The following is a 54,367-nucleotide window of genomic DNA, read 5'->3' as shown; positions in this document are numbered from 1 at the left end:
GGGCAGTTCCTCGCAGACAACCTGGATCCGCAGTGGCTCGACTGGGGCTGGGACTGGTACGGCGCCGTGACCTGGCCGGCAGCGGAGGCGCCCGACACGCGGCGGTACGCGATCGGCTGGATGAACAACTGGAAGTACGCCGCCCGTGACGTTCCCACGGACGCCAGCGACGGGTACAACGGCCAGAACTCGGTTGTGCGGGAGTTGCGCCTCGCCCGCCAGATCGGGGGCTGGTACAGCCTGCTCAGCAGTCCCGTCCCGGTGCTCGCCAGCCATGCCAGCTCCACTACCGTGCTTCCGGACCGCACTGTCAACGGCAGCGCCGTCCTGCCGTGGAGCGGCCAGGCGTACGAACTGGAACTCGATATCTCCTGGGCCGCCGCCGCCAACGTGGGCGTCTCGGTGGGCCGGTCCGCGGACGGCAGACGCCACACCAACATTGGCAAGTACGGGGCGGAGCTCTATGTCGACCGTGGGCCGTCGGACCTGGCGGGCTTTTCACTCGTGCCGTTCACACGTGCAGCGGCACAGATCGATGCGGCCGCCCGCTCGGTCCACCTGCGCATCTTCGTGGACAAACAGAGCGTGGAGGTGTTCGTGAACGCCGGGCACACGGTGCTGTCCCAGCAGGTGCACTTCGCGGCGGGTGACACCGGAATCTCGTTCTACACCGACGGCGGCCCGGCAACCTTCTCCGGCATCACCATCAGGAACTTCGGCTGAGCAGCCCCGGAAACACCGCCGGGCCCCGGTGCACCATGCGCCGGGGACCGGCGGATCCGCCTGGAGGAGCCACCTGAAGCGGCTAGTGCGTCAGGTCCTTACCCTTCGTCTCCGGGATGGTGAAGACGAACGCCGCGCTGATGACCAGGAGCAGCACCGCGTAGATGTTGAACACCTGCGGTGCGCCCAGCGACGAGCCCAGCCACTGCTGCAGGTATGGTGCGGTCCCGCCGAACGCGGCCACGCAGATGGAGTACGGAACTCCGACGCCTACGGTGCGGATGGACGTCGGAAACAGCTCGGCGTAGACGGCCGGCACAATGGCGGCGCTCGCGGCGATGAAGACCAGCATCACGGACATGCCCACGGCCAGCTGCCAGGCGGAATCCTTCAGCAGCCAGGTCATGGGGAAGTGCATCACGGCGGAACCGATGGCCCCGGACCACAGCACTTTCTTGCGCCCGATCCGGTCGGACAGCTTGCCCCACACCGGCAGCGCGGCAATGAACACGATGTTCGCAACAACACCGGCCCAGAGCGCCTCGCCGCGGTCGATCTTGAGTGCGGTGGTGGCGTAGCTCGGTGCCACCACGCCCCAGATGTAGTAGATCACCGTCAGGCCGACCGTCAGCCCGATCACCTGCAGGGCCTGCTTCCGGTGCCGGACGATCTGCGGCCAGATTGGCGCCCGCTTCAAAGTCGTGGATTCACCCTCGAAGGCCTCGGTCTCGTGCAGCCGGGCCCGCATGACCAGGGCGTAGAGGCCCATCGCGGCACCCAGCAGGAACGGGATCCGCCAGCCCCAGGCGTTCATCGCATCGGTGGTCAACGTCATGTTCAGCACCGCGCCCAGCAGGGTGCCGAAAAGGATGCCAACCGTTCCGGAGGTGTAGATCAGGGTGGCCCAGAATCCGCGGTGCTCCTTGGGTGCCATTTCCGAAAGATAGGTTTGCGACGACGGCAGTTCGCCGCCGTGCGCGAGTCCCTGTATGAGCCGGGCCACCAGCAGCATCAGCGATGCCCAGGCGCCCACGGCCGCGAACGTGGGCGCGATGCCGATCATCAGGCTGCCCAGGGACGCCAGTCCGACGGCGAGCGTCATGGATGCCTTGCGGCCCACCCTGTCTCCGATCCAGCCGAAAACGAAGCCGCCGAAGGGCCGGGCCACGAAGCCGACGGCGAAGATCGCCAGCGTGGACAGTACCGCGGAGGCGGGGTCCGCCTTGCTGAAGAGCTGGCTGGCGATGAAGGGCGTGAACGTGGCGTAGATGGCCCAGTCGTACCACTCGACAGCGTTGCCGATGCCGGTTCCGACGATGGTCTTCGCGGTGGACACGCGTCCAGTCTGCTGCCTTGTTACTGCAATGGACATGATGACTTCCTGGTGGTCGGTGCGAATGGGGTTACCGGCGCAGCGCTGCTGCCGGCGTTGCGGGGTGGCTGCCGGTGTTATGGCGCTGCTGAAAGTGCGGCGAGCCGCGAGACGGCCAGTTCTGCGTAGAGCGCTGCCCCGTCAGCCAGCACGCCGTCGTCGAACGTGGCATACGGCGAGTGGTTGAAGGGGGAGGCTGCGGGATCAGCGCCGGGCGCGACGGCGCTGAGCCCCACGAAGGTGCCGGGCACTTCTGCCAGCACCCGGGAAAAATCCTCGGAACCGCTAAGCGGGGTGGCCCAGCGCGAGAGCCGGCGCTCGCCGAACAGGCCGGCGATGACGTTTTCGGCGGTGCGCGTTTCGTCCTCGTCCGTGATGGTGAGGGGGTATTCCTCCTGGTAATCAACGTGCACGTCGAGGCCATGGGCTGCGGCGATGCCCTTGAGCAGCCGGGGTACGGCCTCCATCATCTTGAGGCGGGAGCCTTCGGAGAAGGTCCGGATGGTGGCTTCGATGCGGGCCGTCTCCGGGATGACGTTCCGCTTGGTGCCGGCCTGCAGGACGCCCACAGACAGGACCACGGGATCGAACATGTTGAACTGCCGCGTCACCATCACCTGCAGCGCGGTGACCATCTCCGCCGCCGCGGTCACCGGATCTTTGGCGGCGTGTGGGGCGGACCCGTGGCCGCCGGCGCCGAGGACCGTGACCTCCAGGCCGTCGGAGGCGCTGAGCATGACGCCCGGCTTCGTGCAGAACTGGCCGTGTTCCTCCAGGGAGGAAAAGACATGCATGCCGTAGGCCGCCTGGACGCGGGGACCGGCGGCGTCCAGGACGCCTTCCCGGATCATGTAGCTGGCGCCGTCGCAGCCTTCCTCGCCGGGCTGGAACATCAGGACGACGTCGCCCTGGAGCAGGTGCCGCCTCTCGGCCAGGAGCGTGGCCGCTCCGGCGAGCATGGACGTGTGCAGGTCGTGGCCGCAGGCGTGCATGGCGCCGTCGGTCCTGGACGTGTAGTCCACCCCGGTCTTCTCCTGCACCGGCAGGCCGTCCATGTCCGCGCGGAGGAGGACGGCGGGCCGTTCGGTGGCCTTGCCGCCCGCCGGGGACCCGCCGCCCGCCGGGGACCCGTCGCCCGCCGGGGACCCGCCGTCCACGGGTGAACCGGCGGCGCCGCGCAGGACGGCAGTGACCGACGTCGTCTCCTTGCCCAGCGTGATCTCGAACGGCAGGCCGTCCAGCGCCTGGAGGACGCGCTCCTGGGTGCGGGGGAGGTGCAGGCCGATCTCCGGCTGCCGGTGCAGGTCGTGGCGGAGGCGGAACAGGTCTTCCTGCAGGTCGCGGGCGTCTTCGGTAATGGGCACTTGTACTCCTTGGCGTGGGCTTCCGGCTTGTGGACTATTCTGGAGTGGCGCGCTTCACATTCACCGAAAGCGCAATAATTATGCTGCTGGTTCTGGGTAGCCGCAGTATTCATGCACGGAGGGGCGGGTCCATGGAGCTCAGCGAGGACGATCTTGCCCTGATTCAGGTGCTGCAGGTCCACCCCCGCCTTGGCTGGGCCGATGCCGCCAAAGTGCTGGGCGTCCACGCAACCACGCTGGCCGCGCGCTGGGAACGGCTGAGGTCCAGCGGTGCGGCATGGGTCACTGCGCACCTGGCCGGAAACCCCCAGCAGATGCTCCTCGCCTTTGTGGCCGTTGACTGCGAGATGAACCAACGGGACGCCGTCACCGCCCAGCTGGCGGCCATGCCCGAGATCGTCACAGTGGAGGAAGCGGCCAGCAACCGCGACCTGATGCTGACCGTCATCACCAGCTCGCTTGAGGAGTTCAGCACCAACGTCGCCGCCAGGCTGAAGACCATCGAAGGGCTCACCAAGTACCAGACGGCGCTCTGCACCCGGCTGCACACCAGCGCGGACGAATGGCGGCTGAACATCCTGGACAAGGCCCAGCTGGCCACCCTTCGGACGCTGGGGCAAGGCGCCGAGGGCCCGGGCCGGCAAGCTGCGGCAGCGGGGGACCTCCCAGCCAGCCACCTGGCCCTGCTCCCGTACCTGGCGCGGGACGGAAGGGCGACGGCGGCGGACATTGCCCGGGAGCTGGGCCGCCATCCAGCCACGGTGCAGCGTCAGCTGAACCGGGTGCTCGCCAGCGGGATCCTGCTGTTCCGCTGCGAGGTGGCGCAGCGCTACTCGTCGTTCCCGGTGACGTGCCAGTGGTTCGCCAACGTCCCGGCCGGCAGGCATGAGGAGGCAGCCGCCGCCTTCCGCACCATCAGCAAAGTCCGGCTCAGCGCGTCCACCACCGGGCCCACCAACTTCGTGATCATCATGTGGCTCCAGTCGCTGGCCGACGTCATGACCGCCGAACTGGCGCTGCAGCAGAAAGTACCGGGCATCGAACTGGTTGAGAGCGTGGTGATGCTGCGGACGGTCAAGCGCGTGGGCTGGATGCTGAACGACGACACCACGGCCAGCGGCGCAGTGGTGCATGCCGGAACCTTGGGCGTCGCGGACTGAGGTCAGGCCTGGGAAGCCAGCCGGGGAGAAGGGAAACGGACGACGGCGGCCGCGCGCCGCCGTCGTCCTCCTAGCCCCTGGTGATGGGTATCTTCCGGCGGGCGGAAGCATCCTGGAGTTCCGGCAGGGGAACCCGTACCTCCAGGATGCCGTCTGTGTAGGTGGCTTTGACGTCACCTTGGTTAACGGCGGCGGGGAGCGTAACTGCCCGCGAGAACGTGCCGTAGCGGAATTCCGAACGGTAGCCTTCCTTGCCCGTGTGCTCCGACTTTTCCTCGTGCCGCACGGTGATGCGCAACTGGTCATCGGTCAGGGTGATGTCCACGTCTTTGTCGGGGTCGATGCCGGGGACTTCCGCCTTAATGACCAGGGTGCCGTTCTCCCTGTACTCCTCGGTCCGAAGCCATGGGTCCAGGTCGCCTTCGAAGAAGCGCCGAAGCGGCTCGGTGATGTCGGCTCCGGTGCGCCGGAGAATGCCATTGCTCATTTGCGAGTGCTCCTTTCAATGATGGTTAGGCCGCGGACCGGTGCCCGGGCATCAAAGGCGCCGGTCCGCGGCGGTGGCCCCTGTAGCACACAGGGACTGCCCTCACCCGTTTTCCGCGGCCCAACCCGCGGAGCGGATGGTCTTAGCCGGCCTGCGGGCTCTGCTCCCGACGGCGGGACAACTCCGCGTCGATGCACCGGAGAAGGTCACGGGCCGGACCGGGGTCTGATGCACTGGTGCCCGCCTCTCCGCTGTCCAGCTGGCTGCTGTCCGGTTCGGCGCTGTCGAATGCGGCGGTGTCCAGTTCCAGCGCACGTTTCAAACGGAGGAGGTCCGGTGTCGGCACCAACTGCAGATGGTGGAAGGCGTGGAAAATCCTGCCGGAAGGCGTGCTGCCCAGCTCGATGGCGGGCGGGAAGGTCCCGTTGGCTTTCATGGCGCGTGCTCCCAAGGGCTGCCGGTTGGCCCACTGCTTTAGCCATTATGTTCTATACCCAATCTGGCCAGCTGGATCACGCAAAGTAGGCAAAATTCTGTTTCGGGTTTAGCCCTGTCCGGTCATACCCATGCTGCAGACTGGGCACTATGACCTTTGCGAATGTGGGAAGCCTCGGAACCAAGCCCGGCCAACGGGACGCCGTTGTGTCCATCCTTCTCAGGCCCATGCCGGGACTCAAGGAAGCCGGATGCCTGCTGTACGAGGTGGGCGTGAACGACGACGCCCCTGACACGGTGTTTGTGAGCGAACTGTGGGAGTCGCCGGAGGCACACCGGGCCTCACTGCAGCTGGACAGCGTGCGGGCCGCGATCGCCGAAGCCATGCCCCTGCTGTCCGGCGAGATGGGCGGCAGCCAGTTCACGGTGCTGGGGTCGCCGCTGCGGTAACCGGGTACCGGCGCCGGATGCGGCTGCTTCCTGCCTTCCCTTTCGTCCCTGCCCTCTTGTCTTGGCCCTGTTACCCGGGGCGGCCAGCCGCTAGGCTCTGGGCACCGACTGGATTCCAGGAAACAGGGTAAGGGAGACCCATGAAGCCGCTGCCTGTACTTGAGCTTGTCACCCGCCTCGAGGACGCCGAATGGCTTGACCCCGCGGCCAAGAGCGTCCGGAAAGTCGTCAGGAAGGTCCTCCGTCCACGATGGGCGAGGGACGTCCTCCACGGTGTTCCCATCGGTCATCCGGTACACCCACTCGCTGTCCAGGTCCCGATCGGGGTGTGGGTTTCCGCCGGGGTCCTGGACGCAATCCCCGGTACCGGGAAGGCTGCCGGGATTCTGGTGGGGGTTGGCACTGCAAGTGTGCTTCCGTCCGCGCTGGCCGGTTTCAATGACTGGCTGCAACTCCATCCGCAGCAGCAAAGAGTGGGTCTGGTGCACGCCGCCGCAAACGTGACGGCAACGGGCTTTTACATTGCGTCGCTGGTCCAGCGGGCGAGGGGCAGCCAGAACAGCGGAAAGGTGCTCGCCTACTTCGGACTTGCGACAGTAAGTGCCGGCGGCTTCCTGGGCGGCCACCTCACTTACCGCCAGGCAGCCGGGGTGAACCACAGCGAGGAGATACCGCACCGCTTTCCGTCGGGATGGCATTCCCTGGCACAGCTCTCGGACCTGCCTGAAGGAAAGCTGCTCAAGCACGAGGTTGCCGGACTGCCGCTGCTCGTCCACCGGGAGGGCGACAGCGTCAACGTGCTGTCCGACGTCTGCAGCCACCTGTCCGGGCCGCTGCACGAAGGGAAACTTAAGGACGGGGCCGCCAAGGGCGGCAGCGAACCCTGCGTCGTGTGTCCCTGGCACCGGAGCACCTTCTCCCTGCGCACTGGCGAGGTGCAGGCCGGCCCTGCCACCTCCCGTCAGCCACGCTTCGATACCCGTATCACTGGCGGTCTCGTGGAGGTATGCCTGCCCGGAGCTGACGGCTGAGGATGTAAAAGCGCGGTGTCCTGGATCAAAATGGAAGGGCAATGAAGCGCATCAGCCAAATCCGGGAAATTGCTCCTGGGGTTGTCCTCATAACCTCGGGTACGGGAGCACTCGCGTCCAACCTCTACTTTGTCCGGTCCGGATCCGCCCGGGTGCTGGTCGATACGGGCTGGGCCGCCAGCGCGGAGCACGTACATAAGGCTGTCCAGCGAATGCTCGGGCCCGGGGAAAACCCCCGTGCAATCCTGCTGACGCACCTCCACCCCGACCACTCCGGTGCCGCCGGCACGTTGGCCCGGCTATGGCAAGTGCCCGTGTACGTCCATCCGGCCGAGCTGCCCATGGCCCAGGGAAAGTACCGGGCCGACTTTTCAATGCCGTTGGACCGGTGGGTGGTTATGCCCATCATGCGCTCGCTGCCTGCCCGGGTACGCCGGCGGATCGAGGCCAGCGGCGACATTTCCGACGTCGTCCAACCGCTGGCGCCCGGCAGGGAAGTGCCCGAGCTGCCGGGCTGGAACGCCGTGCCGACGCCGGGACATACGCCCGGGCACGTAGCGTTTTGGCGTCCCAGCGACAGGGTTCTGCTATCGGGTGATGCGGTGGTGACGGTAAACCTGAACTCGCTCCCGGGCATCCTCCTGGCCAGGCCTGACCTTGCAGGTCCGCCTTGGTACACCACCTGGGACTGGAAGGTGGCCATGGAATCGGTCGACCGGCTTGCCAACCTTGGCCCCCGGCTGCTGGCGCCTGGACATGGGCGTCCGCTGGCTCTGGACGTTGTGTCCCGGCTGCATGCATTGGCCGGGCAGGAGGCCAAACAGCGGACCAGGCCCAGCCAGGTCAGGGGAGGACTCAGGGCCACGTAGCGGACGTACCGGATTAGCACTGCGGTGGGAACACGCCGCAGGCACGCTATGTCCTGGTCTTGCGCAGGTACCCCAGGAGGCACTCTTCCGCCGGGGATAATGCCGGACGAAAGTCCACACTGATCACGCCGGCTGGAGACGCCAACGGAGTCCCGGACGGCAAAGGTCCGGGGCCGGCCACATCCGGGGAAGGCATACCCGAAGGCAGACGTGGTGGTTCCCAGTCGGGTTGTTCGCTGGGGTAGTGGCGGCCGGTGGGTGAGGTCCAGCCGGGCGGTTCGTTTTTGGTGGCTTCCGTGGGTGTCCAGCCGGTGTTGTGTTTTGAGGCGGTGGTGTTTTGGGCAGAGTTGTGCCAGGTTGCTGATGCCGGTTGTTCCGCCGTGTTGCCAGGCGGTGAGGTGGTCGGCTTCGTTGTCCAGGGAGTTGTTGTTGCAGCCGGGGAAGGTGCATTTGCCGTCCCGGAGGGTCAGGGCTTGTCGCATTGCTTTCGTGATCCGGTAGCTGGTGCGACCTATTTCGAGGGGTGCACCGTCGCGCGGGTCGACGAGGACGCGGGTGAAGGAGTCGGCGCCGTCGGCGAGGAGTTTGCGGGCCATCGACGCGGGGATAGGGCCGTACCCGTCCAGGATGGCCGGTTCGTCCGTTTGGCCGAACAGGGCGAACACGGGGACGGTAACCAGCACGTCGGCGCGGGGTGTGGGGACTTTCCCGGCTTCGGGGCTGGGTTTGTCAGGGAACCCTGCGATGTGCCCGTTGGTTCCGGAGTGAGTGCCGTCGGGGATGGGGAGGCCTGCCGCTGGCTCGTCGGAGCCTATGAGGGTGGCGAGCCCGATGAATTCATCCGGGATCTGTTCCCCGATGACAGCTGGTTGTTCGCCCTCGGTGCTAGGTTCGCAGCTGCTCGCGGGTCTTTCAGCGCCTGCCCTATCCCCGTTGCCTGCAAGGATTCTGCCTGCAAGGGTGCTGCCCGGGGAAGGGTATTCGGTGTGGGCGAGGAGGCGCCGGACAACCTCGTCGGCTGTGATCTGGGTGAGAGTCCGGGTTTCGTTGGGTCCTTGAAGGCCGCGGGCGATAGCTCTGGTCTTGTTCCAGGCCGCCATCGCCGAGTGGGCCGGGAGGTAGACCGAGAACCAGGCCATGCCATCCCGGTCACGGGTGAACTCGACCCGGCGGTCGGCGACGGACTTGGCGTGACGCTTCTCGATCGATTCGGGGTGGTGGCGTTCGCGCCAGGCGCGGACTTTGGCCCGGAACCGTGAGGGGACGAGGTTACCGGCGGGGCAGCCGCGGGCCGGGTTGGGCGCGTCCGGGCCCAGGAAATGATCCGCCAGCGCCGTGGCGGTGGCGTGGTCCAGGTTGTCCGTTTCGTCGGCGATGATCCGGGCGTACTGCCAGGACAAGGATCCGGTGGACAGCGCGTTGTAGGCGGCGGCCAGCGAGCACACCTGCCGGGACTGGGCCAGGAACGCGGCGGCCGCCCCGGAGCTGATGGTCAGGATCCCGGCAATCTCTTCCACAGCTGATATTTCCGCGTAGGTGCGCTCGTGGGCGGAGGCATCGGGCGGGGTCATGGCCAATTGCAGGTCGAGGGACTGGGCCGCGTCCCTAGCCTTGAGTGCGGCGACCTGAGCCTCAAGCCGCTTTTCCAGGCCCACCCGCTCCAACCGGAACCGGTAGAGCCGGTCCAAAAGATCAACACCATTGCCGCCGTCAGCCTCCAGCGAAGCAGCCGCAAGGGCTTCCTCCTCAAGGAACAGCGCGTTGATGGCGGCCGTGGTGGCAGTAACACCCTCCATCGGTGCTGCTATGACTGCGCCGTTTCCCATACCCACATCATCGTGGGAGGGTACGACATTCCTGCCCCAGCACCAGGCCCCCGTCAGGCTTCGGGACCGGGCGCGGGGCTGCCGTCGCCCCTACAGTGTGGGCGCGAGGGCAGCCACCCATTCGCCCCGGCGCAGGACTCCCGCCAGTTTGAGGTCCGGGTCGGTAACGACGACGTCGGCGGACAGGCCAGCACGGAGGTCGCCTGCCTGGGAGGACAGCCCGAGGACAGCGGCCGGAACGCCTGTTGCCGACAGTACGGCGTCCTGCAGGGGGACACCCGCGGCGACGGTGGTGCGCACAACGTCCAGCAAGGTGGCAGTTCCGCCGGCAATGGCCCCGGTACTGTCCACACGCGCGACGCCCTGGTCCACGGTGACGGCCAGCGAACCGAGCTGGTAGGCCCCGTCCTGCAGGCCCGTGGCCGCCATCGAGTCGGTAACCAAGGCGATGTTTTCCGCGCCCACCAGGTCGAACACGAGCTTGACCGTTTCCGGCGCCAGGTGCACGCCGTCTGCGATGAGTTCCACCACCGCATTGCCGGCACGGGCAGCACTGAGGCTGGCCGATACCGGGCCGGGGGAGCGGTGGTGCAGGCTTGGCATCGCATTGAACAGGTGCGTGACGGTAGGCCTGAACCGCCCGGTTGGATTTGACGGAGCAGATAACCCGGCAGCAGCGTGCTCCAGGAACCCTGCAGCGGCCGCCGGGTCCGCGGCGGTATGCCCCAGGGACGGGATGATGCCGCGTGATGCGAGCAGATCCACCAGGCCGGACGCCCCGGGAAGCTCGGCCGCCAGCGTGATGGACGCCAGGGATGGTCCGGCGGCTTCCAGCATCTCGGTCATCAGGGCCGAGTCCGGTTCGAGGAGCAGCGAGGGATCGTGGGCGCCGCACTGCCCTGCCGCCAGGAACGGGCCTTCGAGGTGGGATCCGGCAATCAGTCCTTCCCCCGCCAAAGTCCGCAGGACAGAGAGGTTGCGCACCAGGTTCCCCGGCGACCCCGTCACCAGGCTGGCCAGCAGCGTTGTGGTACCCCGGCTGTGCAGGTAGCGGGCCGCCGACCGGGCGGCGTCGAGGGAGCCCTCGGAGAAGTCGGAGCCGTTCGCGCCGTGGCAGTGCAGGTCCACCAGGCCTGGCAACAGGATGTTTTCGGTCGCAGGCCCAGCCTTCCCGCGGTATCCGGACGTCGGCCCTGCATAGGTGACGCGGCCGGCGTCAACCGCTATGACGCCGTCGGCGATGTCCATGCTTCCGGTGACCATCCGGCCTCGCAGGACCCGTTCGTTGCTCATGCTTCCGACCCTTCCCCAGCGGGTGTCCCTAGGGGTCCCCCTGCCACTGCCGCGGCCATCGCCGCAGCCAAAGCAGGGTCGGCGGCGGCCGCCCGGTCCCCGCCGGAGAGCCCGTGGCGTGCCCGGGCGGAAGTGTGGACTGCCTGGACGCCGCTTTCGAGCAGCCGCGGTACCAGTTCCAGCGTCACTCCGCCGCCGGCCATGACCTGGACCGACGGCGCGTGGGTCCGGCCCAGCTCCACCAGCCGGGCGAGCATGCCAAGGCCCAGGGCGCAGTCCGGGCTGCCGCCGCTGGTCAGGACACGGTCCACCCCTGCCTGCTCCAACCGGGCCAGGGCTTCCGCCGGATCGAAGCCGGCCGCCAAAGCGGCGTCGAAGGCCCTGTGGAACGTCACCTCGGCGGCCGGCGTGCAGCGCCGTGCCACCTCGGCAAAGCGCCCGACGGCGGAGGCGTCCGGTCCGCCGTCGGCCGCCAGGACCCCGACCACCACACCGGCGGCACCTGCATCCATTGCCGCCGCCACGTCACGCTCGATTACTGCAAGCTCTCCGGGAGAGTAGATGAAGTTGCCGGGCCGGGGCCGCACCAGGACGTGGACGGGCAGGCCCACGGTGCAGGCCTGCTCCACGGAGGCGATACTGGGCGTGATGCCGTCCGTCCCGGCCAGGGCGGCGCAGAGTTCCACCCGGGCGGCGCCCGCGGCGGCAGCCAGCCGGACGCCGTCGGCATCCTCCACGGCAAGCTCCAGGACGGGGCCGGCAGCAATCCCTGCAGCGGCCCGAGCTGCGCCGGCGGCCCCGGCGGTGGACCCCGTGCTTACAGCCCCTGCCATGCCGGCTTCCGACCGAAGGTGTCCGTGTAGTACTCGCGGTGCGCCAGCCGGGAGGCCGCAGCCTCATCCACCAGGACGGACACGTGCGGGTGCAGCTGCAGCGCCGACGCCGGGCAGACTGCCGCGACCGGACCTTCGACGGCGGCCGCGATGGCTTCCGCCTTCGCCTCGCCCATGGCGAGCAGCAGCAGGTGCCGGGCCTCGCGAATGGTGCCCAGGCCCTGGGTCAGGACGTGGTCCGGGACGTCGTCCGCCGAGTCGAAGAAGCGGGCGTTGTCCTGCCTGGTCTGCCGGGTGAGGGTCTTGATCCGGGTCCGGGAGCCCAGCGAGGACATGGGCTCGTTGAACCCCACATGCCCGTCAGTTCCGATGCCCAGGATCTGGATATCCACCCCGCCCGCTGCTGCGATCAGGCCCTCGTATCGGGAAGCCTCGGCCTCGGGATCCTCCGCCATCCCGTCCAGTCCGTACACCGCGTCCGGGGCGAAGTCCACACTGGCGGTGAACTCGTCCCGGATCACTGAGTGGTAGGACTGCGGGTGTGCGGCGGGCAGCCCCACGTACTCGTCGAGGAGGAACGCCTGCGCCTGGGCGAAGGTCAGGCCGCCCGTGCGGTGCCGGCGGATGAGCTCCTGGTAGGTGCCCAGCGGCGTGGAGCCGGTGGCCAGCCCCAGGACGCACGGTCCGCGGCGAACCTGTTCCTCGATGGCGTCGGCAGCCGTGCGGGCAACGTCGTCGGCGGTGGGAAGGATGATGATTTCCATGCGGGAGTGCTTTCGGGTTGGTGAACGGAGCGGGGGGACTTACTTGGCGGCGTCGGTGTCCACCGTGACTTCGTCGTCCTCACGGCCGGGGGTGCGCAGGTTCCAGCGCTTGATGACGAAGGAGAACAGGAAGTAGTAGATCACCGCGTAACCCAACCCGATGGGGATGAGCATCCAGCCGTTCTGCGATTTCCCGAAGTTGAGGACGAAGTCGATCAACCCCGCCGAGAAGGTGAAGCCGTGATGGATGTCCAGGGCGTTGACCAGGGCCATTGACGTGCCGGTCAGCACTGCGTGCACGATGTAGAGGGGGAAGGCGACGAACATGAACGCGTACTCGAGCGGTTCGGTGATGCCTGTGAAGAATGCGGTGAGCGCGGTGGAGAGCATGATGCCGCCCACGATCTTCTTCTGCGAGGGCTTGGCGTGTCGCCACATGGCAAGGGCAGCCGCGGGCAGGCCGAACATCATGATGGGGAAGAAACCGGTCATGAAGACGCCTGCCGCGGGGTCGCCGGCAAAGAAGCGGTTGAGGTCGCCGCGGACCAGCTGGCCGGAGGCGTCCGTGTAGTCACCGATCAGGAACCAGAGGCCGGAGTTGAGGATGTGGTGCAGTCCTGCCGGGAGGAGCATGCGGTTGGCGAAGCCGTAGATGCCGCCGCCGAGTTCCGGGTTTCCGGCCACGGCCTGGCCCGCTGCGGAGAGGCCGGCGTTGAAGAGCGGGTAGAAGAGGGCAAGCACGACGCCGACAACCAGGCTGGTGACGGACGTCAGGATGGGCACCAGGCGGCGGCCGCTGAAGAAGCCCAGGAAGTCGGGCAGCTTGGTGCGGTAGAACCGTTGCCATAGGCCGGCGGAGAGCAGGCCCACCACGATGCCGGCCAGTACGCCGTAGTTGATCAGGGCCTGCTTGCCGGCGGGATCCACCTGCCCTGCCAGGACCAGCGGTGACATGGCCTTGAAGACGCCGTCGATCACCATGTAACCCACCACGGCGGCCAGTGCGGTGGAGCCGTCGGACTTCTTTGCCCAGCCGATGGCGATGCCGACGGCGAAGATCAGCGGCAGCCAGGTGAACACCGCGTTGCCGGCGGCCGAGATGACGGCGGCGCCGCCTTCGAATCCGGGAATGGCGCCCAGCAGGTCCGGCTGCCCGATGCGCAGCAGCAGGCCCGCCGCGGGCAGGACGGCGATGGGAAGCATCAGGCAGCGGCCCAGCCGCTGGAGGGTGGCGAAGGCGCGGTTTGGCTTCTTCTCCGGCGCCAAGGCCGTGGTCTCGGATGTTGACATGGGTACACCTCTGCGGGTTGGGGATCGGGGCTTGTGAAGTGACGGTTACAGCCGGTACTGTCTGGTTATGACCAGTTTAGTGTGATTGATCCCACGACCGGCTGTCAAGATCGGCGGAGAACACCGCCAGGGCTGTTGGTTCGATGGGGAGGAAGCCAGAATAGGTCCCACCGGGCCGCCGGTCCGGTGCTGAAGAAGTGCTCCACGCGGGCACCGTCAGAAAGGGCAGCAATGTCCAAAGCAGAAAAGATCATTGAAGGCCTGGGCGGCGCCGCCAACATCCTTGAGGTGGAAGCCTGCATCACCCGCCTCCGGACCGAGGTAAAGGATGGATCACTGGTGAACGAAGCCTCCTTGAAAGCCGCTGGGGCCCACGGCGTGCTCACCGCCGGCACCGCAGTCCAGGTGATCGTTGGTCCTGAGGCCGACTCCCTGGCCGAAGACATCGAGGACCTCCTCTAGTGGCGGAGTCGATGCTGGTCCTTGCCCCCATCAGCGGGGCAGTGGTGCAGCTGCCAGACGTTCCCGATCCCGTGTTCGCGGGGCAGATGGTGGGTTCCGGCGCGGCCGTTGAACCGCCGGCCGGTGACGCGTTCGACGTCGTGTCCCCCCTGGCGGGAAAGGTGGTCAAGCTTCTGCCGCACGCCTTTGTTGTGGTGGGCGAGTCGGGCCGCGGCGTGCTGACGCACGTGGGCATCGACACCGTGAAGCTCAAGGGCGACGGCTTCAAGCTGCTGGTCGCCCAGGGCGACACCGTCGCGGCCGGCGAACCCGTCATGCATGTGGACCCGGCCCCCGCACTGGCGGCCGGTTATTCGATGGTGAGTCCCGTCGTCGTACTCGACACGAAGCCGGACACGGCAACGCTGCTGGCGGAAGGTGCCGTGGCGGCGGGCGCCAGCCTGTTTTCGCTGGACTGAAGGATGTACGGCCTAGAGCCGGACTTCCATGTTGAGCGAGTAGCGGTCGGAGCGGTACCAGGAGCGCGAATGCTCAATCGCCAGGGCGCCCGAATAGGAAATCCGGTCGAAGGCCAGGACCGGCGCACCCGTTCCGGTGCCGAGAAGCGCCCCCACATCCGCGGGGGCGCCCTCGGACCGGACGCTTTGGCGTGCCCGGTCGATCTGGTGGCCGAACTGGGCAGCCAGGGCCTTGTAGACCGAGCCGGTCAGGTCGATGTCCAGCAGTCCGGCGGCGTGCTCCGGATTGTACCACGCGTCGTCGACGCTTACCGGGCGGCCGTCGGCCAGGCGGAGCCGGCGCAGGTGGATGGCTTCGGACCCCCGCGGGAGGCTGAGCGCCTCCGCGGTGTGGTCGGGCGCGGCGGCTGACTCCGCCACCAGCACCACGGTGCTGGGGACGTGGCCCATGGCCTCCATTTCCTGCGTGAAGGACGCCAGGTGCAGCGTGGACTGGACGGGGGAGTCCGCCACGAACGTTCCCTTGGCCGGAACGCGGACCAGATGCCCTTCGTTCACCAGGCGGCCGATCGCCGCGCGGACGGTGATGCGGCTGACGCCGTAGGAGTCCATGAGGGTCCGCTCGCTGGGAAGCCGGGCGCCGGGCCCCAACTGCTCCTTGGCCAGCCGCAGGATGATCAGCCGGAGCTGCTCATGCTTGGGGACCTGGGAGTTGTTGATGGCCGCCCTCCCCGCCTCGGTGCCGGTAGTTATGGCGGACACTGTTGCCCCTCTGATCTGTGGAGCGGTCCGGTGCGGACCACTACCTCGGATTATTCCACACTGCCAAAGTTATCCGCCCGTTATTTCCCTCTGCACGCAGGACCGTCTATGGTGGAAAACACTAAGCATGCTTTCTATTTCGAAGGGGATGTACACATGCGTAAAGTTCCGGCTCTTGGATTGATGACTGCGGCAATGCTGGCCCTGGCCGGCTGCACGGGCGGAGGAGGCGGCGCGGCCAGCCCCACTGCGACCACGACGGCGTCACCCTCCCCTACCGAGGAAGAGAAGGTCTACACGGAAGATGAGCTGCGCGACCTCATCTCCGGCAAGACCGACGCCGACGGCAACGAGCTGAAGCTCTACTCGAAGGAGCAGGTGGACCAGGGCGGGAACATCGCCAACCTGCTGCTGAGCACCGCAACGGTGGACCCTGAAGACTGCAAGGACATTGCCACCGCCGGCCTGCTGGACACCGTGGAGAACGGCGAGGTGGCCGTCGCGATCTCCGAAGGCAACCAGCCCCGCACCCTGTCCGCACAGTCCAGCGGTGAAGGGGAGGACGCCGAGCAGGTCCTCACGGACATCAAGGGCAAGATGGACCAGTGCGCCACCTTCAAGGTTGAGGCCCTGGGCCAGAGCTACGAGGTCTCCAGTGAGGAGCTGCAGGCCGAGACGGATGCCCAGGAAACCTTCGCCACCCTCAGCAGCCGCAGCGGCGAGAACCAGCAGAAGCTGATGCAGGTCTCTGCTGCGGAGGGGCGGCTGCTGGTGGTCGCCACCAAGAGCGGCGCCGAGCTGGGCGACGCGGACCAGAAGGAGCTTGAGGACCTCATTAACGAAGTGCTTGAGCAGGCCGACGGCGGCGGCGCCACCTCCAGCCCGACGTCCACCTCCACCGCCACGTCCACTTCGACTGCTACGTCCACGGCCTCGCCGGAGGACACAGCCTCCCCGATGGCCACGGAGACCGAAGACAGCGAGTCCACGGCTTCGCCGACAGCGTCACGCTGATCCGGTAGTCGCCCATTCGACAGCAAGGGCGGGCAGGACCAGTTGGTCCTGCCCGCCCTTCGCTGTTCTTGCGGATCCAGGATCTAGGCGCCGACCGGCGGAGCGGGCAGATGCTGCCCTCTCATAATGAGCTGCTCCAGTTGCCGGGCCAGCTCCGCAGGCGGCACGGAAGCGTCAACCTTCACGAAGTCCTTGTATTCCGGCAGCGCAGCGTAGGCGTCCCGGAACGCGATGAGGTCCTCCAGCGTCTCGTCATCCGTCCCGCGGGCAACAATGCGCCGGTGCGCCTCGCCGGGGTCAATATCAAAATGGACGACGGCGTCAGGCGCCGGAAGTGCCTTCAGCAGCCAGGGCAGGAAGCGGCCGCGTGGCAGGGCCTTGGTGGTCCGAAGTGCCAGCTGGCAGTACAGGTGGCGGTCCATGACCACCAGTCCCTCAAAGCGGCTTGCCCTCAGATGGGAAACCAGCACGTTCCACACCCGGAAGGTGGTTTCCAGGGCCTCGGCCAGGCGCTTGGGAAGGCGGATCCCCGTCCTGGCGGACAGGACGGACATGGTTCGCCGTCCGGCATGGTTGTTCAGCAGCACGGCCTTGCCGCCGTGTGCTTCGACGTACGACACCAGGGCAGCGGCAGCCGTGGACTTGCCGGAACCGTCGATTCCGGTAAGAACAATGATCACGTGGCCTCCTTCTGCCATGGGTTAAACGCCCCCGGTTCCCGGGAAGTCCCGCTTGAAGTGAAATTCCCAGCTAACGGGCCCTTTTTCACAGGTTTGCCGACCAACCACAGGATCCACACTTCCATGCGATCACGCCCCTGAAAACGTAGGCTGGAAAGCGGCCGGGCCAGTACGGCCGGAAGCAGCGGCTTTCCCACGGTGAAAGGCAGGACCATGACCACATCCAATAACGAGCCCCTGAACGACGCAGACCTTCGCGGCCTCGGTGACCCTGACGAAGCCAAGACCGTCCCTGGACAGGGGAAGGAAGCTCCGCAAAGCGGCCTGCACCCCGAACTGCCCGGCGCATCCAACATCCGTGAAGAGCAGCAGGCCCATCCCGGCGGTACCGTCCCGGCGTCGTACGTCGGCAGCGGCGATCCCGGGCAGGAAAACAAGCCCGAGGAAGCCCTGGAGGAGTCCGGAACCTGGGACGACGAAGTCTGACGTGATCACCCGTGCCCACGTTGACCGGGCTGCGGACCGGACCGCCGGCCTCACCCGCCTGACGCCCGTTATGGCGGCCGACCGGGGCGCGTTTCCCGGACAGGCCTGGTTCAAATGCGAGTTCATGCAGCACACCGGGACCTTCAAGGCCCGGGGTGCGCTGAACCGGATCCTGGCCAGCAAGGAACGCGGTGAACTCCGGCCCGATGTGGGCGTGGTGGTGGCCTCCGGCGGGAACGCGGGCCTCGCCAACGCCTACGCGGCAGCCCAGCTCGGCGTCCCCGCCACGGTGTTCGTTCCCTCCGCAGCGCCGGAAGTCAAAGTCCAAAAGCTCAAGGCCATCGGCGCCACCGTGGTCCAGGGCGGTGCGGAATATGCCGAGGCCTACCAGGCGGCGGTGGCATACGCCCGGGACACCGGCGCCGTATACTGCCACGCCTACGACCAGCCCGAAATCGCAGCGGGCGCAGGAACCGTTGGCACGGAACTGCTGGAACAGGTGCCCGGCGTCGAAACCGTCCTGGTGGCTGTCGGCGGCGGCGGACTCATGGCAGGCGTTGCGGCCGCCGTGGAAGGCCACGCAAAAGTCGTGGCTGTGGAACCGCACGGCGCACCTACCCTGCATACCGCCCTTGCCGCGGGAGAGCCGGTGGACGTGGCGGTGTCCGGCGTCGCGGCGGACTCGCTGGGAGCCCGCCGCGTCGGTGACATCGGCTTCTCCGTGGCGGTCCGCACCGGCGTCGAAAGCGTCCTGGTGTCCGATCACCATATTGTTGCAGCCCGAACTCAGCTCTGGAACACCTACCGGATAGTGGTGGAGCAGGGTGCCGCGGCCGCCTACGCGGCCCTCACCAGTGGCGCCTACGTGCCCCACCGGGACGAGCGCGTGGCAGTGATCCTCTGCGGCGCCAATACGGACCCGGCCAGCCTGTAGCCGGGCGGCCGGGCCCGGTTCGCGGAGGGTATTTAGCTGCAGAACTGGCTGTAGGTGCTGCCGGCTTCCTCGTAATCGGCCTGGAGCTCGGCGAGCTTGGCCTCGTCCGGCGTTTCCTTCGCCTGCTCGTCCGTGTACTCGATGATCGAGGCGAGGGCCGGCTTCAGGTCGTCGGAAGCGACGGCGTGGATGGGGCGGATCTGGTTTGCCAGCCGGTTCATGCCCGTCTTGCCGGCGCTGTTGGCGGGGTTCGACACAACGGACTGGATCCGCTCGCAGGTTTCTGCGGTGGACAGTTGGTGGGAGGCGGAGCAGGCTGTAGCCGAAGCAACCAGGCCGGCGGCGAACAGGACTGTGGCGAATTTCTTCATGGATCCCTCAGTAGTCAATAGAGGTTTCGATTGTAAGCAGAATGGGGGCTCCGATGCCTTGGCGGGCCCAACTGCCGTACTTAAACTGGCTACACCATCGTGTGGAGCTGCCGCAGAGGGCCCCGCGCAAAAATCCAGATCAGGAATCATTATGCGCCGAACAGTACAACGCCGTGCAGTCATCGGGTTCATCGCTCTAATGGCCCTCGTCCTCCCCACCGCCGTTCCCGCCTCCGCCGGCGACTCCCCGGGAGACAATGTCATCGTGCTCGACGGCGCCACCTCCGCCGAGGGCATCGCAGCGGGACGGGGGACTACTTTCTATGCAGGGGAGCTGGAAACCGGGGACATCTTCAAGGAGGACATCCGGGAGCCTAAGGCCACACGATTCATCGATGCGCCAGCCGACCGGCAGGCGGTAGGCATGAAGTTCGATGTCCGCACCAACCTGCTCTTCGTGGCGGGCGGCAGCACCGGCAAGGCCTTCGTGTACAACACGAAGACAAAGGAGGCTGTAGGGGAATTCGCTTTGGCGCCGGGCTTCATCAATGACGTCACCCTCACCAGGGACGGGGCCTGGTTCACCAACTCCGCACGTGGGGAGCTTTACCAGTTGCAGGTAAGCCGGGACGGGAAGTCGGGAACTGTCACCGCGCTGCCGCTGCTGGGCCCGGCCGCCGAACTGCCGGGTGCGTTCAACCTGAACGGCATCACGTCCGTAAAGGGTGGCCGGGTGCTGATCGTGGCCCATTCCGCCAAGCAGGCCCTTTTCACAGTGGACCCCGACACCGGGCAGAGCGCGTTGATTGCCACCGAAAAGCTTCCTAATGCGGACGGCATCGTCGCCCGCGGCAAGACCGTGTGGGTGGTGCAGAATTTCCTCAACCAGGTCAGCCGGGTCAAGCTCAACCACGACCTGTCCTCGGGCGAGGTCAGGGACGTCATCACGAGCGACAGCTTCCAGATTCCCACAACGGCGGCACTGTTTGGGAACACGCTGGCGGCAGTCAACGCCAAGTTCGACGAGCCGGCAGCGGATCTACACGAAGTGGTCCTGGTCCCTGCACGGCAGCACGGCCAGGATGACCGGTACGAGTCAGGCCCCTAACCAGCAGCCCTCCCGGCGTCTACTTTCCGAGGTAGCGTCCGGGGCGGTGGTTCAGGGCGAGGATAAGGTTCAGCAGCGTGGCGCCGACGGCGGACAGCAGCACCATCAACGGTGGCACCAGTACCAGCGCCGCCAGCACGATGGCCACGTCCAGCACCATCTGCACATATCCGGCCCGCCACTTCAGCTTCTCCTGCAGCAGCAGCGCCAGGATGCTGAAGCCGCCCAGGCTGGACTTATGCCGGAACAGGATGAGCAGCCCGACGCCGGCCAGCAGGTTTCCGCCCAGCACCCCATAGACGGGGTCGATCACCAGCGGCCCCAGGGCCCAGGGGTGCAGGCTTGCCATGGCCGAGACCAGGGCGATTGCCGCGCCGGTGCGCAGCGCGAAGTTCCAGCCCTTCTTCCATACCGCCAGGCCAAAGAACGGCAGGTTCACCCCGAAGAAGATCACGCCGAACGGCAACGGCAGGGTGTAGCTCAGCAGCAGGGCCAGGCCGGCCGTGCCGCCGGTGACGGCCTCGCTGGACTTGAGCAGGTACAGGCCCAGTGAAGCGGCGAAGGTTCCAGTGAGGAAGCCCAGGACATCCTCGAGCAGGGAATGGCGGACGGCCGACGGCGGCGTGGCGGGCGCCGCCGTTGTGGTTCCTTCCGCAGTGGCCGGCTCGGCACCGCGAACGTCTGCGGGGGGCATGGTGGCGGTACTCACCGGACGGCAAACCGTTTGCGGTCTGCCAGGACAGCGAGGACGCGGCTGTTGGTTTCTTTGTCCGCCAGGGTGACGCGGACGCCGTCGCCCGCGTAACCGCGGGCGAGGATATCCGCGTCTGCCAGGGCTGCGAGCAGCTCTTCCCGCAGCTCGTCGGAGGCGCGGAGCCAGTAGAAGTTGGCCTGGCTGTCCGGGACGTCCCAGCCGAAGCTGCGAAGGGCGGCGATGACCCGGGTGCGTTCCTGTGCCACGGCGTCGGTTCGTGCACGAAGTTCATCGACTGCGGCCAGCGATGCGGCGGCCGCGGCCTGGGCCATCCGGTTGACGCCGAAGGGAATGGCGGTCCGGCGGAGTCCTTCAGCCACGGACGGGCGGGCGATGGCATAGCCGATCCGCAGTCCGGCGAGGCCGTAGGCCTTGGAAAAGGTGCGCAGGATGCACAGGTTGGGGTAGCGCCGGTAGAACTCCAGCGAGTCCAGGCCCGGCCCGCGCTGGTACTCGATGTAGGCCTCGTCCAGCACCACCAGGACCGTGGACGGCACGGACTTCAGGAAGTCCTGCAGTGCGCCGCCGTCAATGGAGACGCCCGTCGGGTTGTTGGGGGAGCAGAGGATCACCAGGCGGGTGCGGTCCGTGATGGCGGCGGCCATGGCCGCGAGATCGTGCTGTTCGTTGTCCAGCAGCGGGATTGGGACAGGTACGGCGCCGGCCACGGTGACAAGGATGGGGTACGCCTCGAAGGACCGCCACGCGAAGACTACTTCGTCCCCGGCATCGCAGACCGCGGTGATGATCTGCTGCAGGACGCCTGAGCTGCCGGGGCCGGCGGCGATTTCCTCCGGGGACACTCCGTGGTGCCGCGCAATGGCTTCCCGGGCGTCCACCGCGCCCATGTTGGGGTACCGGTTGATCCGGCCGGCTTCGGCAGTAACAACCTCGACGACGGACGGCAGCGGAGCAAAGTGGCTTTCGTTTGAAGCCAGGGCGGCAGTCAGTTCAGACTCTGCGCTTTTACCGGCAACGTACGCGGGGAGGTTTGCGACGGCGGCGCGCAGCCCGGGAGCGGCAGTGTCGGGAAGGGTGCTGGTCATGCAAAGCATCGTGGGGCAGCGGCGTGCGTATGCGCAACACAGCTGCTTGCTGCAGGACAGATCCAGCCTTGCCAGCAGGATGGAGTGGCAAAATGCTCAGTATGCACCTTCTTGATGCTCTTGACGCCGAGATCCTCCTCACACTCGACGACGACCCGCAGGCGACGGTCCTCTCGCTCTCCCGGACGCTGGGGGTTGCCCGGAACACGGTCCATGCCCGGCTGCGCCGCCTGGTTAATGACGGAAGTCTGGCGCCTTTCAGCCAGCGGGTCAGGACGGAGGCGCTGGGGTTGCCGCTGACCGCCTTCATCTCGATCTCCATCAGCCAATCCTCAAGCGATGAAGCAACTGCCGCACTGCGGACCATCCCGGAAATCATCGAGATGCACGCCACCACGGGCGATGCCGACCTGCTGGCCAAAGTGGCGGCGAAGGACCCGGCCGACCTCCACCGGGTGACCAATGCGATGCTGGCGATTGCCGGCGTCGTCCGCACCAGCACGGCCATGTCGCTGGTGGAGGTCATGCCGACGAGGACCGTGCCATTGCTGCAGTCGGTGGCGGGCTACAAGGTCGGCGAAGACTAGAACGAGGAGATAAAAGAACAATTTCTCCCACAAAGTATCGGAATAGCTCTTGACCGACCTGTGAAGCCACTGATAAACCTGAAGGGCAGAAAGCGTTTTCCCCGACCTCAAACCCCTTCCATTGAATTTGGTGAAGAGGTAATTTTCGGGGCACATGAAACGTTCCAAACTGTCGTGCGGCAGACTCAGCTGCCGCCGCATCAAAGGAGATGTTCTTTGGCTTTTCCCTCGAAGTGTTCCTATCCATCCCGCGCGGGCCGTGCCTGGAAGGCCGCCCCCGCAGCTGCACTGACAGCGGCGGCGCTGGCCTTTACCGGTGTACCGCTTGCCCAGGCGGAGCCCGGCCAGCCCACCCCCGGCCAGGCAAAGGCCGCATCAACGAAGCTCAAGCGCCAGGTGGAAAACCTGGACCGCGCACCCGTTGCGGTGTTGACGGGTCAGGGCGTCACGCTGGGCTGGCGCATGCTCGGCCTGGACAAAGACAGCATCGGGTTCCACGTGATCCGCGACGCCGTACAGATCACCCAAGAGCCCATCCGGGACACCACCACCTATGTCGACCCGGCCGGAACCGCAACCTCCAAGTACGTCATTAAGACCGTGGGTAACGGCAACGGCCAGGACAAGCTCAGTGCGGAATTCACCCCGCTCGAGCAGAACTACCTGTCCATCAAGCTGGACAAGCCGGCCGACAGCGTCAGCAAGGATGGAAAGCCCTACACCTACACCGCCAACGACGCCACCGTGGCGGACCTGGACGGCGACGGCAGCTACGAGATCATCCAGCTCTGGAACCCCTCCAATGCGCAGGACAACTCAAGATCCGGCTACACGGGCAATGTGTACGTGGATGCCTACAAGATGGACGGCACCAAGCTGTGGCGCATCGACCTCGGCCACAACATCCGCGCCGGCGCCCACTACACCCAACTGCTTGCATACGACTTTGACGGGGACGGCAAGGCCGAGGTTTCCTTCAAGACCGCTGACGGCACCAGGGACGCCGCAGGCACGGTCATCGGTGACCCTGCAGCCGACCACCGCAACAGCGGCGGTTACATCCTGTCCGGCCCGGAATTCCTCACTGTGTTCAACGGCGCCACCGGTACCATCATGGACACCGTCCCCTACGACCCGCCCCGCGGCAATGTCTCCGCGTGGGGCGACGGCTACGGCAACCGCGTGGACCGCTTCCTGGCCGGCGTAGCCTACCTTGACGGGGAGAAGCCGTCCCTGATGTTCAGCCGCGGTTACTACACCCGGACCGTCCTGGTCACCTATGACCTGGTGGACGGCAAGCTGGTGAAGCGATGGACATTTGATTCGGACACTGCGGGCGCGGAGTACAGGGGCCAGGGCAACCACAACCTCTCCGTTGCGGACGTGGACCAGGACGGCAAGGACGAGTTCGTCTTCGGCTCCATGACCATCGACGATGACGGCAAACCGCTGTACAACACCAAGCTGGGCCACGGCGACGCCATCCACACGGGCAACCTCGATCCGTCCCGTCCGGGCCTTGAGACCTTCGCCGTCCACGAGAGCATGAGCCAGAGCGGCAACCGCGGAGCCACTTTCCGTGACGCCGCCACCGGTGAAATCCTCTGGAGCATCCCCGCCACGCGGGATACCGGCCGCGGCGCGACCGGAGATATCGATCCCCGCTTCCCGGGCTCCGAGAGTTGGGCTGTAGGCGGCGACGGCGCCTGGAACTCGCCGGTTGGCCAGCTGCGCTCCGCCAAGGGCGAGCTGATCGCGAACAAGATCCCTGCCGCCAACTTTATGGCCTGGTGGGACGGCGACCTGCTTCGCGAGATCGTGGACCACGACTTCGACGCCGTTGCCGGCGTAGGCGTGCCCACCGTCTCCAAATGGAACTGGGAAACTGAGTCCAGCGACAGGCTGCTGACCGCCACCGGCGCCCGGACCAACAACCACACCAAGGGCAACCCGTCCCTCCAGGCGGATCTCCTGGGTGACTGGCGTGAGGAACTTGTGTTCCCGTCGTCGGACAGCACGGAACTGCGGATCTACACCAGCACCGCACCCACCGAGGTGCGGCTCCGCACCCTAATGCACGACCCCATGTACCGGACCGGCGTGGCTAACCAGAACGTGTCCTACAACCAGCCGCCGCACCCCAGCTTCTTCATCGGTGTAGGCATGGAGACCCCTGAATTGCCGTCCGTCACCTACGCAGGCACTCAGAAGTAGCCAGCGCAAGGCCGCACAAGAACGGCAAAGCGCCGCCCGCCTCGCGGAAGAGGCGGGCGGCGCTTGGTTAGGAGATGTGCGACGGCGTGCCGTCCTCGCGGTCAGTGCTGGCCGAGGTTGCCGCCAATAGGCGGCAGGCCGCCGTCGGGACGCCGGTCGTCATCGCGCCGCTCGCCCGCGCTTAGGTTTTCGCCCTCGATGGTCTCGTCGGACTCGCCGGTGGTGTCCACCAGGCCGTTCGTTTGGTCGAAGGGGTGACCGATCCGGTCATCACCACCAAGGTCGGCGACTGAACCGGTGGAGCCGGCGGCCGCCGTCGTACCCGTTGTTGCCGTATCCGTGCCCGTAGTGGTGGTATCCGTCGTCAGGGGCGTGACGGTGGCCGGCTCCCCGGTAGTGGCTGGAGTTACCGTTTCGTCCGCAGCTGCAGTCTCGCCCTTGTTGCCCCCGGCAGCCATGGCGGCAGCGGCACCGGCTGCTGCCGCAACGCCCAGTCCGGCGGCCACCTTGCCCGAAACACCGGCCTTGCCGGAATCGCCGCGGGATGCTGCCGCGTCTTCCACGCCGGGCGTTCCTACCGTGGCGCCGGGGTTGACCGTGCCGCGCCAGGCGCCGCTCGCGTAGCCTTCGTCCTCGATGAATTCCTTGAAACGCTGCAGGTCGGCCTCGGCCTGGCGGTCAACGACGTTGAGCTTGTCGCCCACCTTCTCGATCAGTCCCTCGGGCTCGTAATCAATCGTCAGCCGCACGGACGTCTGCCCGCCGCCTACGTCCTCGAACTCCACCACGCCTGCGTTCGTGGCACCTTCGGTGGCAGCCCAGGCCACCTTGCGGTCCGGGACCTGCTCCAGGATCTTCGCTTCCCACTGCCGGCGGACGCCACCGATTTCGGCCACCCATTCCAGCCGGTCATCGGCCAGCTGCGTGACGCTCTTGATGCCGCCCATGAAATGCGGGAACTCCTCGAACTGGGTCCACTGGTTGTAAGCCGTGCTCACCGGTACGTTCACCAGAATGCGTTTTTCCACCTTCGTGCTCATAACGTCTCCTTCGCTTTGTCACCGGAACTGATGACCCGGAAAAATCATCAGCATGCTTACCAACATACCTTTTGGGCTCGTCCATATCCAGAGCACGGAAATCGGAACGGACGACGGCGGCCCCTGGCCGGGTGCCGCCGTCGGGCATGCCAAAGCCCGGCCGCGGGGAGGCGGCCGGGATGGGCCGCCGCCTACTTGGACGCCGGCGGGGCGGGCTCGTCGGCCCCTTCTGCCGGATCCTGGGAATGTACGCGGATCTCCGTGACGTCCGCGTCCGGATCGCCCTCGGCGGGTGCTTCGGTGTGGACTCGCTCGTCCAGTGGATATTCCGTCATGGCTGGTGTGCTCCTTGGAAGGCGAACAGGGAAGGCGGCGGGACGCCACGAAAACCGGGGTTGCGCTACAGATCATTCAGCGCTCCCGGCCGCGGCCTGTCAAGGACATCACCGGGTAAGCCAGGGGCTCTGGCCGGCACGGTCCATCTGTGCTGGACTGTTGGGTGCAGTGGCACCAACCAGCGCCGCCAGTTTCGCAGGAAGACGGACGGCACCTTTTCGAAAGAACATGGAAGGCCGGCGCCGCCCGGCCCTCGGAAGGAACACTCATGGCACCGTTCAAGATCGGATATTTCGTGGGAAGCCTGGCAACAGGCTCGATCAACCGGACCCTTTCCAAGGCGCTGATCAAGCTCGCGCCGGAGGACCTGGAGTTCACGGAGATCCCCATCGGGGACCTCCCGCTCTACAGCTACGACTACGACGCCGACTTCCCGCCCGCAGCCCGTGCCCTCAAGGAGGCCATCGAGGCGTCGGACGGCATCTTGTTCGTATCCCCTGAGTACAACCGGTCCATCCCCGGTGCACTGAAGAACGCCATCGACTGGGGCTCCCGGCCCTGGGGCAGCAACTCGTTTGCCCGCAAGCCCACCGGCATCATCGGCGCCTCCGTGGGCAGCATCGGTACTGCCGTCATGCAGTCCTCCTTCCGCAGCGTCCTCAGCTTCCTGGATGCGCCGCAGCTGAACGCCCCCGAGGCCTACATCCATTACGACGCCGCTGTTTTCGGCGAGGACGGCGAGGTGAAGAAGGAGGATACTGCCAGGTTCCTGCGCCACTACATGGACGAGTACGCCGCGTTCGTTGCGCGCGTCCTGGCAGCCAACGCACCGGGCCACATCGGCGACCTGGAAACCGACGAGGCCAAGCTGACCCGCTAGAAGCAATATCGGAGCCGGGCATGCGGAGGCGCGCCGTCCCAGTATGGCGGCCTCCGAGTCCGTGTGCGCTGGGTGTCAGTCCAGCGGCAGGGTTACGGTCACTTTGGTGCCGTGCCCCGGGCTGGAACTGATGTCCACGCAGCCACCGGCTTCCCGGACGGCCACCGACATAAGGCGCAGCCCATAGCCGTGGTGCCGCCCGCGCGTGGCGCGGCGGCTGTCAAAGCCGGTGCCGTCGTCGGCCACTACCAGGCGGATGCCGTGGTCCACCGCGGCAAGCCGGACGGTGAGGTGGGACGCCCCGGAGTACTTATATGCATTGCTGAGCGCCTCGCGGGCCGACTGGTAGAGGAGGGCGGCGCAGTCCGACGGGATCTCGATGCCCCAGTGCGGAGTATCCCAGCAGACGGCGGTCCCCCTCCGGCGGAGGGGTCCGGTCAGCCGGTCAATGCAGCCGGCCAGTCCCAAAGCGTGGAAATCGAGCGGATGCTGGTCCGTCAGCACGCCTCCCTCGGTGGTGACGTCGCCCTCAAAAGCTGTCTTGTCTCCCATGACTTCCTGCTCCCCACAAGCTGGTTTGGTCCAATGCCTCCAGCGTGGACCCGCAACTTCAGGGGTCCGCAAGGATTGGGTCAAGATCCCATCAATTCTGGGCGCGGCGTGGCCTCGCTGGTGGGCTGCGCAGCTCTGGAGAAATGCGCCGGGCGGCGTGGTGGCCTTCATCACCGCCGTGGCTGCCGGGGGAATCCTGGCCATGCTGGCGGACACGATGATCCCGGAGGCGTTCGAGGAGCACCACAACCTGACCGGCCTGACGGCCTCCGTGGGCTTCCTGACCGCTTTCACGGTCCACCACATCGGCGGTTAGGCGGGGGGGGCGGGACCGGGGGACCCAAGGCCCTACCCTCCACTTGTGCCGGAGACCTAGAATCTCGCCCATGGGAACCCCTCAGCCGGAATCGGCAACCGAAGTCCTGACCGTCGAGGAATGCTGGAAGCTCCTGGGCTCCTCCTACATCGGGAGGCTGGCAGTCATCAACGGGAGCACGCCGGAGATCTTCCCGGTGAACTTCGTTCCCGCGGAAAGGGCGCTGTATCTGCGGACCGCCCCCGGAACGAAACTTCGGTCGATGCTTACGGGGAATCCGGTGGCGCTGGAAACGGATGCGCTCAACGTCTACGGGACGGAGGTGTGGAGCGTCGTCGTCAAAGGCGTTCCCTCGCCCGTGGAAAACGGCTCCCTGCCCCTGGAACTGGCCGATCCGGACCGCGAACCCTGGGAGCCGAGCCTCAAGGAGCATCTGATCCGCATCAATCCCACCGAGGTCACCGGGCGCCGGTTCGCCGTCCATTCGCGGACGCGCTGGTGGCCGCCCCTGGATTTCACTTCAGACTGGGAGTGACGGCGCCTGGGCCGGTACGACGGCGGGGCACGGGAATGTGCTGCTTCCCGCCGTCGCGATAGCTAGAGCAGGCCCTGCCGGGTGAGGTCCCCGGCGACCATGCGGGCGCTGGCCGTCATTGCGGAAGCCGCGGGCAGCCTGCCCGCCGCGCTGACTCCGGTGTAACCGCGCTCAACGGGACCGTTCCCGAAGTCGAAGCGGTAGCTGCTTGGTTCGGCGTTTGCTGTGGCCCCCGATTGGGCTAATTCTCCTACCTCAACGGCTCATTTTCCGCACCTCAAGATCGTGCGTTTTTCTTGACTGAAGCTTGCCCCTTAATTTCCGCTTTTATGCCGATCCTTTGCGGTCTCCTTGGAAGACTCGAGATCCATTGCAGAAGTGTCTCTTGGGGGGATTGTGAAGAAAGTGTGGCGTCCATCGCAAATGCCGCTGGCGCACCGCTTAAGGTCTCGTGCGGGCGGTCCGGAATTGTGATTACTGTCATAATTCCTGCACATAATGAAGCTGCTGGAATTGCAGATACCCTGGCCTCCTTGCGGGACCAGACGCGCAGTCCGGACCGGGTCATTGTGGTGGCGGACAACTGCACGGACGGCACTGTGGAAATCGCTGCGGCTTCCGGTGGGGAGGTAGTCCGGACCGTGGGGAACGCGGATAAAAAAGCGGGTGCCCTGAACTTCGTTCTCGCAGGACTTCTGCCCCATGCGGCTCCCGAGGACCTGATATTGATCCAGGACGCCGATTCCCAGTTGTCCCGGGACTTCATTGAGCGCTCTGTGGCCCACCTGCAGGCTGATTCACGGCTTGGTGCTGTGGGCGGTGTTTTCACCGGAGCGGGAGGCGGCGGGTTTGTGGGGCATCTCCAGCGGAATGAATATGCACGCTATGCCAGGGACGTGCGGCGCCTCCACGGCAGATGCCTGGTGGTAACGGGAACTGCTGCGCTGTTCCGGGCCCGCACTCTCCGGGATGTGGTGGCGGCAAGGCTCGATGGCACCCTTCCGCCAGGGAATGGCCGCGGAGGCGTTTACGATACCTCGGTCCTCACAGAGGACAACGAGTTGTCCTTTGCCCTGTTGACCCTCAAGTACCGCATACGTTCGCCCGCTGACTGCACCCTGGTGACGGAGGTGATGCCCACCTGGCGTGAACTGTGGGCGCAGCGACTGCGCTGGAAGCGTGGGGCGGTGGAGAACTGCGTCCAATACGGCTGGACCAGGGTGACCCGGCCCTACTGGGGCAGGCAGTTCCTGTCGTTAGTGGGCGTGGCCGTAACCATCGCCTACGTCAGCACGGTGGCATTGGCACTGGCCACGGGGGAGGGGCTGCACATCCAGCCGTTCTGGCTCGCCGTGACCGGTGTCTTCGTGATCGAGCGGGTGGTGACAGTGCGGCTGCGGGGATGGAGATACATGCTCGCAGCAGCCACCATGTACGAACTTGTGATTGACCTGTTCCTGCAGGCAGTCCACGCGAAGGCATATGCAGATGCAGCCTTTAACAAAAAGAAAGCCTGGTAACTCCATGTACAACAACCCAGCAGTACCTGCCGCCGCGGGGGCCGGTTCCGGAACCCTCGCCATGACCGGGGCGGGTGACCTCTTCTGGCTTGCGCTCGCCGCATTTGCCCTTCTGGCCCTGGGGCTTGCCGTCAGGCGGATCGTCCCCGTGCGCGGAACCAAGTCCTAACAGGCGGCCGGATGGCTCCACCTGCGGCCAACCACGTTCCAACGAAGAATGCAGCGGTCAACGTGCACGCTGCATTCTTCATGGCCGGGCTCCGCCCTGGCAAGTGTCAGGTCACCACGTTGACCACATTCGAGCACCCGGCAGTGTCGCAAACCTTATAGGCGATGGTGCTCCCGCCCTTGATGGTGTTGACGACGCTTCCGGTGTTCGGGATGGTTTTCCGGGTGCCGTTGATCCACAGCGTCACACTGCTCCCCGTTGCTCCCGTCCACTTCAAGGTGGTGGAGCTGACCGACTTGGTCTTGGTGGTGGAGGCGCTCAGCGTGATTGCGGAAACCGGCTGGGCCGGCGCGGCGGCTGCGGCAGGCACAAAGGAAAAGTCGCGAATTACCACGCTCTCCGGCTTGACGTGGGCGGGATCGCCTCCGCCCCCGCCGGTCACCCAGAGGTTGAAGTGGATCTGTTCCTTAGCCGGAATTGGTACCGTTGGCCCTTCCAGGACTGTCCTCTTCAGCAGGGTTCCAGCGAAGCCTTCCCCCTGGAAGGTGTCGAACGTAAGCCGGCCGGGCTCCCACACCATTCGGTGGGTGTTGACGGGGCTGGATGTTACGCCAAAGACCGTGGTGTTGTTTCCTTCCCCTGGGGGTTTGCTGGCATCAAACCAGTACCCGTGGCCCTGGGTCACAGGCCAGGACTCCCCATAGGCGGCCCCGCCGCCCCACGCGGAGGCCTCGCACAGGTCGATCTCGTTGTATCCAGGCTCGGCCAGGGGATCGTAAGTGAAGAGGCATCCCCACACCACTTCCTTCTGAAGGGTTGTGAGGTCCTTTTCCACCACGGTGCTGTAGGTGCCATAGCCAAATCCTTGCCTGGTGGACTGGAACTCCGCGCCAACGGGGGCATCACCGCTCGGATTTGTGAGGCTGAGGGTAACGTGTCCGTTCGCATCCGGGTTGCTGACATTGGCGGCCGCAAACAGTTTGTTGTATTGCGGCGCCCCGCCCCAGAAGCGTTTTTCCCAGTTGAAGCCCTTCCAGGAGAAGTTGCCGGCCGGCCCGGGATTGGGATCGAGAGGAGTGGTATCCGCGGCCTGGGCCGGCGTGAAGCTGGCCATCATGGCCAGGACTCCGGCCGCGAGCATGGCCAGGGATTTGCCCCGGCTCGAGGGATGGTGGAGAGAAAAGCGAAAACAAGCCATGCAAACGCCCCTTATCAGTTGCTCCCAGCGAGCAATTTGCGCCCCCATTGAGCACAGCTTGATCTTCTGTCTCCGCAACGTAAAAAGGCAATAGTTTTGCGACCCGAATTCTTGCGGAAAAGCAACCTCAAGCAAAACGCAATACTCAACCTAATCTCAAGAAATGCGCACTACCGGTTGGGGAATGGGTGTGTATCCAATTCTTTGGGTAATGTCATGAGGGCTTCCCGAGAATTAGGACCAGGGGCATCCTTTTTGCTTCCGTCTCCGAACACTTAGTGCATTGCGCCAGCAAGTTTGCAGCGCGATGGGCGGAAGCGGATAAGGCTTGAGGGGGCATGGATGGTGGAGCGCGGCGTCGCCGTAGTGGTTGAGGACGATGACGACGTCCGGGACATCCTGACCGAGGTGCTGCTGCAATCCGGTTTTGCCGTCCATTCGACATCGTCCGGCTCTGCGGGTGTCGAAGCCGTATGGGAACACAAGCCGGACATTGTCACTATGGATGTTGGCCTTCCTGATTTTGACGGGCTGGAGGCCTCCCGGCGGATCCGGACCTTTAGCGATGCCTACCTCATCATCGTCACCAGCCGTACCGACGAAGCGGATGCGCTGATGGGATTCGAGGCGGGGGCCGACGACTACCTCACCAAGCCCTTCCGGCCGCGGGAGCTTAGGGCGCGGATCGGTGCCATGCTCCGCCGCCCCCGGACATTGCCCACTGCTCCGGCTGACGGCTCACCGGGTCACGGGCAGTGGCACCGGCGGGATTCAACGGACGCCGGCGGCGGGGCAGCCCCGCATGATCGGCGGGTAGGGGGAGCGCCGCCGGAGCAACAGGAAGTACCGGGTTGCTGCGATTTCGCCCACCGCGGGCTCACTGTGCACGAGGATTCACGGCAGGCGGCCATTGAGGGGGTCCCCGTGGACCTGACGCGCACGCAGTTCGACATCCTGTTGGTCCTGATGGAGAACGGGCGGACAGTCCAGACCAAGGCCGACCTGGTCCGGAGGCTCCGGAACGAGCCCTACAGCACAAACTCCTTCGTCAGTGCGGGCGAGGAGCGTGCAGTGGAGGTGCATGTGGGCAACCTTAGGAAGCGGCTGGGGGACAGTTCACGGCATCCTCGCTGGGTGGAGACGGTCCGCGGTGTCGGCTACCGCATGACGCAGTAATTCCCCAAAGCGTTGCCGGTCCCCTGCCTTGGCGTAGTCTCGTTCCGGCGCCGGAGGTTATAGCCCCAAACGGGAGGAGACGAAAGTGCACTGGGAGACCATTGCCGGAATAGTGGCAGGCATCCTGCTGGCATACGCCGTTTTGTTGTTCCTCCTGTGGGTGTACGCCCGCCGCCATCCCGAAACGGTCTCCATGAAGGACGCCCTGCGGCTGCTGCCGGACCTGTTGCGGCTCATCCGCGGGCTCGCGGCGGACCGTACTGTCGCCGTCGGCGTCCGCGTCCGGCTGGTGCTGTTGCTGGCCTATCTCCTGTCGCCCATCGACCTGGTCCCGGACTTCATCCCCGTGATCGGATACGCGGACGACGCCGTGATCGTGGCCCTGGTCATGCGCTCGGTCATCAAGCGCGCCGGCGAAGCAGCGGTCCGGAGGCACGGGCCTGGCAGCCCCGCCGGGCTGGACGTCATCCTGCGGGCGGCGAGGCCCATCGGGCGGACGCAGTAAATTTTGTTGTCCCTACCGGCGCCTTTCCGGCCGCGGGCTGTTAGCGTGGAGGCCCGGCCAATGAAGGAGGAGCGATGACAATCAACTCACCCGATTCCCTGCCCGACGACGAAACGCAGGACGGCGTGGAAGGCGCCGCGGGCAATGCGGCACCTGACAAGAACGACGGCGGGATCCCACGGGGCGGCGACGGCATCGGCATCAGCGTGGACGCCGAACCCAACACCTTCGAGCCCGAGGAGGACCCGGACTCCACAGAGGAACCGGGCAGTTAACCGCCCGATTGGCGGCGCTGCTCAAGGTTTCCTCAAGATTCCCCAAACCGGCCTGTTTTGGAAATTTCAAGTTCCTGCCGGCCGGTAAATTCTTCTTGTTTCCACGTTATTTCCCCAACTAGGAAGCACAGGGAGCCCCCGCGCTGTAGCCTGACTCGCGCGGGGGCTTCACCCCAACCAGGCGATGCCGCTCTGGGCAAGGTAGGAGCGGTAGAGCGGCGGCGTGGACGGGGAAGTCCCCAGTTCGAACCTGGCGGGGAGAGTGGCCCGAGCCCCTGCCCCTGTATGCCCGGCGACGAAGTTCGCCGCCCTGGTTCTGATCTGCATGAATGCCGGCGGCCCGGATACCCGGCACCGCTCTGCTCCTGCATCGGTGGCAGGGATTTGCAACGCTTTCAAAAACGCGAAAAATCCTAGCGCGTAGATCTGTTGTAGATTGTTGACAATTGCTAAGCTTGGGAACGTTAGCAGCTCACCCCGTCCTTCCAACCGGACCCAGCCCCAAGGAAACACGATGAAGAAACGGCGCATCGACACTCCTGCTTTCGAGCTTGATGAAACGAGCCGGACTGGCCATCACTGCCCCAAAACCGGGTGGTGGTCAGCCGCCGGTGATCCGGCAGCGGCACGGTTCATCACGAAGGGGGAACTCATGCCCGCTTCATGCGGCGAGCCCGTGCTGTGGATGCTGGGGAAAGCTGCCGGGAGCCGGAGCCTTCGGCCCGCAGCTGTTTTCGCTTCCAGCCAGTAGGCGGAACTGAAGGCCCTTACTGCTCCTTGCGCAGCGCGGCCTCGGCCACGAGTTCGGTCAGCCACGGCCGGTGGCCCCGATGGAACACCATCCCCTTCGGAAGTCCCCGTACGGTGGGTACCGAGTTGGCGATATCGATGGTGACCCGCTCTCCGGCCATGGGTGCATTGCTGATATGCAAGTCACCGTAGGACGGCGGCAAGTGGGGATCCATCCAGAACCCCCCGCGGGCAACGTTGGCGTCGTATCTCATCAGGCTCGTCACCAGCTGAATAGGTGACGTCGCGGCCCAGGCCTGGGGCGAGCAGGCCGTCGGGTAGGGTACGGGCTCGCCGTACTGCTCCCTGCTGAATCCGCAGAACAACTCAGGCAGACGGCCCTCGGAGTATTCGGCGGCTTCGAACAGGGCGGTGGAAATGCGCTGCGCCTCTTCAACGAATCCATAGCGCATCAGGCCTGCCGCGATCACGGCGTTGTCGTGCGGCCACACCGAGCCATTGTGGTAGCTGGCCGGGTTGTAGGCGCCCATGTCCGTGGCCAGGGTGCGGACGCCCCAGCCGCTGAACATTTCAGGGGACATCAGCCGTTCCGCAACCAGCGGAGCCTTGTCCTCATCCACGAGACCCACCCACAGGCAATGTCCCATGTTGGATGCGCAGGCATCTACCTGCCGCTTCTTGCCGTCCAACGCGATGGCGTAGTATCCCCGGTCCGGCATCCAGAACTCTTCATTGAACCGCGCCTTCAGCTCCGCAGCGCGCTCCGCGAGCTCGGCCGCCAGGGCTGTCTCTCCGGTGTCATAGGCGATCCAGGAGCGGGCCATATAGGCGTCATAGACGTACGCCTGGACCTCGCAGAGAGCGATCGGTGGCTCTGCGAGTGTTCCATCAGCAAAGTTGATGCCGTCCCAGGAATCCTTCCAGCCCTGGTTGATAAGTCCCTGGTCATTGAGGCGCTGGTACTCCACAAAGCCGTCGCCGTCCCTGTCGCCGTAGTCCCGTATCCAGTCCAGGGCGCTGTCGGCGTGCGGAAGCAGCGCTGCGATGGTGTCCTTGGCGAAACCCCAGCGGCTTACCGACCCCAGGAGCACCACGAACAAGGGCGTTGCGTCGATGCTGCCGTAGTAGATGGATTTGCCTCCCAGTGCCAGGGAACTGGAGACGTCGAGCCGCACCTCGTGCAGGATCTTCCCGGGTTCCTCCTCGCTGATGGGGTCCACCACGGCACCTTGCCGGTCAGCAAGCGTCTGCAGGGTGCCCAGCGCCAGGGACGGGTCAACAGGCATGGCCATCTCCGAGGCCCACAGGGAATCCCGGCCAAACAGCGTCATGAACCAGGGCGCTCCGGCCGCCACCACAATGCGCTCCGGGTGGTTTGGATCTTCAATGCGGAGGGCGCCAAGATCGTCATAGCTGCGGCGGAGCGTCCTTTCGACGGACCGGTTACCCATATGCAGTTTGGGGATCTTGGCCACCCATTCCTGCCGGCGGCGGTCACTGCGCGACAGTTCGCCTTCGGCCGGGCGGACAATGGGGGCCGTGGCGGCCCCGGAGCCGGGCGCCACTGTCAGGACCGTGTTCCACTCGCCGCGCGGCGGGATGGTGGTGACACACTTCAGCTCCTCACCCTCCGCGTTCCAGGGGGTAGCCGAACTTACGACGACGGACTTCCGGACTTCGTGCCAGCGGCCGCTGATGCTCAGGGTCTTTCCGTCGAACTCACGGGTCTCTGCCCACTCCCGCGGGGTTCGGGCTTCCTTGACTTCAAAGACATCCGCGAAATCAGAGCTGACGGTGAGTGAGACCGCGCATTCCACGGTCGTTGTAGAGTGGTTATGGACGGTGATGTGTTCCACGATGCCGATCCCCAGTTCCCGCCTGCGTTCCACGATGAGCGGGCTGTCCGCGTAGCCGTCCGATCTGGCGACCCTGCAGGCGAAGATTCCCCTGTATGGTTCCTTCGTCTGGGCCGCCAGGGATTCGAGGGGCTGCCCGTTGACGGCCAGGTTCAACCTGGACAGGATGCGGGTGTCCTGGAAGAAGAGCCCGTGCGGATGTTCCGGGTAGATGTCTCCGTTCGGCAGGGAGATGCAGAAGGACGTGCCTTCCACCAGTGTGACCGTGCCGGCGCCAAGTGGTCCCGCCGCCGTGTCCGCGTTCCATCCAGCCATTGCCCGGCCTCCTCGGGGAACTGCCTGACGGGCAACCGCTCCGGGTTTGGGGGCTGGTTGGCCGTCCTCTACGTGGTATGCCTGAGGCTACTCTTGCCGCCCGTTGCAGGCCAGAGCCGCGCGCCGGCGTCGGACTTAATGCCCATGGAGAGGTCGTAGTCGTCGTCGATGTGGAAGAGCCGCCGGTCCCCGATGCGGTCCACCACCCAGATTGTCCGGCCGTCGGCGGTACGTTCGTCCACCCTCCCGCTGTAATGGTCAAAGCCCTGCCGGCCCAGTGTCACCAGGTCGCCCGGCTCCAAGGATGACCACATGGTTTCCCGGAGCCTGCGGGCAGCTCGGGTTTCGAAGGCGGGAATGGCCCGGTTGTCTTTCATGTGTGAGTGCTCCTTGCTGACCGGCAGCTGGCGCCAGTGGCAGCAGGCGGTCATGGAAATAAGTGTGGTTGAATAAGGGCCCAGTTCCGTTGGAACTGGGCCCTTATTTATGCAGTGGTTCAGCGGGTCCTTGCTTCTAGGCGCTGATCCCGGCTGCTTCAGGATCAGACGTAAGGTCCTCCACCGCCTTCTGCATGTGGCGTTCAATGGCATGCTGGAGTCCGTTGCGATCGCCTGTTTCCAGGTGGTCGAGGATCTTCTGGTGTTCCTGTACCAGGACGTCGATGCGCGGGTAAGCCACTTCCAGCCCGAGGATACACATGCGGGATTCGGCCGCGAGTGTCTCATAAATCCGGATCAGGCGGGTGTTGCCGGTGCCTGACACGAACGTGGTGTGGAACTGCATGTCCAGCCGTGCCAGCGACTGCCAGTCTGAGGCCTTCACCTGCTTGGCCATGTTTTTGATGATGCCCTTGAGTTCCCTGCAGGTGGCAGCAACCTGCTCGGGGTCCGAGTTGAGGAGGGTGTTGGCGGCAGCGAGCTCCACAGCCTCGCGGACGGCGTAGATTTCCTTCACGTCATCCGCCGTCAGCTCCAGTACGAAAACCCCGCGGTTGCGCTTGCTGACCAGGATGCCTTCCTGGCAGAGCCGCTGCAGAGCTTCCCGCAGCGGCCCGCGCGAGGTATTGAGCTGGCTGGCCAGCGCAGATTCGTTGACCTGCTGCCCGGGCCTGAAAGCCCCCTGGACGATCAGCTCCCGCAACTGGTCGGCGATCAGTTGCGCCGTGGGGCGACCTTCCAGTACGAATGTTGCCTCCGGTGCCGCCATTGACATCCCCTCATTTCATGCTTCGGCAGATTGCATTCTTGTTAGAACGCTATTGCTGTGTACTTGTACTCCAGGAATTCGTCGATTCCCACTTTTCCGCCCTCGCGTCCCAGGCCCGACTGCTTGACGCCCCCGAAGGGTGCGGCAGGGTTGGAGACGATGCCGGTATTGATCCCGACCATTCCAACCTCCAGTTCCGCCGAGAAGCGCATGGCTTTTTCCATGCTCTCGGTAAACACGTAGCCCACCAGTCCCCACTCCGTGTCGTTGGCCAGGCTGAGGACCTCGTCTTCGCTGTCAAAGGACGATATGGCTGCCACCGGCCCGAAAATCTCCGTGCTCATCAGTTCGGCATCCCTGGGAACATCCATCAGGACCGTGGGAGTGAAGAAGTACCCGGGGCCTTCCGGCCGAGTTCCTCCGGTCAGCACTCGCGCACCCCTGGCCGTCGCATCAGCGACGAGGCTTTCGACCTTGTCGAGCCCCTTCTGCTCGATCAGAGGCCCGACGTCGGTGCCCGCCACAGCGCCGTTGCCCACCTGCAATTCTGACATCTTCTTGGAGAACTTCTCGCCAAACTCCTCCACCACGGACTTGTGGACGAAGAAGCGGTTGGCTGCGGTGCACGCCTCGCCCATGTTGCGCATCTTGGCTTTCATGGCACCGTCAACGGCCTTTTCGATGTCAGCATCGGCCAGGACGATGAAAGGTGCGTTGCCGCCCAGTTCCATGGATGAGCGCATGACGTTGTCGGCCGCCTGCCGGAGGAGGACCTTGCCCACCTCGGTGGAACCGGTGAAGCTGATCTTGCGGGCGATGCCGCTGTCCGTCCACGTGCGTACCACGCTGGAAGCCGAAGCCGTGGTGACGACGTTGAGCACGCCGTCGGGAAGCCCTGCCTCTTTGAAGATGGCCACCAGTGCCAGCGACGTGAGCGGTGTGAGCTCTGCCGGCTTGAACACCATGGTGCAGCCGGCGGCGACGGCAGGGGCGATCTTGCGGGCACCCATGGCAAGGGGGAAGTTCCAGGGAGTAACCAGCACCGAGGGTCCCACAGGTTCCTTGGTGATCTGGATGCGCGTGGTTCCGTCCACGGATACCGTGCTGTCGCCGCCGATGCGGACGGCTTCTTCGGAGAACCAGCGGAGCATCTCAGCGCCATAGGCAACTTCACCCTTGGCTTCGGCCAGGGGCTTGCCCATCTCGGCAGTCATGATCGCCGCGAGATGGTCGGTATTGGCGGTGACCAGTTCATAGGCGCGGCGAAGGATGTCGGCCCGCTGGCGCGGGGTGGACTTGCCCCAGGCCGCCTGGGCCCGGCCGGCGGCTTCGATGGCCCGCACGGCGTCCTCGGGCCCGCCGTCGGCTACGTGGGCGATGACTTCGTTGGTTGCAGGGTTTTCCACGGCGAACGTGGCGCCGTCGGTGGCCTGCTGCCACGTTCCGTCAATAAAGAGCCCGGTGTGGAGGCTGTTGGGATCAAAGGAGGAGTTCATGGTGATCTTTCAGTGATCAAGGGCGATTAGGAGGTGGCAGTTTTGAGGGCCTGGGTGAACCTGGTCAGGCCGGCCTGGATTTCGTCGCTGGTGACGTTGAGCGCCGGGATGATGCGGACGACGTTGCCGTGCGGGCCGCAGGTGAGGAGGAGCAGTTCTTCCTTGATGGCGGCCTGTTGGACGGCCAGCGCCGTGGCGGCGTCCGGGGTGTTGTCCGCGGCGGTGAATTCGACGCCCTGCATCAGGCCCCGTCCGCGGACGTTGCCGATGCCGGCGAACTCGGTCTGCAGCTTGTCGAGTCCGGCGCGCAGTTCGTCGCCTCGCTGCAGGGCGTTTTCCACCAGGTTTTCCCGGCGGATGACCCCGAGGGTGGCGACGCCGGCTGCAGCGGCGACGGCGTTTCCGCCGTAGGTTCCGCCCTGGGAGCCGGGCCAGGCCTTGCCCATCAGTTCAGCTGAGGCGGCGATCGCTGAGATGGGGAAGCCACTGGCCAGGCCCTTGGCCGTGATGACGATGTCAGGGGTGATGCCTGCCCAGTCGTGTCCCCAGAATTTGCCGGTGCGTCCGACGCCGGCCTGGACCTCGTCGAGGATGAGCACGATGCCGTGGCGGTCGGCGCGTTCGCGCAGGCCCTGCAGGAAGGCAGGGGGAGTGGGAATGTAGCCGCCGTCACCCAGGACAGGTTCGATGATGAAGCCGGCCGTGTCCGCGGGCGTGCTGATGCTCAGGAGGATGTGGTCCAGTTCCTTGAGGGCGAAGCTGACCGCGGTTTCCTCGTCCCAGCCGTACCGGTACCAGTGCGGGAAGGGCGCGACGTGCACGCCGCTCATGAGGGGGGAGAATCCGGACCGGAACTTGGTTCCGGCGGTGGTCAGGGACGCTGCCGCGACCGTCCGTCCGTGGAATCCGCCCTGGAAGGAGATGATGTTCGGCCGGCCGGTGGCCATCCGGGCCAGCCTGACAGAGGCCTCCACGGCTTCTGATCCCGAAGTTGCGTAGAAGACGCTGTCCAGCCCCTGGGGCAGGACCTCCCCCAGCAGTTCCGTGAGTTGCAGCAGGGGCTGGTGCATCACGGTGGTGTACTGGGCGTGGACAATCTTGCCCACCTGCTCGCGTGCCGCGGCCACAACATCGGGGTGGCAGTGGCCGGTGCTGGTGACACCAATCCCGGTGGTGAAGTCAAGATACTTCTTGCCGTCGGTGGCGTGGATCCAGCTGCCGGAGGCATGGTCGACGACAACAGGAGTCGCCTGCTTCAGGATGGGGCTCAGGGTTGCCATGTCTTCTTACTTTCTTCTAATTGTAGATTGTCAACAATAGGCGACACCGGGTGGTATCGCAAGTTTTCCTGCGGCGGCTAGTTGGTACCGAACCGTTGGGGACGGACAAAATCGAGGCCGCCGTACGATGCCTTGCCGAGTGCCTCGCCAGCGGCGATTTCGCCGTAGCCTGTGGCATTTTTGAACCCGGCGCCGGAGAAGCCGGTGGCGGCGTAGATCCTGCTTGACTGGCCCAGGAAGCCCAGTAAGGGCTGGGAGTCGGTGGTGAAAAGGTCCGGGAAGGCGTCGGAGCGGACGATGTTGGGGTGGAGGCCGGGGAGGAATTCGGTGACGGTTTCGGTGGTTTCTTGGATTTCGGCCTGGGTGAGTTCCCTGGGGACTGCGTTGGGGTCTGGTGTTGGTTTGCCGCGGCCGTCCAGGGTTGCTTTGACGGTGGCTCCGTCCACGGCGGGCGCCCCGTACATGGAGCGGTCCGCGTGGATCCGGATGAAGATGGGGAACTTTTCCGGGGCGAATTGGGCAGCGTCCCGGGCCACGAACCAGGTCAGGAAGACGCGCTTGGTCTGGGTTGCTGCTGTGAGGTGGTCGGGCATGAGGCGTTGGGACCAGCCGCCGGAGGCGATGATGACGTTTTCGAAGGTCCAGGTCTTCGCGCCGGAGGTGATGGTGACGCCGTCGTTGGTTTCGGTGATGGTGTCGATGGGGGTGTTGGTGTGGATGGTTGCGCCGTTGGCCTGGGCGGCTTGGATGGCGGCGGTGACGGCGCGGTCGGTGCGCAGGGCGCCGGCGTGCGGGTCGTAGACGGCGATGTCGTCGGGGCGCAGGTTGTGCTGGGGGTAGCGGTCGGCCATGTCCTCGCGGGAGAGGATGACATGGTCGGCTTTGTTCGCCGCGGTGGTTTCGAGCAGGGCGGTGAGGTAGGGGCCGTTTTTGGTGCCGATGGACAGGCCGCCGCAGCGGGTGAGGATGTCCTGGCCGGTTTCTGCTTCCAGTTCCGCCCAGAGATCACGGGAGCGCTGCAGGATGGGGTAAAGGTCCGGGGTGCCGCGGTAGATCATGCGGAACAGGCGGGTGTCCCCGCCCACGGCGCTGCGGCCGTGGGCGGGAGTCTGTGCTTCGAAACCGGTCACGGAGTCGGTGAGGCGGGAGGCCTGCCAGAGGGCCATGGAGCCGATGCTGCCCAGGCCGATGACGGCGAGTTTTCCGTTCATGGTCTACAGCACCTGGTCCAGGAAGGCCTTGGTGCGGGCTTCTTGGGGGTTGGTGAGGACTTCCCGGGCGTCACCGCGTTCGATGACGTAGCCGTCGTCCATGAAGATCAGGGAATCGGCCACTTCGCGGGCGAAGCCCATTTCGTGGGTGACCACGACCATGGTCATGCCTTTCTTGGCGAGGTCTTTCATCACCGCGAGGACTTCACCGACTTTTTCGGGGTCCAGGGCCGAGGTGGGTTCGTCAAAGAGCATGATCTCGGGGTCCATGGCCAGGGACCGGGCGATCGCGACGCGCTGCTGCTGGCCGCCGGAGAGCTGGGCGGGGTAGTAGTCCCCGAACCCGGCCAGGCCGACGCTGGCGAGCAGTTCGTGGGCGCGTTTGGCGGATTCTTTTTTGTCCGCGCCCTTGACCAGGACCGGCCCGGACATGACGTTTTCCAGGGCGGTCATGTTCGGGAACAGGTTGAACTGCTGGAACACCATGCCCACCCTGGTGCGCTGCTCGGCGAGCTTCTTGGGCGGCAGGGCGTGGTAGGCGGTAGCCGTTTCGTAGTAGCCGAAGTCTTCGCCGTTGACTTTCAGGACTCCGGAGTCGACGGTTTCCAGGCCGTTGATGCAGCGCAGGATGGTGGACTTGCCGGAGCCGCTGGGCCCGATGATGCAGCAGATTTCACCGCTGGCGATCTCGAGGTTGATGTCTTTGAGGACGGTTTTGGGTCCGAAGGACTTTCGGATTTTCTGGGCAACGATCGTGCCGTCGTTACTCATCGGGCAGCACCTTCCGGATCAGTGAGCACGACCGGCTTGGCTTTGCGGGGAAGCCGGGAGGTCGCGCGGGAGTATTTCTGTTCGAGCTTGGATTGGGGGTAGCTCAGCAGCAGGGTCATCACCAGGTACCAGAGGCTGGCGACGATCAGCAGCGGGATGGTTTCGTAGGTGCGGGCGTAGATGAGCTGGGCGCTCTGGAGCAGTTCAGCGACGCCCAGGACGCTGACCAGGGAGGTTCCCTTGAACATACCGATGACCTGGTTGCCGGTGGCCGGGATGATCGATGGCATGGCCTGGGGGATGATGACCTTGCGCATCCTGGTGCCGGCGCTCATGCCCAGGGAGTCTGCGGCTTCGATCTGGCCTTTACCGACAGAGGAGAAACCGCCGCGGATGATTTCGGCCATGTAGGCGGCCTCGTTCAGGGTCAGGCCGACCAGGGCTGCGGTAATGGGGCCCATGATCGCGTTCGTGTCCACGGCGGTACCGATGTCGGTGAACGGGATACCGATTCTCAGGTCCGGGTACAGGGCGGAGATGTTGAACCAGAAGATCAGCTGCACCAGCACCGGGGTGCCGCGGAACAACGTGATGTAGAGCCCGGCGGCGATGGAAACCGGCTTTACGTGCGAGGAGCGCATGATCGCCAGGGCCAGCCCGAGCAGGGTGCCCAGGGCCATGGACGCGACCGTGAGGAAGATGGTGAGCATCAGCCCGCGCAGGATCGACTCGGCAAAGAAGTACTTCGCGACGACGTGCCACTTGAAGTTGGGGTTGGTCAGGACGGAGGAGAGGATCCCGATGCCCACGAGGATACTGAAGATCCACCCGGCATACTCGGCGCGGGTCCGAAGCCGAAGCCGTGGCTTCAGGGCCGGATCAATGCTGTCCATCGTTGCTTCACTTCCTTTTGTGATAGCTGTAGCCATTGGGGGGCGCCCCGCTAGTTCAGCTTGGCGTCGGTAATGGCGCCGGACTCCAGGCCCCAGGTCTCCAGGGACTCCTTGTACTCCGGGGTCTCGAGGACTGACTGGATTGCTGCCTGCATGGCCGGGGTCAGCTCCGAGCCCTTCTTCAGGCCGATGGCGGCCAAGTCGCTGGATCCGACGTTGACCCGCCCAAGGAGGGTGAAGGAGTCCGGCTGCTGCTTCTGTGCCCATCCCAGGGAGGTGGTGTCATACAGGACGCCGTCGATCCGCTTGGAGTGCAGCTGGGTCAGGGCCTCCTGGACGTTGGGCAGGGTCACGGCGTTGATCTCCGGCTGTCCCTTGGAGGTGCAGGTCTGCTCGCTCAGGGCCGGGAGGCGCTTGAGCTGGCCCGTGGAGCCCTGAGTCACGGCGATGTTCTTCCCGCACAGGGTCTCCATCGTGAGGTTCAACGGGTTCCCGGCTGCCACTGCCACCGAGTTGCCGGCCTTGAAGTAATCGATCATGTCCAGGACCTTGAGACGTTCCTCGGTCTTCGACATCGTGGTGGCGGTGAAGTCAAAGCGGCCGCCATCCAGGCCCGGGACGATCGTGTCGAACTTCGTGTCCACGAACTTCAGCTTCAGGTCAAGCTTCTTCGCAACGAGCCGGGCTACGTCCGGGTTCAGGCCGATCGGGGTCTGGTTGTCCTCGGCGAGGAAAGTGGTGGGCGGGTAATGCAGGTCCATCGCAACTGTAAGCTCACCCTTGTCCTTGTAGGACTGCGGCAGCAGTGCCACGGCGGCTGCATCAGGCTGAACGCCTTCTGAAATATCCCTGGTGTTGTTGGTCAGCGACTTCGTCTCTTCCGTTGTGGAACTGACTCCGGCTGCACCACCACAGGCGCTCAGGGCCAGTACAGCGGCGAGCCCTACGGCTGCGGTCTGCAGTTTGTTAATGGTCTTCATGGATGTCTTCCTTCTAGGATTTGAGCCGGGGGACTGCGGTGTCGCCACGGTGATTTGGAATTGAATTGGCGCCTTGTGCAAGGGAGCAAAGGGAATGCGGGGAGCGGCGTCTTCAGTATCGGTTCAGGCCGTGTTTGTGATCCGTGTCTCTTCGGCCTCTACTGCAATGCAACCCCCTCGCAAGTAGATTGTCAACAATTCACAGCAACAATTTTTCTCGCCGGGTGAGTATCGGCGGCGAGTCCGCGAGCGTGAAAAGTTGTTGACAATTTACAATTTGGCCGCCTACAGTCGACGTATCGGGCAGGAGATCTTCCGGCTTGCGCCAGTCCTTTCCCGGTCGCATGTCCGTCACAAAACTTCCCGCCTCAAGGGATGCCCGCTCCAACCTCCTGATCAAGAACGGAACAGAACATGGCAGAGACCAACTTCCGGCCGAAATACATCTCGTTTGATGTCTACGGCACACTCATCAACTTCGACATCGACCCCACCACCCGTCGCCTGCTCGATGGCCGCATCTCCGAAGAGCAGTGGCCCACCTTCAAGAAGCAGTTCCGCGGGTACCGGTTCGACGAAGTCCTCGGCGACTACAAGCCCTACGAAGCGATCCTCCAGGACTCCTTTGACCGGGTGTGCAAGCGGTGGGGCATTGGGCCGACTCCCGGTGCGGGCGCAGAGTTCGCTGAGGCAGTACGCGGCTGGGTTGCGCACGATGACGTGCCGGCTCCGCTGAAGCTGATGGGCGACAACTACAAGCTGGTGGCACTGTCCAACGCCGATGACAGCTTCCTGGACATCAGCATTCCCAGGCTCGGCGCTGATTTCCACGCCGTGTTGACAGCTGAGCAGGCGCAGGCATACAAGCCGCGCTACCAGGCCTTTGAATACATGCTGGACACCCTGAACGCCAGGCCGGAGGACTTCCTGCACGTCTCCTCGCACACCCGCTACGACATGCACCCGATGCACGACATGGGCTTCCGGAACCTCTGGATGCTAGACCGTGGCTATGACCCCATTGGCCCGGGCTACGACCTCAACACTGCCAAGTCCCTGGACGAGATCAACAAGCACCTCGGCCTCTAAGCCGACGACGCGACGAAAGGTCACCCCGTGAAACTCATTCCTTACTGGCTGGACACTGCCGAAGCATCCGGAGACTACCGGCGCACACCGGTACCGGAAAACGTTGATGTGGCCATCATTGGAGCCGGCTTCACCGGCCTCTCCGCGGCCCTGGAATTCGCCAAGCAGGGCGCGAGCGTTGCCGTCTTTGAACGCCACACCGTGGGGTGGGGCGCGTCCGGCCGTAATGGGGGAATGGCGACTACCGGGTTGGCCATCGGTTTCAGCACCGCGGTCAAGCGCTACGGGGGAGCCCGCGCCGTCGAGATGTTCAACGAGTACAACGACGCGATCGACAGCATCGAGAAGCTCGTGCAGGACAATGCGATCGACTGCGACTACAAGCGGTTCGGTAAGCTCTCGTTGGCGTTCCACAAGTCCCACTACGACGGGTTTCTGAAGTCCCAGGAGCTGCTGGCAAAGCTCGCCGACCACCATGTCACGGTCATCCCCAAGTCCGAGATCCACAGCGAAATCGGCACCGATTTTTACCAGGGTGCGATGCTGGATCCGATGGGCGCAGGCCTGCACGTGGGTAAGTTCGTCCACGGGCTGGCAGGGGTTGCCGTTGCAGCTGGCGCGGACATCTGCGAGAACGCAGCGGTCACCGAGCTGAAGAGGATCTCCGGGACCGTCCACGACGTGCACACCACCCGGGGGATCACCCGGGCCAAGCAGGTCCTGGTGGCCACCAGCGGATACACCGGCAACATCACCCCGTGGATGCAGCGCCGCGTAATCCCGGTGGGTAGTTTCATCATCTGCACCGAACCCCTCCCCGAAGACGTGATCAACCGGATTCTGCCGAACCGGCGCCAGGCCTCGGACAGCAAGATGCTCACGTACTACTTCCGGATCACCCCGGACAACAGGCTCCTCTTCGGCGGCCGCGCCCGCTTTGCCTTGTCCAGCCCCGACTCGGACGTCAAGAGCGCGGAGATCCTGCGCAAGGCAATGCTCGATCTGTTCCCCTACCTCTCCAACGCCAAGGTGGACTACATCTGGGGCGGCCTGGTGGACCTGTCCATGGACCAGATGGTCCACGCCGGCGTCCATGACGGGCTCTACTACTCGCTGTGCTACAGCGGCCACGGCGTCCAGATGGCGGCGCACATGGGCAAGCGGATGGCCCACTACATGGCCGGCGACAAGAGCGCCAACGTGTGGGAAGACCTGAAGAACCCGCCAGTGCCGGGCCACTTCGGCCCGCCGTGGTTCCTGCCCTTCATCGGCGCCGCCGCCAAGGTCATCGACCGGGTCAAATAGACCAAACTCACCAGCTCGCCAACCTAAAGGGTTCCCATGCCAACAACACCGGTCGCTGAAGCGCGCCCAAAAAACACCGAGGAAACTGCCTTCAAACGCACCCAGTTCGCCAACCTTCCGGGCGGCGCCTTCTTCGAGGGAAAGTGGCACACCGCCGACATGACCCTGGAGGTGCGGGATCCCGAGGACGGCGTCCTGCTGGGGCGGGTGTGCAGTTCCACGCCGCAGGACGTGGAGCGCGCGATCGCCCATATCCAGCGTCAGCTCCAGGCGGAGGAGTGGCCGTTGCGGGCCCGGCGGGAGGCTCTGGAAAAGGCGGTGCTGCTCCTTGGGGAGCAGGCGGAGCGGTTCGCAAACATCATCGCGGCGGAGAGCAGCAAGACCATCACCGAGGCCGAGCGCGAGGTGCGCCGCGCCGCCGAAACCTTGCGGCTTTCCGCCGCCGCCTCCGTGGAACTGGCAGGGGAGACCCTGGGCTTTGAGGACAGCATGGCCGGTGCGGGCAAGATCGGCTGGTACAGCCGGAAGCCGGTGGGCATCGTTGCGGCAATCACGCCCTTCAATGACCCGCTGAACCTGGTGGCACACAAGCTGGGCCCGGCGCTCATCGGAGGCAACGGCGTCGTACTCAAACCCTCACATCGGACACCACTGACAGGCCTGGCGCTGGTGAAGCTGCTGCTGGAGGCGGGAGTCCCGTCCGGCCGGATCGCCGCAATCGTGTCCGGTCCTGGCGTCTCCGAGGCGCTGGTGACTGATCCCCGCGTGGACCTGATTTCATTCACGGGCGGTCCGGCGACGGCGGAGCGGATCGCCGCGGCAGCGGGCGGGAAGAAGATCCTTTCCGAGCTGGGCGGAAACAACGCCACGATTGTGTGCGCGGACGCGGACGCCCAGGCTGCGGCCGAGGCGATTGTGGCCGGTGCCTTCGGGGTGGCGGGCCAGAACTGCCTGTCGGTGCAGCGGGTGTACGTGCACACGTCGCTGTTCGATACCGTGCTGGAGCTCGTTACCGCGCGCACCAGGCAACTGAAGACCGGTCCCAAGCTGGACCGCGGCACTGACGTGGGTCCCCTGATTTCAGAGGCTGAGGCCCGGCGGGTTGAGGAATGGGTGGAGGAAGCCAAGACGTCCGGCGCCGCTGTTCATGCAGGCGGGCAGCGGCGCGGGGCCTACTACGAACCGACAGTGCTGGCCGACGTGCCTTCCGCCTGCCGGGTGATTCGCGACGAAGTCTTTGGCCCGGTGGTATCCATCCTGCCGTTCATCGAGGTGCAGGACGCGGTGTTCGCCGCCAATGCTACAGAGTATGGACTGCAGGCCGGCGTCTTCACCCGGTCCATCGATCTTGCGCTCCAGATAGCCGAAAAACTGCACGTGGGTTCGGTGGTCATCAATGAAACGAGTGACGTGCGGATCGATTCCATGCCGTTCGGCGGCTTTAAGAAATCCGGTGTGGGCCGGGAGGGCGTCCGGCACGCTGTGCGGGAAATGACCGAGCCCAAGAACACCATCGTCAACCTTGCCGGGGCGCCCATGCAGCGGCAGCACCAGGTGGCCACCCCGGAACGGAGCGTTTCTTCATGACAGCACACAGCATTGCGGTGATCGCCGGCGACGGCATCGGCAAGGAGGTTGTACCGGCCGCGATTGCGTGCTTGGAACGGATCGCGGAGCTGCATTCCCTGGACCTGAAGTTCACGTACTTCGACTGGGGGTCCGACTACTACCTCCGGCACGGCCGGATGATGCCGGTGGACGGACTGGAACAGCTGGCCCGGCACGACGCGATTTTCCTGGGCGCCGTGGGTTCCCCCGAGGTTCCGGACACGGAGTCGCTGTGGGGCCTGCTGATTCCCATCCGCCGGGAGTTCCAGCAGTACATCAACCTCCGCCCGGTCAAAACGCTCGACGGCGTGCGGTCGCCGCTTGCGTCCAAGGAACCGATCGACATCCTCATCGTCCGGGAAAACAACGAGGGCGAGTATTCCGAGGTGGGCGGCCGCGCCTACCGCGGGCAGCCGCACGAGACCGCTGTGCAGGAAACGATTTTCACCCGCCAGGGTGTGTCACGGGCAGCCCATTTCGCGGCGGCGCTCGCCTCGTCCCGCCGCCGCCTGCTGACCTCGGCAACCAAGAGCAACGGCATCATCCACACCATGCCGTTCTGGGATGAAGTGGTGGAGGAAACGGCCCGGCTGTACCCGGACGTGACCCTGGTCAGCGAGCTGGTGGATGCGCTGGCCGCCCACCTGGTGCTGAAGCCCTGGACGCTGGATGTCATCGTGGCCTCAAACCTGCTGGGCGACATCCTCTCTGACTTGGGAAGTTCGGTTACCGGGTCCATCGGCCTGGCCCCGAGCGCCAACCTGAATCCGGATGGCGACTTCCCGTCCCTCTTCGAGCCGGTCCACGGCTCGGCGCCGGACATCGCGGGCAAGGGGCTGGCCAACCCGGTAGGCCAGATCTGGTCCGGTGCGATGATGCTCCAGCATCTCGGCCACCCGGAGGCTGCCGAGCACCTGCAGCTCGCCTTCGAGTCGGTGCTCCGGGAGGGCCTTGGTACCCGCGACGTGGGAGGCCCGTCCTCGACGTCGGAGTTCACGGCCGCGGTCCTGGCCGCCATCGACGTCTACCACGCGCTGGACGCGATCGATGCGCGGGTACCCGGCGGGCCGGCGGCAGCACCGGCGTCGGCCTCATGAGCGTAGCGGGCGCGGGCGCAAAGCCCGTTGTTGCAGTTCTGTACCGGGAGGCCCTGCCGCCGCGGCTTGCTGAGATCGAGGCGCTGGCCGAGGTCCGCCTGGCCAAGGCCGACACACTGGCCGGGGCGATGGACGGCGCCGATGTGCTGTACCAGTGGCATTCGTTCTCCCCGGCGCTGCGTGAGAACTGGGGTGCCGCGTCATCGCTGCGGTGGGTCCATGTGTCCGCCGCGGGGGTGAGCCAGCTGATGTTCGACGAACTGGTGCGCAGCAAGATCCAGTACACGAACTCGCGGGGCGTGCTGAGCCGGGCGATCGCCGAGTTTGCGCTCGGCTTTGTGCTGGACCTGGCCAAGGATTCGCAGGGCTCCTTCAGGCGGCAGCGGGTGCAGCGGTGGGAGCACCGGACCAGCCGGAAGATCCAGGGGCAGCGGGCCCTGGTGGTGGGTACGGGCTCCATCGGGCGCGAGATCGCCTCGCTGTTCCGCGCCGTCGGCATGCAGGTCAGCGGTGCGGGCCGCAGCAGCCGGCCCGGCGACGCCGATTTTGACGTGATCCATTCGTCCCGCGAGCTGGCCCGGATTGTCCCGGGTTTCGACTACGTCGTCCTTGCCGCGCCGCTGACCCAGCAGACCAAGGGGCTGGTGGGCGCGGAGGTCTTGGCGGCCATGAAGCCCACTGCCTGCCTGATCAATGTGGGACGGGGCGAAATCGTCCAGACTGGCGCGCTGGTCGATGCCCTGGCCGCCGGATCAATTGCCGGAGCCGCACTGGACGTTGTGCATCCCGAACCGCTGCCCGAGGGGCACCCGCTCTGGGACATGGAGAACGTGATCATCACGCCGCACATGAGCGGGGACACCGAGGACTACCTCGATGATCTCGGCGCACTCTTCGTGGAGAACCTCAAACGGTACCGCGACGGCGAGCCACTCGAAAACGTCGTGGACAAGACCCTCGGATTCGTCCCAACTTCCTGACCGTATTCCCATCTCTCTAAGGAAACTCCGCCATGCCAACGATCGCCCTCACCAGGATCCCGCACTTTATCGCAGGTACGGAGGCAGTCGGCTCCGGTGACAAAACCCGCCAGGTGTTCAACCCGGCCACTGGCAAGGTGACCGCGGAGCTCCGCCTGGCCAACCGTGCCGACCTGGACACCGCCGTCGCCGCCGCGCGGAAGGCCGCCGACACCTGGGGTGACATTTCCCTGGCCAAGCGCACCGCGGTGCTGTTCAAGTTCCGCGAACTCGTCGCCGCCCACGTGGACGAACTCGCCGCCCTCATCACCGCCGAGCACGGCAAGGTCCTCTCCGACGCCAAGGGCGAAATCGGCCGTGGCCTGGAGGTCATCGAATACGCCTGCGGGATCCCCACCCTGCTGAAGGGTGATTACTCGGACCAGGTGTCCACCGGCATCGACGTGTTCTCCTTCCGCGAGCCGCTCGGCGTGGTCGCGGGCATCACGCCGTTCAACTTCCCCGTCATGGTGCCGTTGTGGATGGCACCGATGGCGATCGCCACCGGCAACGCCTTCATCCTCAAGCCCTCCGAGCGCGACCCCTCCCCGTCACTGCTGCTGGCCAAGCTCTGGAAGGAGGCCGGCCTGCCGGACGGTGTGTTCCAGGTCCTGCACGGCGACAAGGAAACAGTCGACGGGCTGCTGACCCACCCGGACGTGGACGGCATCTCTTTCGTCGGATCCACCCCGATCGCCCAGTACGTCCACGAAACCGCCACCAAGCACGGCAAGCGCGTCCAGGCCCTGGGCGGGGCGAAGAACCACGCCATCGTCATGCCCGACGCCGACCTGGACAACGCCGCCGACCACCTCGCCGCCGCCGCGTTCGGTTCGGCCGGTGAACGCTGCATGGCCATCTCCGTCGCCGTCGCCGTCGGCGACGCCGCGGACCTGATCGTCAAGAAGGTCGAAGAACGTGCCCTGGCCGTGAAGGTCAACAACGGCACCGTCCCCGACGCCGAAATGGGCCCGGTCATCACCCCGGCCTCCAAGGAACGCATCGTCCGGATCGTGACCGAGGCCGAAACCGCGGGTGCGGCCATGGTGGTGGACGGCCGCGACCTGGTGGTCCCCGGCCACGAGGACGGCTTCTGGGTGGGCCCCACCGTCATCGACCACGTCACGACCGAAATGACCGCCTACACCGAAGAGATCTTTGGGCCCGTCCTGGTCGTGGTCCGCGTCGACACCCTCGAGGACGGCATCAAGCTGATCAACGCCAACCCATACGGCAACGGCACCGCCATCTTCACCTCCTCCGGCGCCGCTGCCAGGAAGTTCCAGCGCTCCGTGACCGTCGGCATGATCGGCATCAACGTCCCCCTGCCCGTACCGGTGGCCTACCACTCCTTCGGCGGCTGGAAAGCCTCCCTCTTCGGCGACAAGCACATCTATGGCCCCGAAGGCGTCTCCTTCTACACCCGCGGCAAGGTCATCACCTCCCGCTGGCCCGAAACCCACCACGCCTCCGGCGCCTCCTACAACTTCCCGTCCAACTGAACGCGGGAGAAATGGACGCCACGACCACGATTGCCAGGGCGTATCTGGCAACGTCGCCAACGTCAGACCTCGTACCCGGCACGGTGAAACGCCGGGCTCCGGGAGATTTCGACGTCGTGATAGCCATCAAGTTCGTTGGCATCTGCCATTCCGACATCCACACGGCGCGGGGGGACTGGTCCGTCAACTATCCGGTGGTGGTAGGCCACGAAATTGCCGGAGTAGTGGAAGCCATCGGCCCAAAGGTAACGCGCCATAAAGTGGGAGACCGGGTGGGCGTCGGCTGTTTCGTCGACTCCTGCCGCGAGTGCACAAACTGCCGCGGCGGCGAAGAGCAGTACTGCCTGCAGGGCGCGACCAGCACGTATAACTCCATTGGCCGTGACGGCCTCCCCACTGCAGGCGGGTACAGCACCAGCATCGTGGTGGACGAGAACTACGTCGTGCGCATCCCGGCGGGGATTCGACTCGAAGAGGCCGCCCCGCTGCTGTGCGCCGGCATCACCATGTACTCGCCACTGCGCAACTGGGGCGCAGGACCGGGGAAACGGGTCGCCATCGTTGGCATGGGGGGACTTGGCCACATGGGCATCAAGATCGCAGCGGCGATGGGTGCTGAGGTCACCGTACTGAGCCGGACGCTGAGCAAGCAGGAGGACGCCCTCCGGCTCGGTGCGCACCAGCTGTGTGCCACATCAGATCCGGCTACGTTCGAAAATCTCCAAGGCACTTTCGACCTGATTATTAACACTGCCGCCATGGATATCCACTTGGACGCATACCTCTCCTTGCTTGCCTTGGATGGCACCATGGTCCTGGTGGGTCTGCCGTCTAAACCACTCAGCCAACGGGCCTGGTCGCTCGTTTCCTTCCGTCGCAACCTAGCCGGTTCCAAGATGGGCGGGATTCGGCAAACCCAGGAAATGCTGGACTACTGTGCCGCCAAAGGACTGGGCGCCGAGGTGGAAGTCATCCCGGCGGCCCAGATCAATGAAGCCTACGCCCGCGTCCTCGCCAGCGACGTGCGGTACCGCTTCGTGGTTGACGCAGAAACATTCTAATCTCCCCTCCGCCAGCCATTCCGCGTTGGACTTACACCGCGTAGGGGTCGGCGATGCCGATGTATTGGGTGGTGGTGTATTCGGCGATGCCTTCGGTGCCGCCTTCGCGGCCGAGTCCGGATTGTTTGACGCCGCCGAAGGGTGCGGCGGCGTTGGAGATGACGCCTGCGTTGAACCCGACCATGCCGAACTCGATCTGTTCGGCCACCCTGAGCAACCGGTTGAAATCCTTGCTGTAGAGGTAGGACGCGAGGCCGTACTCGGAGGCGTTGGCGAGGTTGATGGCTTCTTGCTCGGTGGTGAAGGTGGTGACGGGGGCGACGGGGCCGAAGATTTCCTGGCCCAGGATCGCGGCGTTGTTGGGGACATTGGCCAGGACGGTGGGCTGGTAGAAGTAGCCTGGCCCGTCCACCGGGGCGCCGCCGGTGACGGCAACGGCTCCGGCGTCGACGGCGGCCGCCACCAAAGCGTGGACGTCCTCGCGGGCGCCGGCGTCGATGAGCGGGCCCACCTGGGTGGCTGGGTCGGTGCCCCGTCCCGTGGCCAGGGCGCCCATGGCGGCAGCGAACTTCCGGGTGAATTCCTGGGCGACGGTTTCGTGGACGAGGAACCGGTTGGCGGCGGTGCAGGCCTCGCCCATGTTCCGCATCTTCGCGGCCATGGCCCCTTCGACCGCTTTGTCCAGGTCGGCGTCCTCGAAGACGATGAACGGTGCGTTCCCGCCCAGTTCCATCGAGGTGCGCAGCACGTTCTGCGCCGCGTCCGCCATGAGCCGTTTGCCCACGGGGGTGGACCCGGTGAAGGAGACCTTCCGCAGCCGCGAGTCCTTGAGCAGCGGCCCGGAAATCCCCGACGCGGACGAGGAGGCGACGACGTTCAATACCCCGGATGGCAGGCCCGCGTCGAGCATGGTCTGCGCGAAGTACTGGGCCGTCAGTGGGGTCAGCTTGGCCGGCTTCAACACCATCGTGCAGCCTGCGGCGACGGCAGGGGCTACTTTGCGGGTGGCCATGGCGAGCGGGAAGTTCCAGGGGGTGATGAGCAGGCAGGGCCCGACGGGTTTGTGCTGGACGAGAATTTTGTTCTTGCCCTCGGGGGTGGTGAGGTAGCGGCCGTAGTCACGGACGGTTTCTTCGGAGAACCAGCGCAGGAACTCGGCCCCGTAGGTGACCTCGCCGCGGGCTTCGGCCAGGGGTTTGCCCATTTCCAGGGTCATGAGGAGTGCGAAGTCCTCGGCGCGTTCGGTGACCAGGTCGAAGGCCCGGCGGAGGATCTCAGCCCGCACCCGCGGAGCTGTCCGGGCCCAGGAGGCCTGGGCGGCATCGGCCGCATCCAAAGCCGCAACGGCGTCCTCACTCGTGGCCGAGGCGAGGGTGGCGAGGACCTGCCCGGTGGCAGGATCGTGCACATCGAATGTGCCGCCGTCGGACGCGTCCACCCACTCCCCGCCGATCAACAGGCCGGTGGGCACCGACGCAAGCAGCGCGGCCTCACGCTCCGGCGATACGGCAGGGGATGAAGGGGCGGTGGGAAGCACGGAAGAAACTGTCATCGAATAAGTCCTTACAGAAAACTGGAAGCTGTAGTGCAGGCAACGGCGGCGGCGGAACCCGGTTCCACCGCCGCCTGCCGATTTACTTGCGTGTTTCGGGC

General features: G+C 65.4%; 57 protein-coding genes and 2 pseudogenes (2 of these 59 only partly in view). 29 read left to right on the top strand and 30 right to left on the bottom strand.

Annotated elements, in window-relative coordinates; genetic code table 11:
• Positions 1-723, top strand: the 3' end of a protein-coding gene (locus tag AC5RT3_RS03415; protein WP_494123491.1) for a glycoside hydrolase family 32 protein. It extends 828 nt beyond the left edge of the window; only the last 723 of its 1,551 coding nucleotides appear in the window; its start codon lies off the left edge, out of view; its stop codon occupies positions 721-723.
• An 82-nt stretch (positions 724-805) separates the two neighbouring features.
• Here AC5RT3_RS03415 and AC5RT3_RS03410 read toward each other — a convergent pair whose 3' ends face one another.
• Positions 806-2,095 (bottom strand): MFS transporter, encoded by a 1,290-nt coding sequence (locus AC5RT3_RS03410; protein WP_494053244.1) that lies wholly within the window; start codon positions 2,093-2,095, stop codon positions 806-808.
• A gap of 77 nt (positions 2,096-2,172) precedes the next feature.
• A complete protein-coding gene (locus tag AC5RT3_RS03405) occupies positions 2,173-3,459 on the bottom strand; it encodes a M20 metallopeptidase family protein (RefSeq protein WP_494123490.1) in 1,287 nt (428 codons plus the stop codon).
• Between the two features lie 131 nt (positions 3,460-3,590).
• Between AC5RT3_RS03405 and AC5RT3_RS03400 the strand changes: the two genes are divergently transcribed.
• A complete protein-coding gene (locus AC5RT3_RS03400) occupies positions 3,591-4,619 on the top strand; it encodes an Lrp/AsnC family transcriptional regulator (RefSeq protein WP_494123489.1) in 1,029 nt (342 codons plus the stop codon).
• A 70-nt stretch (positions 4,620-4,689) separates the two neighbouring features.
• On the opposite strand, the gene AC5RT3_RS03395 is transcribed toward AC5RT3_RS03400, so the two are convergent.
• Together AC5RT3_RS03395 and AC5RT3_RS03390 are read right to left on the bottom strand one after the other, a co-directional pair.
• Entirely contained in the window at positions 4,690-5,106 is a 417-nt protein-coding gene (locus AC5RT3_RS03395) for an Hsp20/alpha crystallin family protein (protein WP_494053247.1), read from the bottom strand.
• A gap of 142 nt (positions 5,107-5,248) precedes the next feature.
• The gene (locus AC5RT3_RS03390) at positions 5,249-5,542 is read right to left on the bottom strand and encodes a hypothetical protein (protein ID WP_494053248.1); all 294 of its coding nucleotides are present in this window, start codon (positions 5,540-5,542) and stop codon (positions 5,249-5,251) included.
• 149 nt (positions 5,543-5,691) lie between these two features.
• Between AC5RT3_RS03390 and AC5RT3_RS03385 the strand changes: the two genes are divergently transcribed.
• The 3 genes from AC5RT3_RS03385 (at position 5,692) to AC5RT3_RS03375 (ending at position 7,891) form a co-directional block, all read left to right on the top strand.
• Positions 5,692-5,991: a putative quinol monooxygenase gene (locus AC5RT3_RS03385; RefSeq protein WP_494053249.1), complete on the top strand. Its 300-nt coding sequence runs from the start codon at positions 5,692-5,694 to the stop codon at positions 5,989-5,991.
• Positions 5,992-6,131: 140 nt separating this feature from the next.
• Entirely contained in the window at positions 6,132-7,022 is an 891-nt protein-coding gene (locus tag AC5RT3_RS03380) for a Rieske (2Fe-2S) protein (RefSeq protein ID WP_494053250.1), read from the top strand.
• 41 nt (positions 7,023-7,063) lie between these two features.
• Positions 7,064-7,891 (top strand): MBL fold metallo-hydrolase, encoded by an 828-nt coding sequence (locus AC5RT3_RS03375; RefSeq protein ID WP_494123488.1) that lies wholly within the window; start codon positions 7,064-7,066, stop codon positions 7,889-7,891.
• Positions 7,892-7,937: 46 nt separating this feature from the next.
• Here AC5RT3_RS03375 and AC5RT3_RS03370 read toward each other — a convergent pair.
• From AC5RT3_RS03370 to AC5RT3_RS03350, 5 genes and pseudogenes are all read right to left on the bottom strand, one after another.
• Positions 7,938-9,717, bottom strand: a pseudogene (locus tag AC5RT3_RS03370) (HNH endonuclease signature motif containing protein).
• A 90-nt stretch (positions 9,718-9,807) separates the two neighbouring features.
• On the bottom strand, positions 9,808-11,010 hold the full coding sequence (locus tag AC5RT3_RS03365; RefSeq protein WP_494123487.1) for an N-acetylglucosamine-6-phosphate deacetylase: 1,203 nt from the start codon (positions 11,008-11,010) through the stop codon (positions 9,808-9,810).
• Complete coding sequence (locus AC5RT3_RS03360) at positions 11,007-11,843, bottom strand: copper homeostasis protein CutC (RefSeq protein ID WP_494053254.1); 837 nt, start codon at positions 11,841-11,843, stop codon at positions 11,007-11,009. The genes AC5RT3_RS03365 and AC5RT3_RS03360 overlap by 4 nt, the downstream gene beginning before the upstream one ends.
• The gene (gene nagB, locus AC5RT3_RS03355; RefSeq protein ID WP_494053255.1) at positions 11,828-12,607 is read right to left on the bottom strand and encodes a glucosamine-6-phosphate deaminase; all 780 of its coding nucleotides are present in this window, start codon (positions 12,605-12,607) and stop codon (positions 11,828-11,830) included. The genes AC5RT3_RS03360 and nagB overlap by 16 nt, the downstream gene beginning before the upstream one ends.
• A 39-nt stretch (positions 12,608-12,646) precedes the next feature.
• Complete coding sequence (locus AC5RT3_RS03350; protein WP_494053256.1) at positions 12,647-13,897, bottom strand: PTS transporter subunit EIIC; 1,251 nt, start codon at positions 13,895-13,897, stop codon at positions 12,647-12,649.
• A gap of 231 nt (positions 13,898-14,128) precedes the next feature.
• On the opposite strand from AC5RT3_RS03350, the gene AC5RT3_RS03345 reads away from it, so the two are divergent.
• Positions 14,129-14,359, top strand: coding sequence for a PTS sugar transporter subunit IIB (locus AC5RT3_RS03345; RefSeq protein WP_494053257.1), 231 nt, complete (start codon positions 14,129-14,131; stop codon positions 14,357-14,359).
• Positions 14,359-14,817 (top strand): PTS sugar transporter subunit IIA, encoded by a 459-nt coding sequence (locus AC5RT3_RS03340; protein WP_494053258.1) that lies wholly within the window; start codon positions 14,359-14,361, stop codon positions 14,815-14,817. Before AC5RT3_RS03345 ends, AC5RT3_RS03340 begins: the two co-directional genes overlap by 1 nt.
• Positions 14,818-14,829: 12 nt before the next feature.
• Here AC5RT3_RS03340 and AC5RT3_RS03335 read toward each other — a convergent pair whose 3' ends face one another.
• The gene (locus AC5RT3_RS03335) at positions 14,830-15,579 is read right to left on the bottom strand and encodes a GntR family transcriptional regulator (RefSeq protein ID WP_494053259.1); all 750 of its coding nucleotides are present in this window, start codon (positions 15,577-15,579) and stop codon (positions 14,830-14,832) included.
• A 183-nt stretch (positions 15,580-15,762) separates the two neighbouring features.
• Here AC5RT3_RS03335 and AC5RT3_RS03330 point away from each other — a divergent pair, with 183 nt between their 5' ends.
• Entirely contained in the window at positions 15,763-16,593 is an 831-nt protein-coding gene (locus AC5RT3_RS03330) for a hypothetical protein (RefSeq protein ID WP_494053260.1), read from the top strand.
• A gap of 83 nt (positions 16,594-16,676) precedes the next feature.
• Here the strand turns inward: AC5RT3_RS03330 and AC5RT3_RS03325 are convergent, their stop codons facing one another.
• Positions 16,677-17,273, bottom strand: coding sequence for a dTMP kinase (locus AC5RT3_RS03325; protein WP_494053261.1), 597 nt, complete (start codon positions 17,271-17,273; stop codon positions 16,677-16,679).
• Positions 17,274-17,486: 213 nt separating this feature from the next.
• Here AC5RT3_RS03325 and AC5RT3_RS03320 point away from each other — a divergent pair, with 213 nt between their 5' ends.
• Together AC5RT3_RS03320 and AC5RT3_RS03315 are read left to right on the top strand one after the other, a co-directional pair.
• On the top strand, positions 17,487-17,759 hold the full coding sequence (locus AC5RT3_RS03320; protein ID WP_494053262.1) for a hypothetical protein: 273 nt from the start codon (positions 17,487-17,489) through the stop codon (positions 17,757-17,759).
• Between the two features lies 1 nt (position 17,760).
• On the top strand, positions 17,761-18,693 hold the full coding sequence (locus AC5RT3_RS03315) for a threonine/serine dehydratase (RefSeq protein ID WP_494123486.1): 933 nt from the start codon (positions 17,761-17,763) through the stop codon (positions 18,691-18,693).
• Between the two features lie 32 nt (positions 18,694-18,725).
• Here AC5RT3_RS03315 and AC5RT3_RS03310 read toward each other — a convergent pair whose 3' ends face one another.
• Positions 18,726-19,064 (bottom strand): hypothetical protein, encoded by a 339-nt coding sequence (locus AC5RT3_RS03310; RefSeq protein ID WP_494053264.1) that lies wholly within the window; start codon positions 19,062-19,064, stop codon positions 18,726-18,728.
• 151 nt (positions 19,065-19,215) lie between these two features.
• Between AC5RT3_RS03310 and AC5RT3_RS03305 the strand changes: the two genes are divergently transcribed.
• On the top strand, positions 19,216-20,172 hold the full coding sequence (locus AC5RT3_RS03305; RefSeq protein ID WP_494123485.1) for a YncE family protein: 957 nt from the start codon (positions 19,216-19,218) through the stop codon (positions 20,170-20,172).
• A 19-nt stretch (positions 20,173-20,191) separates the two neighbouring features.
• Here AC5RT3_RS03305 and AC5RT3_RS03300 read toward each other — a convergent pair whose 3' ends face one another.
• Positions 20,192-20,866, bottom strand: a complete 675-nt coding sequence (locus AC5RT3_RS03300) for a YitT family protein (protein WP_494123484.1) — start codon at positions 20,864-20,866, stop codon at positions 20,192-20,194.
• A gap of 11 nt (positions 20,867-20,877) precedes the next feature.
• On the bottom strand, positions 20,878-21,972 hold the full coding sequence (locus tag AC5RT3_RS03295) for a histidinol-phosphate transaminase (RefSeq protein ID WP_494123483.1): 1,095 nt from the start codon (positions 21,970-21,972) through the stop codon (positions 20,878-20,880).
• Positions 21,973-22,064: 92 nt separating this feature from the next.
• On the opposite strand from AC5RT3_RS03295, the gene AC5RT3_RS03290 reads away from it, so the two are divergent.
• Both AC5RT3_RS03290 and AC5RT3_RS03285 read left to right on the top strand, forming a co-directional pair.
• Positions 22,065-22,559 (top strand): Lrp/AsnC family transcriptional regulator, encoded by a 495-nt coding sequence (locus tag AC5RT3_RS03290; protein WP_494123482.1) that lies wholly within the window; start codon positions 22,065-22,067, stop codon positions 22,557-22,559.
• Between the two features lie 216 nt (positions 22,560-22,775).
• A complete protein-coding gene (locus AC5RT3_RS03285; RefSeq protein ID WP_494123481.1) occupies positions 22,776-24,773 on the top strand; it encodes a rhamnogalacturonan lyase in 1,998 nt (665 codons plus the stop codon).
• A gap of 101 nt (positions 24,774-24,874) precedes the next feature.
• On the opposite strand, the gene AC5RT3_RS03280 is transcribed toward AC5RT3_RS03285, so the two are convergent.
• Positions 24,875-25,813 (bottom strand): SRPBCC family protein, encoded by a 939-nt coding sequence (locus AC5RT3_RS03280; RefSeq protein WP_494123480.1) that lies wholly within the window; start codon positions 25,811-25,813, stop codon positions 24,875-24,877.
• A gap of 191 nt (positions 25,814-26,004) precedes the next feature.
• Positions 26,005-26,148, bottom strand: a complete 144-nt coding sequence (locus AC5RT3_RS03275; RefSeq protein WP_494123479.1) for a hypothetical protein — start codon at positions 26,146-26,148, stop codon at positions 26,005-26,007.
• 269 nt (positions 26,149-26,417) lie between these two features.
• On the opposite strand from AC5RT3_RS03275, the gene AC5RT3_RS03270 reads away from it, so the two are divergent.
• The gene (locus AC5RT3_RS03270) at positions 26,418-27,029 is read left to right on the top strand and encodes an NADPH-dependent FMN reductase (RefSeq protein ID WP_494053272.1); all 612 of its coding nucleotides are present in this window, start codon (positions 26,418-26,420) and stop codon (positions 27,027-27,029) included.
• Positions 27,030-27,104: 75 nt separating this feature from the next.
• Here AC5RT3_RS03270 and AC5RT3_RS03265 read toward each other — a convergent pair whose 3' ends face one another.
• Positions 27,105-27,581, bottom strand: coding sequence for a sensor histidine kinase (locus AC5RT3_RS03265; RefSeq protein ID WP_494123478.1), 477 nt, complete (start codon positions 27,579-27,581; stop codon positions 27,105-27,107).
• 105 nt (positions 27,582-27,686) lie between these two features.
• On the opposite strand from AC5RT3_RS03265, the pseudogene AC5RT3_RS03260 reads away from it, so the two are divergent.
• The 4 genes and pseudogenes from AC5RT3_RS03260 to AC5RT3_RS03245 form a co-directional block, all read left to right on the top strand.
• Positions 27,687-27,897: pseudogene (locus AC5RT3_RS03260) on the top strand (ZIP family zinc transporter); the annotation flags it as partial.
• A 70-nt stretch (positions 27,898-27,967) separates the two neighbouring features.
• The gene (locus tag AC5RT3_RS03255; RefSeq protein WP_494123477.1) at positions 27,968-28,432 is read left to right on the top strand and encodes a pyridoxamine 5'-phosphate oxidase family protein; all 465 of its coding nucleotides are present in this window, start codon (positions 27,968-27,970) and stop codon (positions 28,430-28,432) included.
• A 407-nt stretch (positions 28,433-28,839) separates the two neighbouring features.
• Entirely contained in the window at positions 28,840-29,952 is a 1,113-nt protein-coding gene (locus AC5RT3_RS03250; RefSeq protein ID WP_494123476.1) for a glycosyltransferase family 2 protein, read from the top strand.
• A 4-nt stretch (positions 29,953-29,956) separates the two neighbouring features.
• The gene (locus tag AC5RT3_RS03245; protein WP_494053276.1) at positions 29,957-30,121 is read left to right on the top strand and encodes a hypothetical protein; all 165 of its coding nucleotides are present in this window, start codon (positions 29,957-29,959) and stop codon (positions 30,119-30,121) included.
• 106 nt (positions 30,122-30,227) lie between these two features.
• On the opposite strand, the gene AC5RT3_RS03240 is transcribed toward AC5RT3_RS03245, so the two are convergent.
• Positions 30,228-31,319, bottom strand: coding sequence for a glycoside hydrolase family 16 protein (locus AC5RT3_RS03240; RefSeq protein WP_494053277.1), 1,092 nt, complete (start codon positions 31,317-31,319; stop codon positions 30,228-30,230).
• Between the two features lie 342 nt (positions 31,320-31,661).
• On the opposite strand from AC5RT3_RS03240, the gene AC5RT3_RS03235 reads away from it, so the two are divergent.
• The 3 genes from AC5RT3_RS03235 to AC5RT3_RS03225 all read left to right on the top strand — a co-directional run bounded on the left by AC5RT3_RS03235 (position 31,662) and on the right by AC5RT3_RS03225 (position 33,275).
• Positions 31,662-32,495 carry a response regulator transcription factor gene (locus AC5RT3_RS03235; RefSeq protein WP_494123475.1) on the top strand — a complete coding sequence of 278 codons (834 nt, stop codon included), beginning with the start codon at positions 31,662-31,664 and terminating at the stop codon, positions 32,493-32,495.
• A gap of 85 nt (positions 32,496-32,580) precedes the next feature.
• The gene (locus AC5RT3_RS03230; protein ID WP_494053279.1) at positions 32,581-33,000 is read left to right on the top strand and encodes a YkvA family protein; all 420 of its coding nucleotides are present in this window, start codon (positions 32,581-32,583) and stop codon (positions 32,998-33,000) included.
• Between the two features lie 74 nt (positions 33,001-33,074).
• Positions 33,075-33,275, top strand: a complete 201-nt coding sequence (locus AC5RT3_RS03225; RefSeq protein WP_494053280.1) for a hypothetical protein — start codon at positions 33,075-33,077, stop codon at positions 33,273-33,275.
• A gap of 168 nt (positions 33,276-33,443) precedes the next feature.
• Here the strand turns inward: AC5RT3_RS03225 and AC5RT3_RS03220 are convergent, their stop codons facing one another.
• Positions 33,444-33,602, bottom strand: coding sequence for a hypothetical protein (locus AC5RT3_RS03220; protein ID WP_494123474.1), 159 nt, complete (start codon positions 33,600-33,602; stop codon positions 33,444-33,446).
• A gap of 187 nt (positions 33,603-33,789) precedes the next feature.
• Here AC5RT3_RS03220 and AC5RT3_RS03215 point away from each other — a divergent pair, with 187 nt between their 5' ends.
• Positions 33,790-34,026 carry a hypothetical protein gene (locus tag AC5RT3_RS03215; RefSeq protein ID WP_494102557.1) on the top strand — a complete coding sequence of 79 codons (237 nt, stop codon included), beginning with the start codon at positions 33,790-33,792 and terminating at the stop codon, positions 34,024-34,026.
• 16 nt (positions 34,027-34,042) lie between these two features.
• Here the strand turns inward: AC5RT3_RS03215 and AC5RT3_RS03210 are convergent, their stop codons facing one another.
• The 9 genes from AC5RT3_RS03210 to AC5RT3_RS03170 form a co-directional block, all read right to left on the bottom strand.
• A complete protein-coding gene (locus AC5RT3_RS03210) occupies positions 34,043-36,196 on the bottom strand; it encodes an amylo-alpha-1,6-glucosidase (protein ID WP_494123473.1) in 2,154 nt (717 codons plus the stop codon).
• Between the two features lie 68 nt (positions 36,197-36,264).
• On the bottom strand, positions 36,265-36,573 hold the full coding sequence (locus AC5RT3_RS03205; protein WP_494123472.1) for a hypothetical protein: 309 nt from the start codon (positions 36,571-36,573) through the stop codon (positions 36,265-36,267).
• A gap of 136 nt (positions 36,574-36,709) precedes the next feature.
• Positions 36,710-37,402, bottom strand: a complete 693-nt coding sequence (locus AC5RT3_RS03200) for a GntR family transcriptional regulator (RefSeq protein ID WP_494009613.1) — start codon at positions 37,400-37,402, stop codon at positions 36,710-36,712.
• A gap of 41 nt (positions 37,403-37,443) precedes the next feature.
• Positions 37,444-38,898, bottom strand: coding sequence for an NAD-dependent succinate-semialdehyde dehydrogenase (locus AC5RT3_RS03195; protein ID WP_494123471.1), 1,455 nt, complete (start codon positions 38,896-38,898; stop codon positions 37,444-37,446).
• Positions 38,899-38,924: 26 nt separating this feature from the next.
• On the bottom strand, positions 38,925-40,178 hold the full coding sequence (locus tag AC5RT3_RS03190; protein ID WP_494053284.1) for an aspartate aminotransferase family protein: 1,254 nt from the start codon (positions 40,176-40,178) through the stop codon (positions 38,925-38,927).
• A 77-nt stretch (positions 40,179-40,255) separates the two neighbouring features.
• Entirely contained in the window at positions 40,256-41,389 is a 1,134-nt protein-coding gene (locus AC5RT3_RS03185) for an FAD-dependent oxidoreductase (protein ID WP_494053285.1), read from the bottom strand.
• Between the two features lie 3 nt (positions 41,390-41,392).
• Positions 41,393-42,160 (bottom strand): amino acid ABC transporter ATP-binding protein, encoded by a 768-nt coding sequence (locus tag AC5RT3_RS03180; protein ID WP_494009609.1) that lies wholly within the window; start codon positions 42,158-42,160, stop codon positions 41,393-41,395.
• Positions 42,157-43,053 (bottom strand): amino acid ABC transporter permease, encoded by an 897-nt coding sequence (locus tag AC5RT3_RS03175; protein WP_494009608.1) that lies wholly within the window; start codon positions 43,051-43,053, stop codon positions 42,157-42,159. Before AC5RT3_RS03175 ends, AC5RT3_RS03180 begins: the two co-directional genes overlap by 4 nt.
• 50 nt (positions 43,054-43,103) lie before the next feature.
• A complete protein-coding gene (locus AC5RT3_RS03170; protein WP_494009607.1) occupies positions 43,104-44,033 on the bottom strand; it encodes an ABC transporter substrate-binding protein in 930 nt (309 codons plus the stop codon).
• 414 nt (positions 44,034-44,447) lie between these two features.
• Between AC5RT3_RS03170 and AC5RT3_RS03165 the strand changes: the two genes are divergently transcribed.
• The 7 genes from AC5RT3_RS03165 to AC5RT3_RS03135 are packed head-to-tail and all read left to right on the top strand — an operon-like array spanning position 44,448 to position 52,714.
• Complete coding sequence (locus AC5RT3_RS03165) at positions 44,448-45,122, top strand: haloacid dehalogenase type II (protein ID WP_494009606.1); 675 nt, start codon at positions 44,448-44,450, stop codon at positions 45,120-45,122.
• 27 nt (positions 45,123-45,149) lie between these two features.
• Entirely contained in the window at positions 45,150-46,427 is a 1,278-nt protein-coding gene (locus AC5RT3_RS03160; RefSeq protein ID WP_494053286.1) for an NAD(P)/FAD-dependent oxidoreductase, read from the top strand.
• A gap of 36 nt (positions 46,428-46,463) precedes the next feature.
• Positions 46,464-48,014 (top strand): aldehyde dehydrogenase family protein, encoded by a 1,551-nt coding sequence (locus AC5RT3_RS03155; protein ID WP_494009604.1) that lies wholly within the window; start codon positions 46,464-46,466, stop codon positions 48,012-48,014.
• On the top strand, positions 48,011-49,132 hold the full coding sequence (locus tag AC5RT3_RS03150; RefSeq protein WP_494123470.1) for a tartrate dehydrogenase: 1,122 nt from the start codon (positions 48,011-48,013) through the stop codon (positions 49,130-49,132). The genes AC5RT3_RS03155 and AC5RT3_RS03150 overlap by 4 nt, the downstream gene beginning before the upstream one ends.
• A complete protein-coding gene (locus AC5RT3_RS03145; protein WP_494009602.1) occupies positions 49,129-50,112 on the top strand; it encodes a D-2-hydroxyacid dehydrogenase in 984 nt (327 codons plus the stop codon). Before AC5RT3_RS03150 ends, AC5RT3_RS03145 begins: the two co-directional genes overlap by 4 nt.
• 32 nt (positions 50,113-50,144) lie before the next feature.
• Complete coding sequence (locus AC5RT3_RS03140) at positions 50,145-51,653, top strand: CoA-acylating methylmalonate-semialdehyde dehydrogenase (protein WP_494009601.1); 1,509 nt, start codon at positions 50,145-50,147, stop codon at positions 51,651-51,653.
• 11 nt (positions 51,654-51,664) lie between these two features.
• Positions 51,665-52,714 carry an NAD(P)-dependent alcohol dehydrogenase gene (locus tag AC5RT3_RS03135; RefSeq protein WP_494009600.1) on the top strand — a complete coding sequence of 350 codons (1,050 nt, stop codon included), beginning with the start codon at positions 51,665-51,667 and terminating at the stop codon, positions 52,712-52,714.
• Between the two features lie 31 nt (positions 52,715-52,745).
• On the opposite strand, the gene AC5RT3_RS03130 is transcribed toward AC5RT3_RS03135, so the two are convergent.
• Both AC5RT3_RS03130 and AC5RT3_RS03125 read right to left on the bottom strand, forming a co-directional pair.
• Positions 52,746-54,266, bottom strand: a complete 1,521-nt coding sequence (locus tag AC5RT3_RS03130) for an NAD-dependent succinate-semialdehyde dehydrogenase (protein ID WP_494123469.1) — start codon at positions 54,264-54,266, stop codon at positions 52,746-52,748.
• Positions 54,267-54,348: 82 nt separating this feature from the next.
• Positions 54,349-54,367: the end of a BCCT family transporter gene (locus tag AC5RT3_RS03125; RefSeq protein ID WP_494009598.1), read on the bottom strand. Its footprint extends 1,655 nt past the window's final position; only the last 19 of its 1,674 coding nucleotides appear in the window; its start codon lies beyond the right edge, outside the window — the gene reads right to left on this strand; its stop codon occupies positions 54,349-54,351.

The sequence above is a fragment of the Arthrobacter sp. Y3221159 genome, assembly GCF_059089885.1.
Note: the sequence above shows the minus strand (reverse complement) of the source record. Positions and strands in the feature narration are given on the sequence as shown.

What these genes read in the sequence shown, in the direction of transcription:
- AC5RT3_RS03205 (WP_494123472.1), bottom strand. Translation starts at nt 36,573, where the DNA reads ATGAAAGACAACCGGGCCATTCCCGCCTTCGAAACCCGAGCTGCCCGC.
- AC5RT3_RS03215 (WP_494102557.1), top strand. Translation starts at nt 33,790, where the DNA reads ATGAAGAAACGGCGCATCGACACTCCTGCTTTCGAGCTTGATGAAACG.
- AC5RT3_RS03375 (WP_494123488.1), top strand. Translation starts at nt 7,064, where the DNA reads ATGAAGCGCATCAGCCAAATCCGGGAAATTGCTCCTGGGGTTGTCCTC.
- AC5RT3_RS03295 (WP_494123483.1), bottom strand. Translation starts at nt 21,972, where the DNA reads ATGACCAGCACCCTTCCCGACACTGCCGCTCCCGGGCTGCGCGCCGCC.
- AC5RT3_RS03210 (WP_494123473.1), bottom strand. Translation starts at nt 36,196, where the DNA reads ATGGCTGGATGGAACGCGGACACGGCGGCGGGACCACTTGGCGCCGGC.
- AC5RT3_RS03190 (WP_494053284.1), bottom strand. Translation starts at nt 40,178, where the DNA reads ATGGCAACCCTGAGCCCCATCCTGAAGCAGGCGACTCCTGTTGTCGTC.
- AC5RT3_RS03150 (WP_494123470.1), top strand. Translation starts at nt 48,011, where the DNA reads ATGACAGCACACAGCATTGCGGTGATCGCCGGCGACGGCATCGGCAAG.
- AC5RT3_RS03175 (WP_494009608.1), bottom strand. Translation starts at nt 43,053, where the DNA reads ATGGACAGCATTGATCCGGCCCTGAAGCCACGGCTTCGGCTTCGGACC.
- AC5RT3_RS03270 (WP_494053272.1), top strand. Translation starts at nt 26,418, where the DNA reads ATGGCACCGTTCAAGATCGGATATTTCGTGGGAAGCCTGGCAACAGGC.
- AC5RT3_RS03290 (WP_494123482.1), top strand. Translation starts at nt 22,065, where the DNA reads ATGCTCAGTATGCACCTTCTTGATGCTCTTGACGCCGAGATCCTCCTC.
- AC5RT3_RS03400 (WP_494123489.1), top strand. Translation starts at nt 3,591, where the DNA reads ATGGAGCTCAGCGAGGACGATCTTGCCCTGATTCAGGTGCTGCAGGTC.
- AC5RT3_RS03330 (WP_494053260.1), top strand. Translation starts at nt 15,763, where the DNA reads ATGACTGCGGCAATGCTGGCCCTGGCCGGCTGCACGGGCGGAGGAGGC.
- AC5RT3_RS03345 (WP_494053257.1), top strand. Translation starts at nt 14,129, where the DNA reads ATGTCCAAAGCAGAAAAGATCATTGAAGGCCTGGGCGGCGCCGCCAAC.
- AC5RT3_RS03305 (WP_494123485.1), top strand. Translation starts at nt 19,216, where the DNA reads ATGCGCCGAACAGTACAACGCCGTGCAGTCATCGGGTTCATCGCTCTA.
- AC5RT3_RS03135 (WP_494009600.1), top strand. Translation starts at nt 51,665, where the DNA reads ATGGACGCCACGACCACGATTGCCAGGGCGTATCTGGCAACGTCGCCA.
- AC5RT3_RS03300 (WP_494123484.1), bottom strand. Translation starts at nt 20,866, where the DNA reads ATGCCCCCCGCAGACGTTCGCGGTGCCGAGCCGGCCACTGCGGAAGGA.
- AC5RT3_RS03265 (WP_494123478.1), bottom strand. Translation starts at nt 27,581, where the DNA reads ATGGGAGACAAGACAGCTTTTGAGGGCGACGTCACCACCGAGGGAGGC.
- AC5RT3_RS03410 (WP_494053244.1), bottom strand. Translation starts at nt 2,095, where the DNA reads ATGTCCATTGCAGTAACAAGGCAGCAGACTGGACGCGTGTCCACCGCG.
- AC5RT3_RS03275 (WP_494123479.1), bottom strand. Translation starts at nt 26,148, where the DNA reads ATGACGGAATATCCACTGGACGAGCGAGTCCACACCGAAGCACCCGCC.
- AC5RT3_RS03170 (WP_494009607.1), bottom strand. Translation starts at nt 44,033, where the DNA reads ATGAAGACCATTAACAAACTGCAGACCGCAGCCGTAGGGCTCGCCGCT.
- AC5RT3_RS03235 (WP_494123475.1), top strand. Translation starts at nt 31,662, where the DNA reads ATGGTGGAGCGCGGCGTCGCCGTAGTGGTTGAGGACGATGACGACGTC.
- AC5RT3_RS03350 (WP_494053256.1), bottom strand. Translation starts at nt 13,897, where the DNA reads ATGTCAACATCCGAGACCACGGCCTTGGCGCCGGAGAAGAAGCCAAAC.
- AC5RT3_RS03320 (WP_494053262.1), top strand. Translation starts at nt 17,487, where the DNA reads ATGACCACATCCAATAACGAGCCCCTGAACGACGCAGACCTTCGCGGC.
- AC5RT3_RS03395 (WP_494053247.1), bottom strand. Translation starts at nt 5,106, where the DNA reads ATGAGCAATGGCATTCTCCGGCGCACCGGAGCCGACATCACCGAGCCG.
- AC5RT3_RS03240 (WP_494053277.1), bottom strand. Translation starts at nt 31,319, where the DNA reads ATGGCTTGTTTTCGCTTTTCTCTCCACCATCCCTCGAGCCGGGGCAAA.
- AC5RT3_RS03245 (WP_494053276.1), top strand. Translation starts at nt 29,957, where the DNA reads ATGTACAACAACCCAGCAGTACCTGCCGCCGCGGGGGCCGGTTCCGGA.
- AC5RT3_RS03255 (WP_494123477.1), top strand. Translation starts at nt 27,968, where the DNA reads ATGGGAACCCCTCAGCCGGAATCGGCAACCGAAGTCCTGACCGTCGAG.
- AC5RT3_RS03220 (WP_494123474.1), bottom strand. Translation starts at nt 33,602, where the DNA reads ATGCAGATCAGAACCAGGGCGGCGAACTTCGTCGCCGGGCATACAGGG.
- AC5RT3_RS03200 (WP_494009613.1), bottom strand. Translation starts at nt 37,402, where the DNA reads ATGGCGGCACCGGAGGCAACATTCGTACTGGAAGGTCGCCCCACGGCG.
- AC5RT3_RS03145 (WP_494009602.1), top strand. Translation starts at nt 49,129, where the DNA reads ATGAGCGTAGCGGGCGCGGGCGCAAAGCCCGTTGTTGCAGTTCTGTAC.
- AC5RT3_RS03280 (WP_494123480.1), bottom strand. Translation starts at nt 25,813, where the DNA reads ATGAGCACGAAGGTGGAAAAACGCATTCTGGTGAACGTACCGGTGAGC.
- nagB (WP_494053255.1), bottom strand. Translation starts at nt 12,607, where the DNA reads ATGGAAATCATCATCCTTCCCACCGCCGACGACGTTGCCCGCACGGCT.
- AC5RT3_RS03155 (WP_494009604.1), top strand. Translation starts at nt 46,464, where the DNA reads ATGCCAACAACACCGGTCGCTGAAGCGCGCCCAAAAAACACCGAGGAA.
- AC5RT3_RS03380 (WP_494053250.1), top strand. Translation starts at nt 6,132, where the DNA reads ATGAAGCCGCTGCCTGTACTTGAGCTTGTCACCCGCCTCGAGGACGCC.
- AC5RT3_RS03310 (WP_494053264.1), bottom strand. Translation starts at nt 19,064, where the DNA reads ATGAAGAAATTCGCCACAGTCCTGTTCGCCGCCGGCCTGGTTGCTTCG.
- AC5RT3_RS03225 (WP_494053280.1), top strand. Translation starts at nt 33,075, where the DNA reads ATGACAATCAACTCACCCGATTCCCTGCCCGACGACGAAACGCAGGAC.
- AC5RT3_RS03180 (WP_494009609.1), bottom strand. Translation starts at nt 42,160, where the DNA reads ATGAGTAACGACGGCACGATCGTTGCCCAGAAAATCCGAAAGTCCTTC.
- AC5RT3_RS03195 (WP_494123471.1), bottom strand. Translation starts at nt 38,898, where the DNA reads ATGAACTCCTCCTTTGATCCCAACAGCCTCCACACCGGGCTCTTTATT.
- AC5RT3_RS03385 (WP_494053249.1), top strand. Translation starts at nt 5,692, where the DNA reads ATGACCTTTGCGAATGTGGGAAGCCTCGGAACCAAGCCCGGCCAACGG.
- AC5RT3_RS03185 (WP_494053285.1), bottom strand. Translation starts at nt 41,389, where the DNA reads ATGAACGGAAAACTCGCCGTCATCGGCCTGGGCAGCATCGGCTCCATG.
- AC5RT3_RS03365 (WP_494123487.1), bottom strand. Translation starts at nt 11,010, where the DNA reads ATGAGCAACGAACGGGTCCTGCGAGGCCGGATGGTCACCGGAAGCATG.
- AC5RT3_RS03360 (WP_494053254.1), bottom strand. Translation starts at nt 11,843, where the DNA reads ATGGCAGGGGCTGTAAGCACGGGGTCCACCGCCGGGGCCGCCGGCGCA.
- AC5RT3_RS03165 (WP_494009606.1), top strand. Translation starts at nt 44,448, where the DNA reads ATGGCAGAGACCAACTTCCGGCCGAAATACATCTCGTTTGATGTCTAC.
- AC5RT3_RS03130 (WP_494123469.1), bottom strand. Translation starts at nt 54,266, where the DNA reads ATGACAGTTTCTTCCGTGCTTCCCACCGCCCCTTCATCCCCTGCCGTA.
- AC5RT3_RS03140 (WP_494009601.1), top strand. Translation starts at nt 50,145, where the DNA reads ATGCCAACGATCGCCCTCACCAGGATCCCGCACTTTATCGCAGGTACG.
- AC5RT3_RS03390 (WP_494053248.1), bottom strand. Translation starts at nt 5,542, where the DNA reads ATGAAAGCCAACGGGACCTTCCCGCCCGCCATCGAGCTGGGCAGCACG.